Origin of the sequence: Pseudomonas sp. ANT_J12 (assembly GCF_008370045.1) — a bacterium.
Lineage (GTDB): Bacteria > Pseudomonadota > Gammaproteobacteria > Pseudomonadales > Pseudomonadaceae > Aquipseudomonas.
Genome location: NZ_VOBN01000012.1, coordinates 1 through 57,671, shown reverse-complemented (window position 1 = coordinate 57,671; position 57,671 = coordinate 1). Strand labels below are relative to the sequence as shown.

At 59.3% G+C, this 57,671-nt stretch carries 48 protein-coding genes (1 of these 48 running past the window's edge); 31 read left to right on the top strand and 17 right to left on the bottom strand.

Annotated elements, in window-relative coordinates; translation table 11 throughout:
• Positions 1 to 1,315 carry the 5' portion of a transglycosylase SLT domain-containing protein gene (locus FQ192_RS22455; RefSeq protein ID WP_149660507.1) on the bottom strand. Its footprint begins 614 nt before the window's first position, so the window shows 1,315 of its 1,929 coding nt (coding positions 1-1,315); its start codon is at positions 1,313 to 1,315; its stop codon lies beyond the left edge, outside the window.
• Positions 1,316 to 1,528: 213 nt separating this feature from the next.
• On the opposite strand from FQ192_RS22455, the gene FQ192_RS22450 reads away from it, so the two are divergent.
• Positions 1,529 to 3,445: an ATP-binding cassette domain-containing protein gene (locus tag FQ192_RS22450; protein ID WP_149660506.1), complete on the top strand. Its 1,917-nt coding sequence runs from the start codon at positions 1,529 to 1,531 to the stop codon at positions 3,443 to 3,445.
• Between the two features lie 97 nt (positions 3,446 to 3,542).
• Here FQ192_RS22450 and FQ192_RS22445 read toward each other — a convergent pair whose 3' ends face one another.
• On the bottom strand, positions 3,543 to 3,980 hold the full coding sequence (locus tag FQ192_RS22445) for a universal stress protein (RefSeq protein WP_149660505.1): 438 nt from the start codon (positions 3,978 to 3,980) through the stop codon (positions 3,543 to 3,545).
• Positions 3,981 to 4,084: 104 nt separating this feature from the next.
• Here FQ192_RS22445 and FQ192_RS22440 point away from each other — a divergent pair, with 104 nt between their 5' ends.
• From FQ192_RS22440 to FQ192_RS22410, 7 genes are all read left to right on the top strand, one after another.
• On the top strand, positions 4,085 to 4,522 hold the full coding sequence (locus FQ192_RS22440) for a hypothetical protein (protein WP_149660504.1): 438 nt from the start codon (positions 4,085 to 4,087) through the stop codon (positions 4,520 to 4,522).
• 540 nt (positions 4,523 to 5,062) lie between these two features.
• The gene (gene fadB / locus FQ192_RS22435; protein WP_149660503.1) at positions 5,063 to 7,210 is read left to right on the top strand and encodes a fatty acid oxidation complex subunit alpha FadB; all 2,148 of its coding nucleotides are present in this window, start codon (positions 5,063 to 5,065) and stop codon (positions 7,208 to 7,210) included.
• A 32-nt stretch (positions 7,211 to 7,242) separates the two neighbouring features.
• A complete protein-coding gene (fadA, locus tag FQ192_RS22430; RefSeq protein WP_010456360.1) occupies positions 7,243 to 8,418 on the top strand; it encodes an acetyl-CoA C-acyltransferase FadA in 1,176 nt (391 codons plus the stop codon).
• 99 nt (positions 8,419 to 8,517) lie between these two features.
• On the top strand, positions 8,518 to 8,754 hold the full coding sequence (locus FQ192_RS22425; protein WP_092270764.1) for a DUF1653 domain-containing protein: 237 nt from the start codon (positions 8,518 to 8,520) through the stop codon (positions 8,752 to 8,754).
• A 114-nt stretch (positions 8,755 to 8,868) separates the two neighbouring features.
• Entirely contained in the window at positions 8,869 to 11,496 is a 2,628-nt protein-coding gene (gene topA, locus FQ192_RS22420; RefSeq protein ID WP_149660502.1) for a type I DNA topoisomerase, read from the top strand.
• A gap of 142 nt (positions 11,497 to 11,638) precedes the next feature.
• The gene (locus tag FQ192_RS22415; RefSeq protein WP_149660501.1) at positions 11,639 to 12,163 is read left to right on the top strand and encodes a DUF6586 family protein; all 525 of its coding nucleotides are present in this window, start codon (positions 11,639 to 11,641) and stop codon (positions 12,161 to 12,163) included.
• Between the two features lie 153 nt (positions 12,164 to 12,316).
• Positions 12,317 to 12,550, top strand: coding sequence for a hypothetical protein (locus tag FQ192_RS22410; RefSeq protein WP_123403749.1), 234 nt, complete (start codon positions 12,317 to 12,319; stop codon positions 12,548 to 12,550).
• Between the two features lie 93 nt (positions 12,551 to 12,643).
• On the opposite strand, the gene sulA is transcribed toward FQ192_RS22410, so the two are convergent.
• On the bottom strand, positions 12,644 to 13,117 hold the full coding sequence (sulA, locus tag FQ192_RS22405) for an SOS-induced cell division inhibitor SulA (RefSeq protein ID WP_149660500.1): 474 nt from the start codon (positions 13,115 to 13,117) through the stop codon (positions 12,644 to 12,646).
• Between the two features lie 10 nt (positions 13,118 to 13,127).
• Positions 13,128 to 13,736 (bottom strand): transcriptional repressor LexA, encoded by a 609-nt coding sequence (gene lexA / locus FQ192_RS22400; RefSeq protein ID WP_092270751.1) that lies wholly within the window; start codon positions 13,734 to 13,736, stop codon positions 13,128 to 13,130.
• A gap of 229 nt (positions 13,737 to 13,965) precedes the next feature.
• On the opposite strand from lexA, the gene FQ192_RS22395 reads away from it, so the two are divergent.
• From FQ192_RS22395 to FQ192_RS22380, 4 genes are all read left to right on the top strand, one after another.
• A complete protein-coding gene (locus tag FQ192_RS22395; RefSeq protein WP_149660499.1) occupies positions 13,966 to 14,673 on the top strand; it encodes a TetR/AcrR family transcriptional regulator in 708 nt (235 codons plus the stop codon).
• 158 nt (positions 14,674 to 14,831) lie between these two features.
• Positions 14,832 to 15,842 (top strand): beta-N-acetylhexosaminidase, encoded by a 1,011-nt coding sequence (gene nagZ, locus FQ192_RS22390; RefSeq protein ID WP_149660498.1) that lies wholly within the window; start codon positions 14,832 to 14,834, stop codon positions 15,840 to 15,842.
• A gap of 12 nt (positions 15,843 to 15,854) precedes the next feature.
• Positions 15,855 to 16,592, top strand: a complete 738-nt coding sequence (locus tag FQ192_RS22385) for an S-methyl-5'-thioinosine phosphorylase (RefSeq protein WP_133836765.1) — start codon at positions 15,855 to 15,857, stop codon at positions 16,590 to 16,592.
• Positions 16,593 to 16,637: 45 nt separating this feature from the next.
• On the top strand, positions 16,638 to 19,934 hold the full coding sequence (locus FQ192_RS22380; RefSeq protein ID WP_149660497.1) for a DEAD/DEAH box helicase: 3,297 nt from the start codon (positions 16,638 to 16,640) through the stop codon (positions 19,932 to 19,934).
• A 125-nt stretch (positions 19,935 to 20,059) separates the two neighbouring features.
• Here FQ192_RS22380 and FQ192_RS22375 read toward each other — a convergent pair whose 3' ends face one another.
• Genes FQ192_RS22375 through mfd form a run of 3 tightly spaced genes read right to left on the bottom strand, consistent with a single transcriptional unit; the run spans position 20,060 to position 26,788 of the window.
• A complete protein-coding gene (locus FQ192_RS22375; protein WP_149660496.1) occupies positions 20,060 to 22,750 on the bottom strand; it encodes a DEAD/DEAH box helicase in 2,691 nt (896 codons plus the stop codon).
• Between the two features lie 11 nt (positions 22,751 to 22,761).
• Positions 22,762 to 23,328, bottom strand: coding sequence for a CsiV family protein (locus FQ192_RS22370; RefSeq protein ID WP_149660495.1), 567 nt, complete (start codon positions 23,326 to 23,328; stop codon positions 22,762 to 22,764).
• Between the two features lie 10 nt (positions 23,329 to 23,338).
• Positions 23,339 to 26,788: a transcription-repair coupling factor gene (gene mfd / locus FQ192_RS22365; protein ID WP_149660494.1), complete on the bottom strand. Its 3,450-nt coding sequence runs from the start codon at positions 26,786 to 26,788 to the stop codon at positions 23,339 to 23,341.
• Between the two features lie 364 nt (positions 26,789 to 27,152).
• Here mfd and FQ192_RS22360 point away from each other — a divergent pair, with 364 nt between their 5' ends.
• Positions 27,153 to 28,616 (top strand): glyceraldehyde-3-phosphate dehydrogenase, encoded by a 1,464-nt coding sequence (locus FQ192_RS22360; protein ID WP_133836769.1) that lies wholly within the window; start codon positions 27,153 to 27,155, stop codon positions 28,614 to 28,616.
• Between the two features lie 105 nt (positions 28,617 to 28,721).
• Here FQ192_RS22360 and FQ192_RS22355 read toward each other — a convergent pair whose 3' ends face one another.
• Positions 28,722 to 30,023 (bottom strand): MFS transporter, encoded by a 1,302-nt coding sequence (locus FQ192_RS22355; RefSeq protein WP_149660493.1) that lies wholly within the window; start codon positions 30,021 to 30,023, stop codon positions 28,722 to 28,724.
• A gap of 403 nt (positions 30,024 to 30,426) precedes the next feature.
• Here FQ192_RS22355 and FQ192_RS22350 point away from each other — a divergent pair, with 403 nt between their 5' ends.
• The gene (locus tag FQ192_RS22350; protein WP_256672347.1) at positions 30,427 to 31,371 is read left to right on the top strand and encodes an FAD:protein FMN transferase; all 945 of its coding nucleotides are present in this window, start codon (positions 30,427 to 30,429) and stop codon (positions 31,369 to 31,371) included.
• Between the two features lie 207 nt (positions 31,372 to 31,578).
• Complete coding sequence (gene sthA / locus FQ192_RS22345; RefSeq protein WP_149660491.1) at positions 31,579 to 32,973, top strand: Si-specific NAD(P)(+) transhydrogenase; 1,395 nt, start codon at positions 31,579 to 31,581, stop codon at positions 32,971 to 32,973.
• Positions 32,974 to 33,015: 42 nt separating this feature from the next.
• Here the strand turns inward: sthA and FQ192_RS22340 are convergent, their stop codons facing one another.
• Positions 33,016 to 33,738: a glycerophosphodiester phosphodiesterase gene (locus FQ192_RS22340; RefSeq protein ID WP_149660490.1), complete on the bottom strand. Its 723-nt coding sequence runs from the start codon at positions 33,736 to 33,738 to the stop codon at positions 33,016 to 33,018.
• 13 nt (positions 33,739 to 33,751) lie between these two features.
• On the bottom strand, positions 33,752 to 34,333 hold the full coding sequence (locus tag FQ192_RS22335) for a PilZ domain-containing protein (RefSeq protein ID WP_149660489.1): 582 nt from the start codon (positions 34,331 to 34,333) through the stop codon (positions 33,752 to 33,754).
• A gap of 94 nt (positions 34,334 to 34,427) precedes the next feature.
• Between FQ192_RS22335 and FQ192_RS22330 the strand changes: the two genes are divergently transcribed.
• The 3 genes from FQ192_RS22330 (at position 34,428) to FQ192_RS22320 (ending at position 37,679) form a co-directional block, all read left to right on the top strand.
• Positions 34,428 to 35,678 carry a lipoprotein-releasing ABC transporter permease subunit gene (locus tag FQ192_RS22330; protein ID WP_149660488.1) on the top strand — a complete coding sequence of 417 codons (1,251 nt, stop codon included), beginning with the start codon at positions 34,428 to 34,430 and terminating at the stop codon, positions 35,676 to 35,678.
• 7 nt (positions 35,679 to 35,685) lie between these two features.
• Positions 35,686 to 36,369, top strand: coding sequence for a lipoprotein-releasing ABC transporter ATP-binding protein LolD (gene lolD / locus FQ192_RS22325; RefSeq protein ID WP_166655989.1), 684 nt, complete (start codon positions 35,686 to 35,688; stop codon positions 36,367 to 36,369).
• 65 nt (positions 36,370 to 36,434) lie between these two features.
• A complete protein-coding gene (locus FQ192_RS22320; protein WP_149660487.1) occupies positions 36,435 to 37,679 on the top strand; it encodes a lipoprotein-releasing ABC transporter permease subunit in 1,245 nt (414 codons plus the stop codon).
• A 123-nt stretch (positions 37,680 to 37,802) separates the two neighbouring features.
• On the opposite strand, the gene FQ192_RS22315 is transcribed toward FQ192_RS22320, so the two are convergent.
• Both FQ192_RS22315 and FQ192_RS22310 read right to left on the bottom strand, forming a co-directional pair.
• Positions 37,803 to 39,152 (bottom strand): heavy metal sensor histidine kinase, encoded by a 1,350-nt coding sequence (locus FQ192_RS22315; protein ID WP_149660486.1) that lies wholly within the window; start codon positions 39,150 to 39,152, stop codon positions 37,803 to 37,805.
• A complete protein-coding gene (locus tag FQ192_RS22310; RefSeq protein WP_149660485.1) occupies positions 39,152 to 39,832 on the bottom strand; it encodes a heavy metal response regulator transcription factor in 681 nt (226 codons plus the stop codon). Before FQ192_RS22310 ends, FQ192_RS22315 begins: the two co-directional genes overlap by 1 nt.
• Before the next feature lie 155 nt (positions 39,833 to 39,987).
• Here FQ192_RS22310 and FQ192_RS22305 point away from each other — a divergent pair, with 155 nt between their 5' ends.
• Positions 39,988 to 40,509 (top strand): plastocyanin/azurin family copper-binding protein, encoded by a 522-nt coding sequence (locus tag FQ192_RS22305; RefSeq protein WP_149660484.1) that lies wholly within the window; start codon positions 39,988 to 39,990, stop codon positions 40,507 to 40,509.
• Positions 40,510 to 40,570: 61 nt separating this feature from the next.
• A complete protein-coding gene (gene queF / locus FQ192_RS22300) occupies positions 40,571 to 41,401 on the top strand; it encodes an NADPH-dependent 7-cyano-7-deazaguanine reductase QueF (RefSeq protein WP_149660483.1) in 831 nt (276 codons plus the stop codon).
• A 65-nt stretch (positions 41,402 to 41,466) separates the two neighbouring features.
• On the opposite strand, the gene FQ192_RS22295 is transcribed toward queF, so the two are convergent.
• Together FQ192_RS22295 and FQ192_RS22290 are read right to left on the bottom strand one after the other, a co-directional pair.
• Positions 41,467 to 41,730, bottom strand: coding sequence for a DUF4404 family protein (locus FQ192_RS22295; protein ID WP_149660482.1), 264 nt, complete (start codon positions 41,728 to 41,730; stop codon positions 41,467 to 41,469).
• Between the two features lie 109 nt (positions 41,731 to 41,839).
• A complete protein-coding gene (locus FQ192_RS22290) occupies positions 41,840 to 42,460 on the bottom strand; it encodes an HAD family phosphatase (RefSeq protein ID WP_149660481.1) in 621 nt (206 codons plus the stop codon).
• 199 nt (positions 42,461 to 42,659) lie between these two features.
• Here FQ192_RS22290 and FQ192_RS22285 point away from each other — a divergent pair, with 199 nt between their 5' ends.
• Positions 42,660 to 43,349 (top strand): VacJ family lipoprotein, encoded by a 690-nt coding sequence (locus FQ192_RS22285; protein ID WP_149660480.1) that lies wholly within the window; start codon positions 42,660 to 42,662, stop codon positions 43,347 to 43,349.
• A gap of 62 nt (positions 43,350 to 43,411) precedes the next feature.
• On the opposite strand, the gene FQ192_RS22280 is transcribed toward FQ192_RS22285, so the two are convergent.
• Positions 43,412 to 43,711, bottom strand: coding sequence for a PilZ domain-containing protein (locus FQ192_RS22280; protein WP_010456298.1), 300 nt, complete (start codon positions 43,709 to 43,711; stop codon positions 43,412 to 43,414).
• 276 nt (positions 43,712 to 43,987) lie between these two features.
• Between FQ192_RS22280 and rssB the strand changes: the two genes are divergently transcribed.
• Positions 43,988 to 45,169: a two-component system response regulator RssB gene (gene rssB / locus FQ192_RS22275; protein WP_123512298.1), complete on the top strand. Its 1,182-nt coding sequence runs from the start codon at positions 43,988 to 43,990 to the stop codon at positions 45,167 to 45,169.
• Positions 45,169 to 45,651, top strand: coding sequence for an anti-sigma factor antagonist RssC (rssC, locus tag FQ192_RS22270; protein WP_123403442.1), 483 nt, complete (start codon positions 45,169 to 45,171; stop codon positions 45,649 to 45,651). The genes rssB and rssC overlap by 1 nt, the downstream gene beginning before the upstream one ends.
• Positions 45,652 to 45,739: 88 nt before the next feature.
• Here the strand turns inward: rssC and tal are convergent, their stop codons facing one another.
• Together tal and FQ192_RS22260 are read right to left on the bottom strand one after the other, a co-directional pair.
• Positions 45,740 to 46,666: a transaldolase gene (tal, locus tag FQ192_RS22265; protein ID WP_149660479.1), complete on the bottom strand. Its 927-nt coding sequence runs from the start codon at positions 46,664 to 46,666 to the stop codon at positions 45,740 to 45,742.
• A 198-nt stretch (positions 46,667 to 46,864) separates the two neighbouring features.
• Positions 46,865 to 47,818, bottom strand: coding sequence for a glycosyl hydrolase family 5 (locus FQ192_RS22260; protein ID WP_149660478.1), 954 nt, complete (start codon positions 47,816 to 47,818; stop codon positions 46,865 to 46,867).
• A 299-nt stretch (positions 47,819 to 48,117) separates the two neighbouring features.
• On the opposite strand from FQ192_RS22260, the gene FQ192_RS22255 reads away from it, so the two are divergent.
• From FQ192_RS22255 to FQ192_RS22220, 8 genes are read left to right on the top strand one after another with little or no spacing between them, the layout of a single operon-like run.
• A complete protein-coding gene (locus FQ192_RS22255; RefSeq protein ID WP_149660477.1) occupies positions 48,118 to 48,558 on the top strand; it encodes a low molecular weight protein-tyrosine-phosphatase in 441 nt (146 codons plus the stop codon).
• A 39-nt stretch (positions 48,559 to 48,597) separates the two neighbouring features.
• Positions 48,598 to 50,817 carry a polysaccharide biosynthesis tyrosine autokinase gene (locus FQ192_RS22250; protein WP_149660476.1) on the top strand — a complete coding sequence of 740 codons (2,220 nt, stop codon included), beginning with the start codon at positions 48,598 to 48,600 and terminating at the stop codon, positions 50,815 to 50,817.
• A gap of 39 nt (positions 50,818 to 50,856) precedes the next feature.
• Positions 50,857 to 51,939 (top strand): glycosyltransferase, encoded by a 1,083-nt coding sequence (locus FQ192_RS22245; protein ID WP_149660475.1) that lies wholly within the window; start codon positions 50,857 to 50,859, stop codon positions 51,937 to 51,939.
• Positions 51,940 to 51,953: 14 nt separating this feature from the next.
• A complete protein-coding gene (locus FQ192_RS22240) occupies positions 51,954 to 53,066 on the top strand; it encodes a polysaccharide pyruvyl transferase family protein (RefSeq protein ID WP_149660474.1) in 1,113 nt (370 codons plus the stop codon).
• A complete protein-coding gene (locus FQ192_RS22235) occupies positions 53,063 to 54,283 on the top strand; it encodes a phosphoribosylaminoimidazole carboxylase (RefSeq protein ID WP_149660473.1) in 1,221 nt (406 codons plus the stop codon). The genes FQ192_RS22240 and FQ192_RS22235 overlap by 4 nt, the downstream gene beginning before the upstream one ends.
• A complete protein-coding gene (locus FQ192_RS22230; RefSeq protein WP_149660472.1) occupies positions 54,283 to 55,386 on the top strand; it encodes a hypothetical protein in 1,104 nt (367 codons plus the stop codon). Before FQ192_RS22235 ends, FQ192_RS22230 begins: the two co-directional genes overlap by 1 nt.
• Positions 55,387 to 55,398: 12 nt before the next feature.
• A complete protein-coding gene (locus FQ192_RS22225; RefSeq protein ID WP_149660471.1) occupies positions 55,399 to 56,436 on the top strand; it encodes an acyltransferase family protein in 1,038 nt (345 codons plus the stop codon).
• Between the two features lie 27 nt (positions 56,437 to 56,463).
• Positions 56,464 to 57,594, top strand: coding sequence for an SGNH/GDSL hydrolase family protein (locus FQ192_RS22220; protein ID WP_149660470.1), 1,131 nt, complete (start codon positions 56,464 to 56,466; stop codon positions 57,592 to 57,594).
• Positions 57,595 to 57,671 lie beyond the last annotated feature (77 nt).

Here is a 57,671-nt window from a genome sequence, read left to right as displayed (position 1 = left end):
CACGGTTGAAATGACGGCTGACGTGGTACCACTCGCGACGACCGTCGACGATCTGCCCACGGGCGTGGAATTCCAGGGCGCGACGTATGCCGGGGGTGTTGCGCACCTTGTTGATGATCGCTTGGCTGAGCACCAGCGGCTTGTTCATCAGCGAGTAGGGCAATTGCGAACGGTCGGCGGCGAGGAAACCGTAGAAATCACGTTCGCGGGCGAGGCCTTTGTAAAGCGTCTGCGCTTCCGGGTTCTGCGGTTGCGCCAGTTCCAGGCTGCGGGCCTGCCAGTAGCGCCAGCGGTTGGTGATGGCCAGGTCCTGCGGCAAACGACGGGTCAACTGATAGGCGTCGTCCCAACGGGCCAGACGCAAGAGCAGGCGCAGGCGCCATTCCGACACGGTGTTGTCGCGCAGTTCCGGGTCGTACTTGGTCATCACGTCCAGCGCGCGGGGGTCGAAACGCCGGGCGAGGGTCAGGCCGATTTCCCGGGCAATGGCGACTTTTTCATCGCGGGAGAAGTGCATGCTACTGGCGTAACCGTCGAGCAGGTCCATGGCCTTGTCCGGGTCCTGCTTGGCCAGGCGACGCAAGCCGAGGCTGACGATGTCGGACATCGGTTCATCGGCCGGGCTGAATCGCGACGGCTGATTGAGCAGTTCGGGTTTCTGCGCCACATCCACCAACAAGCGACCGCGCGGGGCGAGGGTGGTCAGGCCGCTCACCAGGCTGTTGGCCAGCGGGTAATTGCGTGCCTGAGCTGCCAGTTTGGTGCGTTCCCAGCGTTTCTGTTCGGTCAATTGACCTTCGGCGGCCCAGATCCCGAACAAGCCATCACAGGCCGCGGGTTGGGATTTGCCGGTCAGCCAGAGTTTGTCGGCATTGGCGTAACCGACAGCTTTCTGGTTATGCCCGATCTGATACTGCGCATTCAGGCAGTCCAGTTCGGTGAAGTTGAGCTTGGGGTCGTAATACTTGACGAAGGTCGCCCAGTCACCGCGATCCGCCAGCCAGCGCAACCAGCGTAGCTTCATCCAGTTGGCCTGGGGCAGGTCCCCGTGTTCGGCGAGGAATTTCTCGATTTCGGCATTGCTCGCGGTTTTCAGGCGCGCGGTCAGTTCGTCATACGCGAGGTATGGTTCCAGCGGATAATCGCTGAGTGCCTGGCTATAGCGAAAATAAGGCTCGGAATCGCCTTTGGCCAAGGCACGCTTGGCTTCATCGTAATACTGGCGTTGGGTGGACAGGTCGACCGCCTGGACTGATTGAGCGGCAGTGGCAGAAAGAAGAAAACACGATAAAAGACTGAAAAGGCGACTGCGCATGAGACATCCGGGCAGAAAAATCATGACAAGTGCTGACAGGGCCGGCACTGAATAATCTGTAGCTTAGCCTTTTGCCAGCAATGGGCGAAAGCTTTGCCGGCCTGTCGGTGCAAGATCGCAACAATTGTCATGCAGAGTGCTACACAGGTGAAATTGCCGGCCTTCTGAAGCCTCAAGTCAGGTAGAATGCGCGCCCGGTTTTTGGAGAAGCTCATGACCCTGCTCAAATTCAGCGATGTGTCCCTTGCTTTCGGCTCTACGCCGTTGTTGGACAAGGTGTCCTGGCAGATCGCCCGTGGTGAGCGGGTGTGCATCATCGGCCGCAACGGCACTGGCAAGTCCAGCATGATGAAGCTCGTCAAGGGCGACCAGAAGCCCGATGACGGCTCTGTTTGGCGTTCACCTGGCCTCAAGATTGGCGAATTGCCGCAAGAACTGCCGGTAGCCGACGAGCGGACCGTGTTCGACGTGGTGGCTGAAGGCCTGGACGGTGTCGGCGAGCTGCTTGCGCAGTATCACCACCTGAGCCAGAACATCGTCACCGACGCCGACCTGGACAAACTGATGCACGTCCAGCACGACCTCGAAGCCCGCGACGGCTGGCGTTTGCAGCAATTGGTCGACAGCACCTTGAGCCGTCTGCAATTGCCCGCCGACAAAACCCTCGCCGAATTGTCCGGCGGCTGGCGTCGCCGCGTCCTGCTGGCCCAGGCCCTGGTTTCCGAGCCGGACCTGCTGCTGCTCGACGAACCGACCAACCACCTGGACATCGGTGCGATCGCGTGGCTCGAAGAAGCGCTGAAGGATTTCCAGGGCGCCGTGCTGTTCATCACGCACGACCGTTCCTTCCTGCAGAACCTCGCCACCCGCATCCTCGAACTGGATCGCGGCGGCCTGATCGACTGGAACGGCGACTACGCCAGTTTCCTCGTGCACAAAGAAGCCTCGCTGGCCGCTGAAGACACCGCCAACGCGCTGTTCGACAAGAAACTGGCCCAGGAAGAAGTCTGGATCCGCCAGGGCATCAAGGCGCGCCGCACCCGTAACGAAGGCCGCGTCCGCGCCCTGAAAGCCCTGCGCAACGAGCGCAGCGAGCGTCGTGAGCGCACCGGCAAGGCCAACATTCAGCTCGATACCGCTGACAAGTCCGGCAAGCAGGTGATGGTCCTCGAGAACGTGAGTTTCGCTCACCCGGGCGGCCCGTTCCTGATCAAGGACTTCTCGATGGTCCTGCAGCGCGGCGACCGTATCGGTCTGCTGGGCGCCAACGGTACCGGCAAGACCACTTTGCTGAAACTGATGCTCAACGGTCTGCAGCCCACCAGCGGCACCGTGGAAGAGGGCACGCGCATCGACGTGGCCTACTTCGACCAGTTGCGCCATCAGCTGGACCTGGAAAAGACCGTGATCGACAACGTGGCCGAAGGTCGCGACTTCATCGATATCGATGGTCAGAGCCGTCACGTGCTGAGCTACCTCGGCGACTTCCTGTTCAGCCCGCAGCGTGCCCGCACGCCGGTCAAGGCGCTGTCCGGTGGTGAGCGTGCCCGTCTGTTGCTGGCGAAACTGTTCAGCAAACCGGCGAACCTGCTGGTCCTCGACGAACCGACCAACGACCTCGACGTGGAAACACTCGAACTGCTGGAAGAGGTCTTGCTGACCTTCAACGGCACCGTGCTGATGGTCAGCCACGACCGGGCATTCCTCGACAACGTGGTCACCAGCACCCTGGTCTTCGAAGGTGAAGGCAAGGTTCGCGAATACGTCGGTGGTTATCAGGACTGGCTGCGTCAGGGCGGCTCGCCGCGCCTGCTGGGCGTGACCGAGAGCAAGTCCGGCAAGGCCGACCTGACCTCCGCGGTCGTTACCGCCGAAGCTGCACCTGTTGCTGCGGTGGAAGCGCCGGTGGCGAAGAAGAAACTCAGCTACAAGTTGCAGCGTGAGCTGGAAATGTTGCCGGGCCAGATCGAAGCCATGGAGCAGCAGATTGCGACGGTTGAAGCACAGATGGCCGACGCCGGTTTCTACCTGCGTCCGGCTGCCGAGAGCGCGGCAGTGATTGCTCAGCTTGAGCAATTGCAGGCTGAACTCGAGGTGATGGTCGAGCGTTGGGCCGAGCTGGATGCCTGATTGATCCTGCGGCAATAAAAAAGCCCGACCTCGGTTACTCGAGTGTCGGGCTTTTTGTAGGAGCTGCCTTCGGCAGCTCCAACAGGGGCAACGGGTTTCAGCTTTTGATCAGGCGTACGGCGAGTACATCACACGGCGCACCGTGCAGCACGTCGTTAGCGGTGGAGCCCAGTAGCAGCGCCAGGCCATGTCGGCCGTGGCTGCCGACCACGATCAGGTCGCAGGTCTGTTCCTTGGCCAGGTGATGAATTTCCTGGCGCGGCTGGCCGTAAGTCAGGTGGCTGTATTCCTTCGTGAGTTCCGGGTATTTCACGATCAACCGGTCAAGTCGCTCCTTGGCCTGGTCGAACTGCTGTTGTTGCAGTTGTGACAGGTCCATCGGCACGTCGCCGCCAAAGGCCATGGCCATCGGCTCGACAATGTGCACCAGGGACAGCTTCGCGCCATTGCTCACCGACAGTTCGCGGGCGCGGTGGATAACAGGATCGCACTCTTCGGTTAGATCTACAGCGACCAGAATATGGTTGTAGGGCATGAGGTGCTCCTCCTGAGGATTGCAATATTGGTAAGTATGGCTGGTTTCAAGCGCAATGGTTCCAAAGTGACCCAAAGCGCTCATCAAGAATCGGGAGTACAGATATGACGGTCTGGATAGTGGTGTCAATCCTGCTGGTGGTCTTGAGTCCGCTGGCATGGTTGCGACCGTCCCGCCACCAGAGCGGCCGCATGGCCTTGCGCATGGAGGCACGGCGTATCGGGCTGGCCATGCAGCTGGCGCCCCAGGAGTGGCCGCACTGGCTGAGCCAGGAGCCGCCGAGCCCGTGCGCGCAGTACCATCGACCGCGCCGGGGTAATCAGCCGAAGTGCTGGAGTTATTGGCAAAAGTCGCCGGGCGTGTGGGTCAATCAGTGGCAGGAGGTCTGTGAGGATCCGGCGTTGCTGATTCATTTCGAAAAATTGCCAGACAACGTCTACAAGATCGAAGCGGACAAGCAGATGATCACGTTGTACTGGGGCGAGAAGGGCGAAGCGACGGTTTTGCAGCAAATTGACGGGGTGCTGAAAGCACTCGCATGACTTGCGGAAATTTCGTGCTGCAATGGCGCGAAACGCCCGACAGACAGGCAATAAAAAGCCCGACATCATCATCGGGCTGGAGTTGGCCAGGCAGGCCGGAAATTCTTTGTGGCGCAGATCTTACGCTGGGCATTCGCCAAAAGCGTTCAAATTTTTTCTTCATGCCCCCGCCAGCGTAGCTGCTTAAACAGAGGTTGCCGTGAATTAGGGCGACTTTTCTAACTATTGATTCTATGAATGGCCTCACATGCACCTGCGTGTTGTGAGCCTTCGTCTTACGGAAATGACTGCAAAGTCGCGTTTCAACCAGCATTTTGGGCGATTGACAATTGCCGGAAATTCCGTGAAGGTGGCGTACCCAAATCAAACGGGCGTATGAATTGAGCGTTTGTCTTACAGGACGCTCCTACAGAATCCCGACTATCGCGTTGGCGGGTGTGCCGGGTGGATTGGCGTTAGCATCGACGAAAAGCGTCCTGCCGAGCCATTCGCCTGCGTCCGACGTGTACTGTTCAGCTTCCATATCGTGGAGATCAGTTGATGATTTACGAAGGTAAAGCCATCACGGTTAAGGCTCTTGAAAGTGGCATCGTCGAACTGAAGTTCGATCTCAAGGGTGAGTCCGTCAACAAGTTCAACCGTCTAACCCTGAACGAATTGCGTCAGGCCGTAGACACCATCAAGGCAGATGCTTCGATCAAGGGTGTGATCGTCAGCAGTGGCAAGGACGTGTTCATCGTCGGCGCCGACATCACCGAATTTGTCGAGAACTTCAAGCTGCCTGATGCAGAGCTTGTCGCTGGCAACCTCGAAGCCAACAAGATTTTCAGCGATTTCGAAGACCTCAACGTCCCGACTGTCGCCGCGATCAACGGCATCGCCCTGGGCGGCGGTCTGGAAATGTGCCTGGCGGCGGACTACCGCGTCATGTCCACCAAGGCCAAGATCGGTCTGCCAGAAGTCAAACTGGGCATCTACCCGGGCTTCGGCGGCACCGTGCGCCTGCCGCGCCTCATCGGTGCCGACAACGCCATCGAGTGGATTGCCTCCGGCAAGGAAAACCGTCCTGAAGACGCGCTGAAAGTTGGCGCAGTCGATGCGGTGGTTGCTCCTGAGAAACTGCAGGAAGCCGCTCTGGAACTGATCAAGCGCGCCATCTCCGGCGAGTTTGACTACAAGGCCAAGCGCCAGCCGAAGCTTGAAAAGCTGAAGTTGAACGCCATTGAACAAATGATGGCTTTCGAAACCGCCAAAGGTTTCGTGGCCGGTCAGGCTGGCCCGAACTACCCGGCGCCGGTTGAAGCGATCAAGACCATCCAGAAAGCGGCGAACTTCGGTCGCGACAAAGCGCTGGAAGTCGAAGCCAACGGTTTCGTCAAACTGGCCAAGACCTCTGCCGCGCAGAGCTTGATCGGTCTGTTCCTGAACGATCAGGAACTGAAGAAAAAGGCCAAGGCCTACGACGAAATCGCCAAAGACGTGAAGCAGGCTGCCGTATTGGGCGCCGGCATCATGGGTGGCGGTATCGCTTATCAGTCGGCCTCCAAAGGCACGCCGATCCTGATGAAAGACATCAACGAGCACGGCATTGAGCAGGGCCTGGCTGAAGCCGCCAAGCTGCTGGTCGGTCGCGTTGATAAAGGTCGCATGACCGCGGCGAAAATGGCTGAAGTGCTCAATGGCATTCGTCCGACTCTGTCTTACGGTGACTTCGGTCACGTGGATCTGGTGGTCGAAGCTGTCGTCGAGAACCCGAAGGTCAAGCAAGCCGTATTGGCCGAAGTCGAAGACAAGGTCAAAGAGGACACCATCCTCGCGTCCAACACCTCGACCATTTCCATCACCTTGCTGGCCAAAGCCCTCAAGCGCCCGGAAAACTTCGTCGGCATGCACTTCTTCAACCCGGTGCACATGATGCCGCTGGTTGAAGTGATCCGTGGCGAGAAGTCCAGCGAGCTGGCTGTTGCCACCACCGTTGCCTACGCCAAGAAAATGGGCAAGAACCCGATTGTCGTCAACGACTGCCCGGGCTTCCTGGTCAACCGCGTGCTGTTCCCGTACTTCGGCGGTTTCGCCAAACTGGTCAGCGCCGGTGTGGACTTCGTCCGTATCGACAAGGTCATGGAAAAATTCGGCTGGCCTATGGGCCCGGCATACCTGATGGACGTGGTCGGCATCGACACCGGGCACCACGGTCGTGACGTGATGGCTGAAGGTTTCCCGGATCGCATGAAAGACGATCGCCGCTCGGCCATCGACGTGCTCTACGAAGCCAAGCGCCTGGGCCAGAAGAACGGCAAGGGTTTCTACGCTTACGAAACCGACAAGAAGGGCAAGCAGAAGAAAGTCGCCGACCCGTCGGTACTGGAAGTGCTCAAGCCGATCGTCTACGAGCAGCGCGAAGTCACTGACGAAGACATCATCAACTGGATGATGATCCCGCTGTGCCTGGAAACCGTGCGTTGCCTGGAAGACGGCATTGTCGAAACCGCCGCCGAAGCCGACATGGGTCTGGTCTACGGTATTGGTTTCCCTCCATTCCGTGGCGGTGCGCTGCGCTACATCGATTCGCTCGGTGTTGCAGAGTTCGTTGCCCTGGCTGACCAGTACGCCGATTTGGGCGCGCTGTACCACCCGACCGCGAAGCTGCGTGAAATGGCCAAGACTGGCCAACGGTTCTTCGGTTAAGCGTCCCAACTTTTGAGCGAGAGTGAAATTTTATGAGCTTGAATCCAAGAGACGTCGTGATTGTCGACTTCGGTCGTACTCCGATGGGCCGCTCCAAGGGCGGCATGCACCGCAACACCCGCGCCGAAGACATGTCGGCGCACCTGATCAGCAAATTGCTGGAACGCAACGTCAAGGTTGACCCGAACGAAGTCGAAGACGTGATCTGGGGCTGCGTGAACCAGACTTTGGAGCAGGGCTGGAACATCGCCCGCATGGCGTCCCTGATGACGCAGATCCCGCACACTGCCGCCGGCCAGACCGTCAGTCGTCTGTGTGGTTCGTCGATGAGCGCGCTGCACACCGCTGCGCAAGCGATCATGACCGGCAACGGTGACGTGTTCGTCGTCGGCGGCGTCGAGCACATGGGCCACGTGAGCATGATGCACGGTGTCGATCCGAACCCGCACATGTCCCTGTACGCGGCGAAAGCCTCGGGCATGATGGGCCTGACCGCTGAAATGCTGGGCAAAATGCACGGCATCACTCGCGAACAACAGGACGCTTTCGGCGTGCGCTCCCACCAGCTCGCCCACAAGGCGACCCTGGAAGGCAAGTTCAAAGACGAAATCATCCCGATGCAGGGCTATGACGAGAACGGTTTCCTGAAACTGTTCGACTACGATGAAACCATTCGTCCGGAAACCACCCTGGAAAGCCTGGCGGCTCTCAAGCCTGCTTTCAATCCAAAGGGCGGCACCGTGACTGCCGGTACTTCGTCGCAGATTACCGATGGTGCTTCGTGCATGATCGTGATGTCGGCGCAGCGTGCCCAGGACCTGGGTATCCAGCCTCTGGCCGTGATTCGTTCGATGGCAGTGGCAGGTGTGGATCCGGCAATCATGGGCTATGGTCCAGTTCCGGCAACACAGAAAGCACTGAAGCGCGCGGGTCTGGGGATCAACGATATCGACTTCTTCGAGCTCAACGAAGCTTTCGCCGCACAGGCCCTGCCCGTGCTGAAAGATCTGAAAGTGCTCGACAAGATGAACGAGAAGGTTAACCTGCACGGCGGCGCAATCGCCTTGGGTCACCCATTCGGTTGCTCCGGTGCACGTATCTCCGGCACTTTGCTCAACGTGATGAAGCAAAATGGCGGCACCTTTGGGGTAGCCACCATGTGCATTGGTCTCGGCCAAGGCATCTCCACCGTCTTCGAACGCGTTTAAGCGTCTCGTTGATGGAAGCCGGGGCCAAGTGCCCCGGTTTTTGTTTTTCTGAATTTATTTTTGTTTTTATTTTGAAAAGATTTGAGAGAGGGCCAAACCATGCCGATACAACCTGGGCTCTACCAACATTACAAAGGTCCGCAGTACCGTGTATTTAATGTTGCGCGGCATTCCGAGACCGAAGAAGAAGTGGTCTTCTACCAAGCCCTGTATGGCGATTACGGCTTTTGGGTACGTCCCTTGAGCATGTTCCTGGAGTCGGTCGAGGTTGACGGCGAACAGGTCCCACGCTTTGCTTTGGTGCAAGCCGAACCGAGCCTTTTTTCCAAGCCATAAGCTGAGTGCGCGCTGAACCCTGCGCTTGACCTCACCTTGTAGCCACTATATATAGCGGTGCCGCGTCAGGCGCCAACCGCCTTTCACTTCTAGAATTCAGGAATTTTCTGATCCATGGGCAAATCGCTGGTCATTGTGGAATCCCCGGCTAAGGCCAAGACCATCAACAAGTATCTGGGTAACCAATACGTGGTGAAGTCGAGTATCGGCCATATCCGAGACCTGCCCACCAGCGGTTCGGCTAGCGCCAGCAAAGAGCCAGCCGCCAAGCGCAGCAAGGCCGCCGCGGGTGAAGGTCCGGTGCTCACGCCGAAAGAGAAGGCGCGCAAGCAGCTCGTCTCGCGCATGGGTGTCGATCCCGATCATGGCTGGAAAGCCAAGTACGAGATCCTCCCGGGCAAAGAGAAGGTCATCGAAGAGCTGCGCCGGCTCGCCAAAGATGCTGACACCATCTATCTCGCAACCGACTTGGATCGCGAGGGGGAAGCCATTGCCTGGCACCTGCGCGAAGCCATCGGTGGTGACGACAGCCGCTACAAGCGCGTGGTGTTCAACGAAATCACCAAGAAGGCGATTCAGGAAGCCTTCTCCAAGCCGGGCGAACTGGACATAGACCGTGTCAACGCCCAGCAGGCGCGTCGTTTCCTCGATCGCGTGGTGGGTTACATGGTTTCGCCGCTGCTGTGGGCCAAGGTCGCTCGCGGCCTGTCCGCCGGTCGCGTGCAGTCGGTTGCGGTAAAACTGGTGGTCGAGCGTGAGCGTGAGATCCGCGCGTTCAACCCGGAAGAGTACTGGGAAGTCCACGCTGACCTCGGCACCGCCAAGGGCGCTACCGTGCGCTTCGACGTGGCCCGCGAGAAAGGCGAAGCCTTCAAGCCGCTTAACGAAACCCAGGCCATGGCCGCGCTGGAGAAGCTCAAGTCTTCCAGCTACAGCATCGTCAAGCGTGAAGACAAACCGACCAGCAGCAAGCCGTCGGCACCGTTCATCACCTCCACCCTGCAGCAGGCCGCGAGTAACCGCCTGGGCTTCGGGGTGAAGAAAACCATGATGATGGCCCAGCGTTTGTACGAAGCGGGCTACATCACGTATATGCGTACCGACTCCACCAACCTCTCGGTGGATGCGGTGGCGATGGCGCGTACTTATATTGAAGGCGAGTTCGGTAAGAAGTACCTGCCGGAAAACCCGAACGTCTACAGCAGCAAGGAAGGCGCACAAGAGGCTCACGAAGCGATTCGTCCCTCCGACGCCAATACCGAGCCAAGCAAACTGTCGGGCATGGAGCGTGATGCTGAGCGTCTGTACGAGCTGATCTGGCGCCAGTTCCTCGCTTGCCAGATGTTGCCTGCGCAATACCTGTCGACTACCGTGACCGTCGGTGCCGGCGATTTCGAGTTGCGTGCCAAAGGCCGCATCCTGAAGTTCGACGGCTACACCCGCGTTATGCCGCAAATTGCCAAGCCTGGCGATGACGATGTGCTGCCGGACATGGCCCAGGGCGACGCGATGAAGCTGATCAAGCTTGATCCGACCCAGCACTTCACCAAGCCGCCGGCCCGTTACTCGGAAGCGAGCCTGGTCAAGGAAATGGAAAAACGCGGCATCGGTCGTCCTTCGACCTACGCAGCGATCATTTCGACCATCCAGGATCGTGGCTACGTAGCGCTGCACAACCGTCGTTTCTACTCGGAAAAGATGGGCGATATCGTTACCGAGCGCTTGGCCGAGAGCTTCTCCAATCTCATGGACTACGGCTTTACCGCCGGCATGGAAGAGAACCTCGATGACGTGGCCCAGGGCGAACGCGACTGGAAAAACGTGCTCGACGAGTTCTACGGCGACTTCAAGAAGAAACTCGAAGTAGCTGAAAGCGCGGAAGGCGGCATGCGTGCCAACCAGCCGGTGATGACGGATATTCCGTGCGTGGTGTGCGGTCGTCCGATGCAGATTCGTACCGCATCCACTGGCGTGTTCCTCGGTTGCTCGGGCTACAGCCTGCCGCCGAAAGAACGCTGCAAGGCCACTGTCAATCTGGTGCCGGGCGACGAAATCGCCGCGGACGACGAGGGTGAATCGGAATCCCTGGTGCTGCGTGGCAAGCACCGTTGCCCGATCTGCAGCACGGCGATGGACGCTTACCTGCTGGATGAGAAGCGCAAGCTGCACATCTGCGGTAACAACCCGGACTGCGACGGCTACGAAATCGAAGAAGGCAGCTATCGCATCAAAGGCTACGAAGGTCCGAGCCTGGAATGCGACAAGTGCGGCAGCGAGATGCAGCTCAAGACCGGCCGTTTCGGCAAGTTCTTCGGCTGCACCAACGCGACATGTAAAAACACCCGCAAACTGCTGAAAAGCGGTGACGCGGCGCCGCCGAAGATGGATCCGGTGAAGATGCCTGAGCTGAAATGCGAAAAGGTCAACGACACCTACATACTGCGCGATGGGGCTTCCGGTCTGTTCCTGGCGGCGAGCCAGTTCCCGAAAAACCGCGAGACTCGTGCTCCGCTGGTGATCGAGATTGTGCCGCACAAAGACGAGATCGATCCGAAGTACCACTTCCTCTGTGAGGCGCCGAAGAAAGATCCGGATGGTCGTCCAGCCGTGATTCGCTACAGCCGCAAGACCAAGGAGCAATACGTGCAGACCGAAGTCGAAGGCAAGCCAACAGGCTGGAAAGCTTTCTACGACGGTGGCAAATGGACGGTTGAAGACAAGCGGACCCCCGCGAAGGCTTAAAACGTCGCTGCACTGAAAAGGCCGCCTGACAATCCTCGGATTTTCAGGCGGCCTTTTTGTTTTGGGCTTGCGGTCGGATCGGCTGATCCACGACACTGTCGAGTCTGTGTGACGCAATTATTTCGCTGTGGAGGCTGCCGTCATGGCCCACGAACTCTATACCCGTACCAATCAGAAGATTTATTTTGCCGGCCTGTCGCTCGAAGCGCTTGCCAGGGCCGAAGAGGGGCGGGCGATGAATTCCCTGGCACTGATTCAGGCCGGGCGCGAATCGGCGCTGTTTCACCTTTACGGTGCGCTGCTGGGGTTGTGCCATGAAATAGCCGGTTTCTATCGCTTGCCCCAGGCCAATGCGCCGCGGGCAGAGATGTTGCTGACCCGCGAGGTGCTGGAAGCCATCGCGATTCCGGAAATGGCCGAGCTGGTGGAGTTGGCGGGTAATTCCGAAACCTGGCTGGCCAAACTGCTGGCCGCTCACGCAGCCCTGTTTCAGCCACCACGGGTGCCGCACAAGCCGAAAGGCGACGTGACGCAGCCGTTGATCATGGCGGTGAACCTGGATGAAGAGGAAGCGCCTCAAGAGCTGAGCCGCGAAGAGCTGGAGAGTTGGCGGCAGAACCTCAAAGGGCTGGCGCTTCGCTTTCGTGAAGGGTTGAATGAGTGCTAAGGAATTGATCGATTTTGATGGATGACCCATTGGGTTGGCCGTTCAGCATTAAGTACTAATAGATATTTCTTCGCGATGACTTCTGGTCAAGATCCCGAGCGAAGCCTGGCCGATGCCTATATAATCCCCGCCTTTCGTGGAGAACAGACCTTTATGCCAACGTCCTTTCTAGAAATTGTCGAGTTACCAGACGGCCGAATCGAGCTGCGCAGGGCTGAGGACGAGGGTTCTCTGGTTACTTTGGATTTCTCCGAGGATGCCAAGGCGTTCCTGCAAGGCAATCACGTGGAAGTCGCCAAGGCGATGTTGAGCGTTGGTGTGCAGATGGCGGGACGCTTGGTAGAAGGCGAATTCAATAAAGATGAGGAACCGCGGATCCTGCATTGATCCCGTCCGTCGGTTTCTGCTGATTCCGCTATAGATCGGCTTCTCTATCCCTGGAGAAGCCAAGCCCTTTTCAGGGTGCAAATTGTTTATCAGTTATCCCAATCTAATATTCAGGCTTTGAGCGTCCCCGGTGCGGGCGGCGCTGATCAGCTGTTGCCGCGAAGTGGCAGTCAGCGGGTTGAGCCAGCTGACGACCGTGTGACTGCGGCCCAGTCGCAAGGCTTCGCAGGTCAGCTGTTGAGCGCTCTGGGTGCCGCGCGGTTGCAGGAGCAGGATGCGTTCGCGGTTGAGGCCGGCGTCTCGCAACCAGGTCTGGGTCAGGCTGGCGGGCGGGGCGATCAGCGTCAGCCAGCGTGCGTCCTGGTCCTGGCTCAATTCCCGGAGAATCGGCGCCAGAAGGTTCAGGCAGCTCCCTGCTGCACCACGCAGTGATAGCTCGCTGAAGACTTCGGGCTCGGCGCTCCAGGGCGACTCGACCACATCTTTCAGGATCGGCGCCAGCGGTTGCACCATGAACGCCTCGAACAACGGCAGTTGGGCTTGCTGTGGTGTATGTGGGAACTGCATAAAGCCTCCTTTAGCGGCGAATCACGCCGACACTCAAGCCTTCGATCACCAGTTCCTGATCTTTCAGGTTGACTTCAATGGGGGCGAACTCAGGGTTTTCGGCAATCAGCCAGACTTTGCTGCCATCGCGCTTGAAGCGCTTGACGGTCACTTCATCGCCAATCCGTGCCACCACGATCTGGCCGTTGCGGGCTTCACGGGTGGTGTGGACGGCGAGCAGGTCACCGTCGAAAATGCCCACGTCCTTCATGCTCATGCCATGCACCCGCAACAGATAGTCGGCACGCGGATGGAAGAACGTCGGATTGATGTTGCAGGACTCTTCGATGTGTTGCTGGGCGAGGATGGGTGCACCAGCCGCTACGCGACCGATGATCGGCAGGGTGGACTCGTCGGCCTTGGCTTCGAAACCGGGAATACGGATACCGCGAGAGGCGCCAGGCGTCATCTCGATCGCACCTTTGCGGGCTAATGCCTTGAGGTGTTCTTCCGCCGCGTTTGGCGATTTGAAACCCAGTTCCTGAGCGATTTCCGCGCGGGTCGGCGGGTAGCCGTTGTCGTCGAGGCAACGTTTGATGAAGGCCAGAATCTCTGCTTGGCGTGGCGTCAGCTTTAGCATATTGATCGCTCTGTCTTTTTATACAGTGACTGGGATTATATACAGTGAAAGCTTCTTGGCAATGCCCCTTTTTTAGCGCGCCGCTGGACGGTCAGTCAGCTCGCTGATTAACGACGCCGGGTTGTATGGTTAAATAGCTGACCGACCATTCCCAAAACGAACCGGCAGGCTTGACAATGCACAGGCTGAAACGTATGTTTCAAACAAGTGTTTGTCAGGCGGAGTAGCCATGTCCCAGTCGGAAACCGTTGAACGCATTCTCGATGCTGCCGAGCAGTTGTTCGCGGAAAAAGGTTTCGCCGAAACCTCGTTGCGTCTGATCACCAGCAAGGCAGGGGTCAACCTGGCGGCGGTGAATTATCATTTCGGCTCCAAGAAGGCATTGATCCAGGCGGTGTTCTCGCGCTTCCTCGGTCCGTTCTGCACCAGCCTCGATAAGGAGCTGGAGCGGCGACAGGCCAAGCCGGAAAACAAGCCGACGCTGGAAGACCTGCTGGAAATCCTCGTCGAGCAGGCCCTGGTGGTACAGCCACGTAGCGGCAACGATCTCTCCATATTCATGCGGTTGCTGGGCCTGGCCTTCAGTCAGAGCCAGGGCCACTTGCGTCGTTATCTGGAAGACATGTACGGCAAGGTTTTCCGTCGCTACATGATGCTGGTCAACGAGGCCGCACCGCGTATTCCGCCGATCGAACTGTTCTGGCGCGTGCACTTCATGCTCGGCGCTGCAGCGTTCAGCATGTCGGGGATCAAGGCCCTGCGGGCGATTGCCGAGACCGATTTCGGCGTCAACACGTCCATCGAGCAGGTGATGCGCCTGATGGTGCCGTTCCTCGCTGCTGGCATGCGTGCCGAAACGGGCGTCACTGACACGGCCATGGCCACCGCACAGTTGCGTCCGCGCAGCAAGTCGGCCCCGGTTGCCGCCAAGGTTTAACCGCACACGGGTGGGCGCGGCAGCTGACATCCGCTAAGCTAGCCGCCCATGCCGACTCTCGTTTTGAACCCGTTTCCCATTGATATCGCCGACCTGCCGGGCACAGCCCTCGGTGGCGACATCGTGCGAGCCGGGTTTTTCGTTTTCAAGGAATCCTTATGACTGCTGGCCTCCAAGGCTCGTTGATGGTGGACGTCGCCGGTACCTGGCTGACGGCCGAAGATCGCCAATTGTTGCGCCAGCCTGAAGTGGGCGGCCTGATCATTTTCGCTCGCAATATCGAGCACCCACGCCAGGTGCGCGAACTGAGCGCCGCGATCCGTGCCATTCGTCCTGATCTGCTGTTGGCGGTAGACCAGGAGGGCGGTCGGGTCCAGCGCTTGCGTCAGGGCTTCGTGCGACTGCCGGCCATGCGGGCCATTGCCGACAACCCGAATGCCGAATACCTGGCCGAACAATGCGGCTGGATCATGGCCACCGAAGTCCTCGCTGTTGGTCTCGACCTGAGCTTCGCCCCGGTATTGGATCTGGATTACCAGCGCAGCGCTGTGGTCGGTACCCGCTCCTTCGAAGGCGACCCCGAGCGCGCAGCGTTGCTCGCCGGAGCCTTCATCCGCGGCATGAACAGCGCCGGCATGGCCGCCACCGGCAAGCATTTCCCGGGTCATGGTTGGGCCGAGGCGGATTCCCACGTCGCCATTCCCAACGATGAACGCAGTCTCGACGAGATCCGCGCCAATGATTTGGTGCCGTTCGCTCGACTGAGCAAGCAACTGGCCGCCGTCATGCCAGCCCACGTCATTTATCCACAGGTCGACTCGCAACCGGCCGGTTTCTCCCGGCGCTGGTTGCAGGACATCCTGCGTGGTGAGTTGCAGTTCGACGGCGTGATCTTCAGCGATGATTTGTCCATGGCCGGCGCCCATGTGGTCGGCGATGCCGCCAGTCGCATCGAAGCCGCGCTGACCGCCGGTTGCGATATGGGCCTGGTGTGCAACGATCGTGCGGCTGCCGAGCTGGCCCTGACCGCTGCCCAGCGCATGAAGGTCAAGCCATCGCCACGTATCGCGCGGATGCGCGGCCAGTCGTTTGCCGGTACCGAATATCGTCAAGACCCGCGCTGGCTCGTTGCTGTCGGCGCGCTCAAAGACGCTCAACTGATTGGATAAGGACTTTTCGTTATGACGATCTACGCGATTATCGGCGGCACCGGCCTGACTCAACTCGAAGGCCTGAGCATTCGTCAGTCACTGGCGGTAGACACGCCTTACGGTCCGCCATCGTCCGAGGTGCATATCGGTGAATATGCGGGCAAGGAAGTGCTGTTTCTCGCGCGCCACGGTCACCCGCATCGTTTGCCGCCGCATCAGGTGAATTACCGCGCCAACCTCTGGGCGCTGAAACAGGCCGGGGCCGAAGCGATTCTTGCGGTCAATGCCGTGGGTGGGATTCATGCCGCCATGGGCACTGGACATTTCTGCGTGCCCCACCAGTTGATCGACTACACCAGCGGTCGCGAACACACCTATTTCGCCGGAGACCTGGAACAGGTCACTCACATCGATTTCAGCTATCCGTACAGCGAGCCGCTGCGTCAGCAGTTGATTGCTGCATTGGCAGCGGAAGGTGTGGGCTACAGCAGTCATGGCGTATACGCCTGCACCCAAGGCCCACGCCTGGAAACCGTCGCTGAAATCGCCCGGCTGGAACGTGACGGCTGCGACATCGTCGGCATGACCGGCATGCCCGAAGCGGCGCTGGCCCGTGAGCTGGAACTGGATTACGCCTGCCTCGCGCTGGTGGTCAACCCGGCGGCGGGCAAGTCCACGGCGGTGATCACCATGGCCGAGATCGAACAGGCGTTGCATGACGGGATGGGCAAAGTGAAGTCGACGTTGGCGCGGGTGCTTGAAGGTTAAATTGTGCGCTACCGTCACTAATTCAATTTAAAAAGCATTGAATGTATGTCTGCAATCATTGAGCAAATTCAACAGCTGTCATGGGCGGAAGAGTTCAGTCATCGTGCTCTGGATAAGGCGCGCAAATACGCACAGGAGGATCGGGTAAAAATTCTCGAACTTGATGATGTGTTCGTTCGTGCGAACTGCCGGGGCTCCCGAGGTTACGTCTACGAACAGCACATCGAACTGGTCGAAGATGCAGATGGTGATTTTGAGCTGGATTGCACCTGCTCATGCCCCGTACTGACTGATTGCAAACACTGCGCAACCGTTATCTATCACCTGCAGGAACTGCCTGTCGCCGCGACTGACGGTGCGGTTTCCGTTCACTTGAATCGCGAGCTGGAGCGCTGGCTCGACGGTATCCCTTCTGCAAGTAATCCCTCTGACGAGTCGACGCAGGTCACTGGCGCGCGCCTGTTCTACAAACTCAGGGCGACGCCTGTCGCCGGGAAATGGACGCTGGAAATCTTCAAGGCCCGTCAGCTCAAGGACGGCCATTTGCAAGACATCAAGTCAGTGTATTCACTCTCGGATACGCTGATTCGCCAACCCGGTTATCTGACCGAACTCGACCTTCGAATCGCCAGGCTTTTGGTGGCGGTTCACTCCCACCACGCCTATTACTCCGGTTATCCCCTGGAAGGCAGCAGCGGTGCAGAACTGATCGAGATGCTGTTGCGCACCTCGCGCCTTTTCCTCGATCTCGACCAGCCCCAGCCCCTGACACCAGGAATGAGGAGGACGGGCCAATTCGTCTGGGCCGAGCAAGCAAACGGCAGTTTCCGCCCGCAATGGGGTAGCGATGAAGCCCCGGTGGAAACGATCCTGGCCCTGGAGCCTTTGTACTATATGGATCGCGAGCGGCTGCAGGTCGGGCCTTTGTTCAGCGAGATGGATGAGAAGCTGGCGTGTCATTTGTCGTTGGCGCCCGATATTCCGGCGCGTCAGGCAATGCAGTTCAGCCATCGGCTGAGCGCCGCGACGCGCGGCGCGCCGGCACCCCATGCGCTGACGGAGCGGGTCATCGACGGCATTCTTCCTCAGGCTCACCTGACGCTCGCCAGTGCCAGGCGTTACGTGCGCTGGCAGCATGAGGCAGAGCACCGTGCGGCATTGGTCTTTACCTACAACGGCCATCCGACGTCGGACCGGAACCCGGAGGTGTTGATCCTTTCCGGGACTGAAACCCAGCGTATCCAACGCAATCCCGTCGCTGAAAAAGCCTTGCGCCAAGCCTTGCAAAAACACGGTTTCAAAAAAGCCACGCGCAAAAGCAGCCTCGACCGTCCGGGTGAAATGTTCACGCTGCCGGATGACACCGCCTGGCTTGCCTTTGCGCAGGACGGGGTTCCGGCGCTGAGGGAGAGGAATTGGCTGATCGATATCAGCGACAACTTCCACTTCAACGTGCAGCCTGTGGAAGAGTGGTATGCGGAGGTTGAGGAAGAGGCGGGGCACCAGTGGTTTGACCTGCAACTGGGGATCGTCGTTAACGGCGAGCGGCATAGCCTGTTACCGATTTTGCTGCATTTACTGCGCAGTCAGCCGCGACTGATGGAACCTGCAAGTCTGGCCCAGCGCAACGATGACGAACTGTTGCTGATTGGACTGGGTGACGGGCGTTTCGGTGCCCAGCCCCATGACAAAGTCGCATTGCCCTATGGCCGGATCAAACCTCTGATGGCCACCCTTGGCGAGTTGTACCTGGGGGGGCACGAGGGCGACTCGTTGCGTTTGAGTGCGCCGGACGCCGCGCGCCTCAGTGCGCTGGAAGGCGTTCCACTGGTCTGGCAGGGCGGCGAGCGACTGCGCAGTTTTGCCAAACGCTTGCGTGAGTCGACGCACGTTCAGGTCGAAGCGCCCGAGGGCCTGAAGGCGACACTGCGACCGTATCAGCTTGAAGGCCTGAACTGGATGCAAACCCTTCGCGAACTGGAAGTGGGCGGCATCCTCGGCGACGACATGGGGCTGGGGAAAACCCTGCAAACCCTGGCTCACCTGCTGACGGAAAAACTGGCCGGGCGCCTTGATCGTCCAGCCCTGGCCGTGATGCCCACCAGCCTGATTCCCAACTGGCTCGACGAGTCCCTGCGCTTTACCCCGCAATTAAAAGTGCTGGCACTGCATGGCGCCGCCCGGCAAAAAGACTTTACCAACCTTGCTGAATACGACCTGGTGTTGACTACCTATGCGCTGCTGCCTCGGGACCTGGAGATTTTGCAGTCGCAGGCCTGGAGCGTGCTGATTCTCGACGAAGCGCAGAACATCAAAAACCCGCTCAGCAAAGCCGCTCAAGCCGCCCGTGATCTACAGGCTCGCCAGCGATTGTGTCTGTCCGGTACGCCGCTGGAAAACCACCTCGGCGAGTTGTGGTCGCAGTTCCACTTTCTGTTGCCCGGCTGGCTTGGGGACAGCAAAACCTTCAACCGCGATTACCGTACGCCGATCGAGAAGCACGGCAACAGCGAGCGTATGCAGCACCTGACCGCCCGGATAAAACCTTTCTTGCTCCGGCGCAAGAAAGACCAGGTGGCGACTGAACTGCCGCCGAAAACCGAGATTGTGCATTGGGTTGATCTCAGCGACGGGCAACGGGATGTGTATGAAACCGTGCGCGTGGCGATGGACAAGAAGGTCCGCGACGAAATCGCGCGCAGTGGCGTGGGGCGCAGTCAAATCATCATCCTCGACGCGTTGCTCAAGCTGCGTCAGGTCTGCTGCGATCTGCGTCTGATCAAGACGCCGCTCACCGCCAAAGCCTTGCGTTCGGGCAGTGGCAAACTGGTCAGTCTGATGGAGATGCTGGAAGAACTGCTCAGTGAAGGGCGCAAGATTCTGCTGTTTTCACAGTTCACCTCGATGCTGGCCCTGATTGAGGAGGAGTTGCAGCAGCGTGGCCTCGGCTATTCGATACTGACCGGCGAAACCACGGATCGGCGCACGCCGGTCAAGAACTTCCAGAGCGGTAACGTGCCATTGTTTTTGATCAGTCTGAAAGCTGGCGGCACCGGCCTGAACCTGACGGCGGCGGACACGGTGATCCATTTCGATCCCTGGTGGAACCCGGCAGTAGAAAATCAGGCGACCGACCGTGCCTATAGGATCGGGCAAAACAAACCGGTGTTCGTCTACAAGCTGATTGCCCGGGGTACGGTGGAAGAAAAAATCCAGGCGTTGCAGCAGGAGAAAGCCGTGCTGGCCGAAGCGGTGCTTGAAGGTGGGGCGTCGGGTGGGTTGAAGCTTGAGCCGAGTGATATCGAGGCGTTGTTTGCGCCGTTGCCCACTCTCAAGGCCTGATAGCGGGTTTCTTCAGTACTGGCCTCTTCGCGGGCAAGCCTCGCTCGGGTTTTGTGTCGTTCGCGGCATAGAGCCTGTAGGAGCAAGGCTTGCCCGCGATGGCGATCTACCTGACGCCACAGACCTCAACGCTTCTCCAGCTTATCCGGCAACGGCGCAAACAGCGCTTCAATGTCATCACTCTGCAACTTCCAGTCCCCGGCCGAGCGGCCATCCAGTACGCCCGCCGCCAGGTCGGACTTTTCCTTTTGCAGGTGCTGAATCTTCTCTTCGACCGTACCCCGGGCAATCATCTTGTAGACGAACACGGGCTTCTCCTGGCCGATGCGATAAGCCCGGTCAGTCGCCTGGTTTTCCGTCGCCGGGTTCCACCACGGGTCGTAGTGAATCACCGTGTCGGCTTCGGTCAGGTTCAAACCCACGCCACCAGCCTTCAAGCTGATCAGAAAGATCTGACGCTTGCCGCTCTGGAAGTCCTTCACCGGAGCGCGTCGGTCGCGGGTTTGTCCGGTCAATAGGGCGTATTCAACACCGCGCTTCTTCAGTTCGACCTCGATCAGCGCCAGCATCGAGGTGAACTGCGAGAACAGCAAAATACGCCGGCCTTCTTCAAACAACTCGTCAAGCATCTCCATCAAGCTGTCGAGCTTGCCGGACGTGCTACCGCGAGTAGGCAGGACGGCGTCGTTGACCAGGCGCAAGTCGCAGCAGACCTGGCGCAGCTTCAGCAGTGCTTCCAGGATGATGATCTGGCTGCGGGCCACGCCTTTGCGGGTGATCTCATCGCGAACTTTCTTGTCCATGGCCAGGCGCATGGTTTCGTACACGTCGCGCTGGGCTTCGTTGAGATCGACCCAATGGATGATCTCGGTTTTCGGCGGCAATTCGGTCGCCACCTGTTCCTTGGTCCTGCGCAGCAGAAACGGTTTGATCCGACCGTTGAGGTGCTGAAGTCGGACCTCACTGCCGCGCTTTTCGATGGGCACGCGGTAATCGCGATTGAAGCTTTTCACATCGCCGAGCCAACCGGGCAGCAGGAAGTGGAACAGTGACCACAGCTCGCCCAAGTGGTTTTCCAGCGGCGTGCCACTCAGGCACAGACGCTGCCGGGCATTTAACTCACGGGCCGCCTGGGCCGCCTTGCTGTTGGGGTTCTTGATGTATTGAGCTTCATCCAGCACCAACACGTGCAGTGGCACCGCCGCCAGGGTTTCCACGTCCTTGGGCAGCAATGCATAGGTGGTCAGGATCAGGTCGTAATCGGTCAGGTTCTCGAAGTGTTTTTTGCGGCTGGCGCCGTACAGCGCCAGCACGTTGAGCTGCGGCGTGAAGTGCGCCGCTTCGTCGAGCCAGTTGGGGATCAGGCTGGTGGGCATCACCACCATGCACGGTCGATCAAGGCGCCCGGCGATTTTCTCGCTGAGAATATGCGCCAGGGTCTGTAGGGTTTTGCCCAGGCCCATGTCATCCGCGAGAATCCCGCCGACTTCCAGCTGGCGTAACGACTGCATCCAGCTCAGGCCTTCGAGCTGATATGGCCGCAACGTAGCGTTCAAGCCCTGCGGTGCCTCTGTGGTGAAATCCTTGATATCGCGCAGGCGCTGGGTAAAGGTACGAATCTGATCGCCGCCTTCCCACAGCAACGGCATGTCTTCCAGCGGATTCAGCCGGATCGCGTCAGCCTTGCTCAAGCGCAGCGTGGTTTCGCCGGGCCCTTGCAGGTAAAACTCGCCAAGGGTCGCCAGTACCGGTTTCAGGCGGCCGAAGGGCAGGGCGACTTGCAGCGGGCCGTATTCGGAGTTCGGGCGATTGGGGATGTTCACCAGGATCAACTCGTCATCGCGACGGCGGGCCAGGCGTTCCGGGTTGAGGATTTCGGTGTGCGAGCGCATCAGGTTCAACAGGATCGGCAGCAGGCTAAGCCGTTCGCCATTGACGATGATCCCCAGCTCCAGATCAAACCAGTCGCGCTCCGGCACTTGTTCGACAGTGGCGTACCAATCGTCCACGGCCGTCAGGTCGAAACCGAAATCCTCGTCGATCTGCAACTCCCAGCCCTGGGTGCGCAGCTTCGGCAAATCATTGAGGGTGAAGGTCAGCCAGGCGCTGTCGTTGACCATTTCGAACAGTTCGCCAGCGCTTTCGGGTAAGGCCTTGCTTTGCCGGGTGGCGATCTTGAAACCGAGGATTCTTAGCTGTTCCCTGTAGGCCTGTTCGACTTCCGGGTGACGTTTTATCCGTAAGGTCTGTGTCTCCTGACGAATCAGGACGTCGGCATTCTTCTGCCCGGACACGTATTCGTCCAGATAACTGAAGGACAACGCCGCACGATGCTGGATGTAGCGCTGCATCTTGCCGTTGCGCGGTTCGAAGGCGCTGAATTCGACACTCGCCAGCCACAGGCGCGGCACCGGTTGCACGTTATCCACCAGCACTTGTGGCGGTGCCTTCGGGCTGCGGTTTTCCAGGACTGCCTGGAGTTTTTCCAGCAGTTCGGCGTCTTGCGCAGCCGCCGGATAGGCCAGGGTTTCCTGGACTTTGAGCAGCACCGCCGCGCAATGTTTGCAGTTGCTATGGACCGGGCAGGTGCAGTTGGCGTCGACCATCAGCAAGGTGCCTTTGGCTGACTCGCGCAGGCGAATGGTCTGACGGTAAACGTTACCGCCCGAACCTTCGCACGCAGCGATGATCGTGGCATCGCCGACCTCGACGATCCTGACGCGGTTCTCCAGCGCGTAGCGACGGCCACGCTCCAGGCTCTGTTCCTTGAATCGGCTGACCCAGGAAGGTGCCAGGGGTTTGCTCAGGGTCGACATAGGGACTTCAATCAGTCCGGAATTTCTTCGGGGGCTGGCCGAGGGGCTGGCGCAGTCAGCGAGGTGATCTTGATCATCAGGCCCAGATGGCCGTTATCGAGGTAGTTCAGCTGGCCGCTCCTGGTGTGGCTTTCCTGCTTCAGACGTTCGCTGGCAGTGACCATGCCGTTGGCGTCGAACTGATTGACCCAGAAGTCCGCGTCAATGTCGGTGAGGCGCCCCACCTTCAGGTCAAGCGTGCCTTCGATCGGGAATTGACCGAACTGTTCGTTGCCGTCGCTGATCGCAATCTTGCTGGCTTCTTCACCCAGGTTCTGTTGCCAGGCCTTGTGCAGCAGCACCGTGTAGTCGGCGCTGTTGGTGAGTTTTTCCACTGTGCCATTGAGGCTTGGCGTGCGCAGGCTGTCGGGGGCGATGTGTTGTGCGCCGGCCGCCCAGTCTTCCGGTGCTGCACGACTGACGATTGCCGGCACGGCGTTTTGCCGGAACAGGATCATTTCAACCTGATACTTGTCATCGGCAAACGCCGTTGAAGCAAACAACGTCATCAGCAAAGTTAGCGAGCGAAACAGGCGCATGCGGCGTCCTTCAAGCAGTTGTCGGGAGTAGGCGCTCAAACAGCGCCTCTACAGTATTAAAGCGCTCTTCCGGGCGCTCCATCGGCACCATGAATTTGAACATCGTGGCACCTTCGAATTTGTAGCGTTTGGGTTGGCTCTGGATCAGTTTGATCAGGGTCAACGGATCGACCGGGGTCTGCGCCGCGAACTCGATACGACCGCCTTGCGGACCGCCGTCGACTTTCTTGATGCCCAGTTGCTCGGCCTGCAATTTCAGAAGCGTGATCCGTACCAGGTTCTTGGTTGGCTCGGGCAACAGGCCGAAACGGTCGATCATCTCCACTTGCAGGTCCTTGAGACCTTCCTCGTCGGTCGCCGAGGCGATGCGTTTGTAGAGAATCAAGCGGGCGTGAACATCCGGCAAGTAGTCCTCGGGAATCAACGCCGGTACGCGCAAGTTGACTTCCGGACCGCCGCCCAACGGTTGATCAAGGTTTGGTTGTTCGCCCTTGCGGATCGACTTCACCGCGCGCTCGAGCATTTCCATGTACAGCGTGAAGCCCACCGCCTGGATCTGCCCGCTCTGGCCGTCGCCCAGCAATTCGCCGGCGCCACGGATTTCCAGGTCGTTGGTCGCAAGCACAAAGCCCGCGCCGAGGTCCTGGGTGTTGGCAATCGCTTCCAGACGCTTTTCGGCGTCGCCGGTGATTTGCTGGCGCGGCGGCGTCAGCAGGTACGCGTAAGCCTGGTGGTGACTGCGACCGACCCGGCCGCGCAATTGGTGCAACTGCGCCAGGCCGAACTTGTCGGCACGCTCGATGATGATGGTGTTGGCGCTCGGCACGTCGATGCCGGTCTCGATGATGGTCGAGGCGATCAGCACGTTGAAGCGCTTGTGGTAGAAGTCGCTCATCACCTGTTCGAGTTCGCGCTCGCGCATCTGCCCGTGGCCGATACCGATGCGTGCTTCCGGCACCAGTTCGGCGAGGTCGGCGGCGCATTTCTCGATGGTTTTGACATCGTTGTGCAGGTAATAGACCTGACCGCCGCGCAGCAGCTCGCGGAGCAAGGCTTCCTTGATCGTGCTTTTGTTCTGCTCCATGACGAAGGTCCGCACCGACAGGCGACGGGCCGGCGGCGTGGCGATGATCGACAGGTCGCGCATGCCCGACACCGCCATGTTCAGCGTGCGTGGAATCGGCGTGGCGGTCAGGGTGAGGATGTCGACTTCACTGCGCAGGGCCTTGAGCTGTTCTTTCTGACGCACACCGAAACGGTGCTCTTCGTCGATGATCACCAGCCCGAGGTTTTTGATTTTCACATCGTCGGACAACAGCTTGTGGGTGCCGATGACGATGTCGATCTTGCCTTCCGCCAAGTCCGCAATCGCGGCATTCACTTCCTTGGTGGACTTGAAGCGGCTCATCACTTCCACGCTCACCGGCCAGTCGGCAAAGCGGTCGCGGAAGCTGTTGTAGTGCTGTTGGGCGAGCAGGGTGGTCGGCACCAGGATCGCCACTTGGCGACCGCCGTGTACCGCGATGAACGCGGCACGCATCGCCACTTCGGTCTTGCCGAAACCGACGTCGCCGCAGACCAGTCGGTCCATCGGTTTGGGCGCGAGCATGTCGGCGCGCACCGCATCGATGGTGGTTTGCTGGTCCGGGGTTTCTTCGAACGGGAATCCGGCGCTGAACGTCGCGTAATCGGCTTTCGGATCGGCGAAGGCGTAGCCCTCGCGGGCGGCGCGGCGGGCATAGATGTCGAGCAGCTCGGCGGCCACGTCGCGCACCTGTTCGGCGGCTTTGCGCTTGGCTTTCTGCCAGGTCTCGGAACCGAGGCGGTGCAGCGGGGCCAAGGCATCGTCGCTGCCGGTGTAGCGCGCGATCAAATGCAGGTTGGCCACCGGCACGTAGAGCTTGGCGCCTTCGGCGTATTGAAGGGTCAGGAACTCGGCGGCCTGGTCGTCGATTTCCAGGGTTGCCAGGCCGAGGTAACGGCCGACACCGTGATCGATGTGCACCACCGGCGCGCCTTCGCGCAGCTCGGTGAGGTTCTTGATCACTGCGTCATTGTTGCCATCGGCGCGTTTCTCGCGGCGCCGACGCTGCATCACCCGCTGACCGAACAATGGGCTTTCGGCGATCAACGCTAATGCCGGATCGTCCAGCAGCAGGCCTTCATCCAGCGGCGCGATGGTGATCGCCAGGCGATCCTTGCTTGCGACAAAGTCCGGCCAGCTATCGACGGTTTTCGGTCGCAGCTTCAGGCGTTCAAGCAATTCCAGCAGCACTTCACGACGGCCCGCAGACTCGGCGGTAAACAGCACGCGACCGGGGAACCCGTCGAGGAAACCGGCCAGCGCCGCCAACGGCTGGGTGGCCTTGGCTTCGATGGCCAGGTTCGGCAGCGCTTGCGCCGGGAAGCGTTCGCGGCCTACGCCGGTTTCCACGTCTTGCTGGCTGGCGACCACGCGCGGCCAGTTCTTCAGGCGTGCGAAGCAGTCTTCCACCGGCAGGAACAGCTCGGCCGGCGGCAATAAAGGACGGGACGGGTCGACGCGGCGCTCTTCATAACGATTGCGCACGTCGTTCCAGAAATTCTCCGCCGCTTGCTCGATGCCCGGCAGGGAAAACACCTGGGTGTCTTGTGGCAGGTAATCGAACAGGGTCGAGGTTTCATCGAAGAACAGCGGCAGGTAGTACTCGATACCGGCCGGGGTAATCCCGCTGCTCAGGTCCTGGAAGATCGGGCAGCGGCGGAAGTCGACATCGAAACGCTCGCGAAAGCGCGCCTTGAAGCGAGTGACCGCGTCCTTTTGCAGCGGGAATTCCCGGGCCGGCAGCAGGCGCACGGTGTCGACCTTGTCGATGGAGCGCTGGTTGTCCGGATCGAATGTGCGCAGGGTCTCGATTTCGTCGTCGAACAGATCGATGCGGAACGGCAGTTTGCTGCCCATAGGGAACAGGTCGATCAGTGAACCGCGCACCGTGAATTCACCGTGCTCGTACACCGTATCGACGTAGCGATAGCCGCTGGCTTCGAGCCGGGTGCGCATTTGCTCGACGTCGAGTTTCTGGCCGACATCCAGCACCAGGCTGCTGCCGAGCAGGAACTTGGTCGGCGCCAGGCGATGCAGGGCCGTGGTGATTGGCACCACCAGCACACCGTGGGTCAGCTCCGGCAGCCTATATAAGCTGGCAATGCGCTGGGAGATGATGTCCTGGTGCGGCGAGAACAGGTCGTAAGGCAGGGTTTCCCAGTCGGGAAAATGCAGCACGGGCAAATCCGGGGCGAAGAAGCTCAGCTCCTGTTCCAGCCGTTCAGCGCTTTGGCTGTCAGCGGTCAGCAGCAGGGTAAAGCGCTTGGCAGCGCTGGCGGCCTCGGCGATGGCCAGGCTCAGGGCGGCACCGGGCAAGTTGCCCCAGTGCTGTTTACCTGCCGCGGCAGGGAGAAGCGGTAGACGCAGAACGGGCACGGAAGGTTGAGCTCCAAGCGTTGCGACAAAGTCGGTAATTGTAGCGGCCTCAGGTGCCGGCTGTCAGTTGCAGATATGTCTATTACGCGGGTTGGGCGAAATGTAGTGGTAAAGACAAAATCCGGCGGTTTTTTGCTGAAATTTAGCGATTATGTAGTGGCAAAACGAGCAGGTGTTACGGATGGTTACGGACAAGGCAGCGCTACCTCCAAAAAATTGACTGCGCTGAAAGCCCCGTATTTACTGGGCTCCAGCGCGGCGTAATTTTTTTGAACAGAAATTTGTTACGGCTCGCACGACAGGCGCGCATTGCTACGAGAGGCACTCGGCGGCATAATGTAGCCCCTTTTTTCTGCCCCTACATATGTGGAAGGTTCCCGTGACTCAGAAGCCCGACCAGTGTCTTGGTGAATGGATCGACCGTGAAGCACTCGCAGAAGCGATGATTCCGCTTATCGGTCAGCTCTACCGCAATAACAACGTGGTGAGCTCGATCTATGGCCGCAGCCTGATCAATCGTTCAGTCATTGCGATTCTCAAAGCTCACCGCTTCGCTCGCCATCGCCAGTCCGATGACAGCGAACTGTCCGTCCACGAAACATTCCCGCTGCTCAAAGCCATGAGCGAGCTCAAGCTCGGCGCCGCTTCGGTCGACCTGGGCAAGCTGGCGGTCAAATTCAAGGCCGAAGGCAATGGCCGCACTGCCGAGCAGTTCGTCCGTGAAGAACTGGCCGACGTGGTTGGCCAGCAAAACGTTGCCGCGCGCAAAGGCACCGACGTTGTCCTCTACGGCTTCGGTCGTATCGGCCGTCTGCTGGCGCGCATCCTGATCGAAAAAACCGGTGGTGGCGACGGCCTGCGTCTGCGCGCCATCGTGGTCCGCAAGGGCGCCGAGAACGACCTGGTCAAACGCGCCAGCCTGCTGCGTCGCGACTCGGTCCATGGTCCGTTCGATGGCACCATCACCATTGATGAAGCCAACAACACCATCACCGCCAACGGCAACCTGATTCAGGTTATCTACGCGAAAAACCCGACTGAAGTGGATTACACCCAGTACGGCATCAAAGACGCGCTGCTGGTGGACAACACCGGTGTATGGCGTGACGCCGAGGGCCTGGGCCAACACCTGGCTTGCCCGGGTATCGACCGCGTTGTGCTGACCGCGCCTGGCAAAGGCAAGCTGAAGAACATCGTTCACGGCATCAACCACGGCGAAATCACCGCTGATGACAAGATCGTTTCCGCGGCTTCCTGCACCACCAACGCCATCGTGCCGGTGCTGAAGGCCGTCAACGACAAGTTCGGCATCATCAACGGTCACGTTGAAACGGTTCACTCGTACACCAACGACCAGAACCTGATCGACAACTTCCACAAGGGCGATCGCCGTGGCCGTAGCGCCGCGCTGAACATGGTGATCACCGAGACCGGTGCTGCCACCGCTGCTGCCAAGGCTCTGCCTGAGCTGGCCGGCAAGCTGACCGGCAACGCGATCCGCGTTCCGACGCCGAACGTGTCGATGGCCATTCTCAACCTGAACCTTGAGAAAGCCGCGACCCGCGAAGAGATGAACGATTACCTGCGTTACATGGCGTTGCACTCCGATCTGCATAAGCAAATCGACTACGTCAACTCGCAGGAAGTGGTGTCCACCGACTTCGTTGGCTCGCGCCACGCCGGTGTTGTGGACGCTGAAGCGACCATCACCCAAGACAACCGCGTTGTTCTGTACGTTTGGTACGACAACGAATTCGGTTACAGCTGCCAGGTGGTGCGCGTGATGGAAGACATGGCCGGGGTCAACCCGCCAGCGTTCCCGCGCTAAGCTTCAGCCGCAAATGAAAACGCCCCGACATTGTCGGGGCGTTTTTGTTTGTGCGGTGATCGTTCCCACGCAGAGCGTGGGAACGATCGTGCTGACGAATGCGATCTACCTGGCGCCGCCAGCCACTGCGGCTTGCGCAGTCCGCAACTCATGCTTGTTGCCACGGAACAACACCAGCGTCGCAATCAACCCCAGCACCGCCGCACCACTGAGCCAGATCCCCGGCGCGGCCTTGTTATCCAGCACGTGGATCAGATAAGTGCACGCCGCCGGAGTAAACCCACCGAAGGTCGCGGTCGCCAGGCTGTAGGCCAGGGAGAAACCGGTTGTACGAACTTCTACCGGCATGATCTCGGTCAGCGCCACCACCATGGCGCCGTTGTACGAGCCATACAAGAACGACAACCACAACTCGACGATCAGCAGATGGCTGAAACTCGGGTTGGCCACCAGCCACGACAGGGCCGGGTAAGCCGTGAGGATCGCCAGAATCGTCGCCGCCAACAGTAGGGGTTTGCGGCCGATCTTGTCGGAAAAAGCTCCCATCACCGGCAGCCAGAAGAAGTTCGACAGGCCGATGCACACAGTAACCAGTAACGCATCCAGGTCCGACAAATGCAGTTCGGCTTTACCGAATGTCGGGGTGTACGCAGTGATCAGGTAGAACGACACGGTGGTCATGACCACCAGCGCCATGCCGGCGATAACGATGCCAAAGTTCTGACCGATCGAACGGATGATTTCCTGCAGGGTAGGGCGATGTTTACGCGCCTGGAATTCCGGAGTTTCTTCCAGCGAGCGTCGAATCACGAAGATCACCGGCACGATCATGCAACCGATCAGGAACGGCACGCGCCAGCCCCAGTCACCCATTTGTTCCGGGCTGAGCCAGTGGTTCAAACCGACCCCCAGCAATCCGGCGAATACCACGGCGGCTTGTTGACTGGCGGACTGCCAGCTGACGAAGAAGCCCTTGCGCCCCGGGGTGGAGATTTCGGCCAGGTAAACCGACACACCGCCCAGTTCCACGCCCGCCGAGAAGCCTTGTAACAGGCGGCCGAACAGCACGATCAGCGGCGCAGCCACGCCCAGGGTGGCGTAACCCGGCACGCAGGCAATCAGTATCGTACCGGCGGCCATCAGGGCCAGGGTGATGATCAGCCCTTTGCGACGGCCGTGACGGTCGATGTAGGCACCGAGGAAAATCGCACCCAGCGGACGCATCAGGAACCCGGCGCCGAAGGTTGCCAGGGACAGCATCAAGGAAGCGAAAGCGCTGTCGGCAGGGAAGAAGGTCTTGGCAATGGCCGTGGCGTAGAAGCCGTAGACCATAAAATCGAACATCTCAAGAAAATTACCGCTGACAACGCGAAAGATCGCTTTGCCTTTGCCCGTATTCGAGGACATTTGAACGCTCTCACTTTGGCTGTCTTATTGGAAATCCCTGGTCTTGACGCTTCCTGGCTGTCGGCCTCAAGCACGCAGGCACGCACCGAACAGTTTTGTAACGATATGTGTATGAAGATGGATAGGCAACCACTAGTTAGCCTGCTGCTTAAACGTTATAGCCATTAAGCGGCATGAAATTAGAGGTGGAGCGAATTAGCCTTTGTAGTAGCGAGGCTTGCCCGTGAAGGCGATAAACCTGGCGCACCGCCTTCGCGGGCAAGCCTCGCTCCTACAGGGAGAGTGCATAATGGCGACCCTCGGTGTTGTGCCAGGGGAGTCAGGGGGAGTGAGATTGTTGAGACGGAAGGGTTTTGTCCTGGCGCTGTTCGTTGCCCTGTCCGGCTGCGGCAACGGTGATTCCATGGAAAGCTTCGGTGGCCCGACCATGGGCAGCACCTATTCGATCAAGTACGTTCGAAACGAGGAACTGCCCGCACCGCAAGCAGTACAGGTCGAAGTCGAAAAGATCCTCGCCGACGTCGACCGGCAAATGTCCACCTACCGCAGTGACTCGGACATTGAGCGCTTCAACGATCTGCCCGCCAATCGCTGTCAGACAATGCCCGTGCCGATCCTCGAATTGGTCCGTGTCGGCGAACAACTGTCGCTGCAAAGCGAAGGCTCCTACGACCTGACCGTCGAACCACTGATGAACCTCTGGGGGTTCGGCCCACAGGCTCGTGAAGAAAAAGTCCCGAGTACCGAAGCACTCACCCACGCAATGCAACGAGTCGGTCACACACACCTGCGCATCGACGGTGACCAACTCTGCAAGGACACCGCCGTCGAGGTCGATTTCAACAGCATCGCCGCCGGCTACACCGTGGACACCATTGCCGCAAAACTTGAAAGCATGGGCATCCATAACTACCTCGCCGAAGTCACCGGCGAACTCAAGGCAGCCGGCAAAAAGCTCGATGGCTCACCGTGGAAAATTGCCCTGGAAGAGCCCCGGGCCAATCAGCAAGTGGCCGAGCGCATCATCAATGTCGACGGCTACGGCGTGTCCACTTCCGGCGACTATCGCAACTATTTCGAGCAAGACGGCCACCGCTATTCCCACACCTTCGACGCCCGCACGGGTGCACCGATTACCCACAACCTGGCGTCGGTCACGGTCATTAATCCTTCAACGCTGATGGCCGATGGCTTATCGACGCTGTTGCTGATTCTCGGCCCCGAACGTGGATGGGACTACGCGCAAAAACACAACATTGGTGCATTCTTTGTGATTCGTGCCGATACAGGTTTCGTCACACGGGCCAATCAGGCTTTTGAGCGCCAGAGTGGCGGCAAAACCGAATGATTGCGGCGATCCGAGCATTGAAGACTGGCGTTGTAGCGCCGGCAAAAGTAGCCTACGACGCGACCAAGGGTTAATGTGCGCGGCGTTGACGCTTCTATAGACTGTGTCCGGGTTCTGCACTGGCCCCAAATTGTTCCTTCACGCCGCAGATCGGCGTGATTTAGCCGCAGGTGCCGATGGCGCCGCGGCCTGTTCTGAGGAGTACGCATGGCTGTCTACAACTACGACGTGGTGGTGCTGGGTTCCGGCCCGGCAGGAGAAGGTGCGGCAATGAACGCCGCCAAAGCAGGACGCAAGGTGGCCATGGTCGACAGCCGTCGCCAGGTCGGCGGCAACTGCACCCACTTGGGTACCATCCCGTCCAAGGCATTGCGTCACTCGGTCCGGCAGATCATGCAGTTCAACACCAACCCGATGTTCCGGGCCATTGGTGAGCCGCGTTGGTTCTCGTTTCCGGACGTGCTGAAAAGCGCAGAAAAAGTCATTTCCAAACAAGTCACTTCGCGTACCGGCTACTACGCCCGTAACCGCGTCGACGTGTTCTTCGGCACCGGCAGCTTCGCCGACGAGCAAACCATCGAAGTGGTGTGCGCCAACGGTGTAGTCGAAAAGCTTGTCGCCAAGCACATCATCATCGCCACCGGTTCGCGTCCGTATCGCCCGGCGGACATCGATTTCCATCACCCGCGTATCTACGATAGCGACACCATCCTCAGCCTCGGCCACACCCCGCGCAAACTCATCGTTTACGGCGCGGGCGTGATCGGTTGCGAGTACGCCTCGATCTTTAGTGGCCTGGGTGTGCTGGTTGAACTGGTGGACAACCGTGGTCAGTTGCTGAGCTTCCTGGACTCGGAAATTTCCCAGGCCCTGAGCTATCACTTCAGTAACAACAACATCACGGTTCGCCACAACGAAGACTACGACCGCGTCGAAGGCGTGGACAACGGTGTGATCCTGCACCTCAAGTCCGGCAAGAAGATCAAGGCCGACGCCTTGCTCTGGTGCAACGGCCGTACCGGTAATACCGACCAGTTGGGTCTGGAAAACATCGGCGTGAAGGTCAACAGCCGTGGTCAGATCGAAGTGGACGAGGCCTACCGCACCTGCGTGCCGAACATCTACGGTGCCGGTGACGTGATCGGCTGGCCGAGCCTGGCCAGTGCCGCTCACGACCAGGGTCGCTCGGCCGCTGGCAGCATCGTCGATAACAACAGCTGGCGTTTCGTGAATGACGTGCCGACCGGCATCTACACCATTCCGGAGATCAGCTCGATCGGCAAGAACGAGCAAGAGCTGACCCAGGCCAAAGTGCCGTACGAAGTGGGCAAGGCGTTCTTCAAGAGCATGGCGCGGGCACAGATCGCCGGCGAGCCCCAGGGCATGCTGAAGATCCTGTTCCACCGCGAAACCCTGGAAGTGCTGGGCGTGCACTGCTTCGGCTATCAGGCGTCGGAGATTGTTCACATCGGCCAGGCGATCATGAGCCAGCCGGGCGAACTGAACACCCTCAAGTACTTCGTCAACACCACGTTCAACTACCCGACCATGGCCGAAGCCTATCGGGTAGCGGCATACGATGGCCTCAACCGGCTTTTTTGAGCGGCTCCGGCCGGTGGCCTGAGCCGGCCGGGGAGACCGATTTCAGCAATTCTCGAGGGTGGCAGTGGCCAAACCGGGAAAGTCTGTAATCAGGCTGTCAACGCCGAAGTCGGCGAGTCTGCGCATCAGCGCGGGCTCGTTGACTGTCCATACCGACACATGCAGCCCCTGACGCTGCGCCTTCTGCAGGCGTTCCGGCGTACACAGGGTCCAGTTCAGCGCCAGAATCTCACAGCCATAGCTTTGCGCGACTTTCAACGGGTCGAGCCAGGCGTACTCGGCGACCAATCCGCGAGACACATCCGGCACCAGGTCCAGCGCGGCCTTCAATACTTCGCGGGAACTGGAGGTGATGGTCACCTTTTCCAGCAGGCCGTGACGCACCGCCATTTCCCGAATCGCCAGCACCGTAGTCGCGGCGCGGGTGCGTGAAGCGCTTTTGACTTCCAGTTGCCAGTGCTCGAAATCGCATTTCTCGAACAGCTCTTCCAGCGTTGGAATCGGGCACGGCTTGATCCAGCCCGGGCCGCCCTTGCGCGCGTCGTAGGTCACCAGATCCTTAGCGGTATGCTCGACCACTTTGCCGCGGCGGTCGGTGGTGCGCTTGAGTGTCGGGTCGTGGATGACCATCAACTCGCCGTCCATGGACAGGTGCAGATCCAGTTCGCAACGGCGCACGCCGTGCTTGAGACATTCCTGAAAACTGGTCAGGGTGTTTTCCGGTGCTTCGCCTTTGGCGCCGCGATGGCCGTAGATGAGGGTCACGGTTCTTCCTTAATTAAATGCCTGATTCGTTTTGTTCGCGGGCCAGACGTCGTTCCTGGGCCTGCTTTTGCAAGATGTAGCGGGCGAGCAATTGGCGCTGGGCATCGGTCGGGTACTCGAACTCGGTGCCGACGTCGTAGCCGTCGCCCTTGCGGTCGCAATGGGTGACCCTGGCCCGCAGCAACAGGCCCAGCGCTTGCGGCATCAGCACCAGTTTGACCGACAGGTGCGCGCCGACGGCAATGGGGGTCGGATGCTGAAAGTCGATGCCGCCTTCGGAGATGATCACCGGTTGCGGGTCGCCGATGTGCCCGAGCACGGTCAGGGCGACCACCTGGCTGAGCAGGTCGATGCGTTTGTTCTGGGATTTCAAGAAGGCAGCAATCGCCCGGTCGCGCTCACTGATCTGGCGCAACAGGTGCTGCGACTCGAATTCGCTCAGGTGCAGTTCACTGAGCAAGTTGAAGAGGGGGGAAGCATCCTGCAACACTTCCTGGCCTGCGGCTTCGGGAGCAGACAGGGTCCGAATTTCCAGTGCGATCGTGTCCTCGATACGGTAGTATTCGCGGCGATCTTCTTCATCTAATGTCGACATGGCGAACCCATGGTAGCGGCGGTGGTCTGAGTGTAAAGCTGGTTATCGACCCCCGCCACAAGGACGTTCCTTTTCCCTCCGAACAAGCCCCGACATGTTCAGACCTCTCTTCGTATTTATTGGCACGCGTTATACCCGTGCAAAGCGTCGCAATCATTTTGTGTCGTTCATTTCCCTGACTTCGATGATCGGGCTCGCCCTTGGCGTGGTCGTGATGATCGTCGTGCTGTCGGTCATGAACGGTTTCGATCATGAGATGCGCACCCGCGTGCTGGGCATGGTGCCCCACGCGACCATCGAGTCCGGTGAAGCGATCAGCGACTGGCAAAGCCTGGCCACCAAGGTCAAGCAGAACCCGCAGGTGACGGCCGTTGCGCCGTTCACCCAGATGCAGGGGCTGCTGACCAACAATGGCAAGGTGTCCAAGGTGCTGCTCAATGGCATTGACCCGGCGCTGGAGCGGCAGGTCTCGATCATTGATAACTTCATGCAGCAGGGCAAGCTCGACGACCTGGCCCCCGGCAGCTTCGGCATCGTCATTGGCGACAAGGCGGCGGCCAAGCTCGGCGCGGCCATCGGCGACAAGCTGACCTTCGTCGCACCGGAAGTCACCGTAACCCCGGCCGGGATGTTCCCGCGCATGAAACGCTTTACCGTGGTCGGCATCTTCCATGTCGGCGCCGGTGAGCTGGATGGCTACCTGGGCGTGACCAACCTGCAGGACCTGGCCAGGCTGCATCGCTGGAAGCCGGATCAGGTCCAGGGCATCCGCCTGAAGTTTGATGACCTGTTCCAGGCACCGCGCGTGGCGTGGACCCTGGCCCAGCAACTCGGCGAAGACCATTACTACGCCCGCGACTGGACCCGCACCCACGGCAACCTGTATCAGGCGATCCGCATGGAAAAAGCCATGATCGGTCTGCTGTTGCTGCTGATCGTTGCCGTCGCGGCTTTCAACATCATCTCCACGCTGGTGATGGTGGTGAATGACAAGAAAGGCGACATCGCTATCCTGCGCACCCTGGGCTCCACGCCGGGGCAGATCATGGCGATCTTCATGGTCCAGGGCACGGTCATTGGTGTGATCGGAACGCTGATCGGCGCCGTGGTCGGGATCTTCGCCGCGCTGAACGTCAGCGCCGCGATCTCGGCGCTGGAAGGCCTGATCGGGCATAAATTCCTCAACGCCGACGTGTATTTCATTGATTACCTGCCGTCGCAAGTGCAGAGCCAGGATGTGTTGATGGTCTGCGCCGCTGCGTTGGTACTGAGTTTCCTCGCCACCCTGTATCCAGCCTGGCGTGCCGCGCGCACCCAGCCTGCGGAGGCGCTACGTTATGAGTGAGTCGGGCATGAGTGAAAAAGCAATCTTGAGCTGTCGCAACCTGGGCAAATCCTACGAGGAAGGCCCGGAGTCGGTAGAGGTGCTGGCCGGTCTGCAACTGGAACTGCATCCGGGTGAGCGCGTGGCGATTGTCGGCACTTCGGGTTCGGGCAAAAGTACCTTGCTCAACCTGTTGGGCGGTCTCGATACGCCGACCAAGGGCAGCGTCTGGCTCGACGGCGAAGAGCTCTCGGCACTGAGCGAGAAGAATCGCGGGTTGCTGCGTAACCGTTCCCTCGGGTTCGTGTACCAGTTCCACCACTTGCTGCCGGAATTCACCGCCCTGGAAAACGTCTGCATGCCGCTGCTGATCGGCAAGACCGCGATCCCGGAGGCGCGTCAGCGTGCCACCGCGTTGCTGGAGCGGGTAGGGCTGGGGCATCGCTTGCAGCACAAGCCGTCGGAACTGTCCGGTGGTGAGCGTCAGCGTGTGGCCATCGCCCGCGCCCTGGTGAACAACCCGGGGCTGGTGATGCTCGATGAGCCGACCGGCAACCTGGACTCCCACACAGCGCAAGGCATTCAGGACTTGATGCTGGAACTCAGCACCTCGATGCGCACCGCGTTCCTGGTGGTGACCCACGATATGAACCTGGCTCGCCAGATGGATCGCGTCCTGCATTTGCAGGAAGGTTGCCTGACGCCCATCTGATTGACCGAAACCCGGCGCGGCTGAAAAGCCCGTCGGGTCTTTTATTTTTATACGGTGCCCAGCGAATGTTCAGACCGTTATCGATCTTTATCGGCGCGCGCTATACCCGCGCCAAGCGCCGCAATCGCTTTGTTTCCTTCATCTCGATGACCTCGATGATCGGCCTCGCCCTGGGCGTGCTGGCGATGATCGTGGTGCTCTCGGTGATGAACGGTTTCCAGCGCGAAATGAGCTCGCGCATCCTCGGCATGGTGCCCCACGCGACCATCGTCGGCGTGAACCCGATCGACGATTGGCAGCCGGTGGCCGCCGCCGCGATGAAAAATCCCGAAGTGACCGCCGCCGTGCCATTCACCGAGATGGAAGGCATGCTCTCTTATAAGGGCGCGATGCAGCCGATCCAGATCAGCGGCATCGACCCGGCGCAGGAAGGCAAGGTCTCCATCGTCGCCCAGCACATCGTCCAGGGGCGTCTTGATGCCTTGAAGCCTGGCGAGTTCGGTGTAGTGGTCGGCGAGATCACGGCGCGGCGCTTTCGCTTGAACGTCGGCGACAAACTCACCTTGATCGTGCCGGAAGTCAGCACCGCACCGGGGGGCATCACCCCGCGCATGCAGCGGCTGAACGTGGTCGGTGTGTTCAAGGTTGGCGCCGAGCTCGACGGTTCGATGGCGCTGATTCACATGGCCGATGCCGCGCAAATGCAGCATTGGCAGCCGAATCAGGTGCAGAGCGTGCGCCTGGCGGTCAAGGATCTGTACGCGGCGCCCAAGGTGTCGAACGACATCGCCAATGGCCTGGGCACGGCGTACAAGGCTGACGACTGGACCCACACCCAGGGCAGTCTGTTCAGCGCGATGAAAATGGAAAAAACCATGATCGGCCTGCTGTTGCTGATGATCGTCGCGGTGGCGGCGTTCAACATCATTGCAACCCTGATCATGGTGGTGAACGACAAGGGCGCGGACATTGCGATCCTGCGCACCATCGGCGCCACGCCACGGCAGATCATGGCGATCTTCATGGTCCAGGGCACGGTGATCGGCATCGTCGGCACCTTGATCGGCGGTGTGCTGGGGGTGATTGCGGCGTTGAACGTCAGTGAACTGGTGGGTTGGCTGGAGCGCGTCAGCGGGCAGCACATCTTCAGTTCGGACGTGTACTTCGTCAGCAACCTGCCTTCGGAATTGCAGGGCGGGGATGTGTTGTTGATCTGCTCGGCGGGGTTCATCCTGAGCTTCCTCGCCACCGTTTACCCTGCCTGGCGGGCGGCGAAGATTGAGCCGGCTCACGCGTTGCGGTATTCGTAAGTGCTGAAATCGCTTTCGCGGGCAAGCCTCGCTCCTACAGGTTTGATGTCGATCCATTATTTGTGTTCGACGCAATCCCTGTAGGAGCGAGGCTTGCCCGCGAAGAGGCCGGACCTGCCGACCTCAATCGCCCCTTGGCAACTCAATCACAAACCTCGTCCATCCTTGACCTGATTCGCAACGAATCTGCCCGCCATGGGCACGGATGATCGACTGGGTAATCGCCAAACCCAATCCTGCATGTTCACTACTGCCTTCCTGACGCGCCGGATCCGCTCGATAGAAACGGTCAAACAGGCGCGGCAGCAACGCCTCAGCAATCCCGTCGCCGCTGTTCTCAACCGTCAGGCTCAACCCTTTAGGCTGATCAACAATCCGCACCCGAACTTCACCGTCGGCCGGGGTAAACCGCAACGCATTGTCCAGCAGATTGGACAGTGCCCGCCGCAACATGCTGCGGTCACCTTCCATGCCTGCACGGCCATCGCGGGTCAGCGTCACTTGCGCGTCCTCGGCCAGCGGCGCGAAAAACTCCAGCAACAGATCCACTTCCTCCGCCAGTTCCAGCGGTTCGCGCTTGGGCATCAGCAACCCATGGTCAGCCTTGGCCAGGTACAGCATGTCGTTGACCAGTTGGGCCATCCATTGCAGTTCTTCGAGGTTGCTGTGCAGCGCTTCGCGGTAATCCTCGATGGGGCGTGGGCGGGTGAGGGTGACTTGGGTGTGGGTCAGCAGGTTCGACAGCGGCGTGCGCAGTTCATGGGCGATGTCGGCAGAGAAGGCCGAGAGCCGTTGAAAAGAGTCGTCGAGCCGTCCGAACATGGCGTTAAAGTTGTGGGCCATTTCCGCCAGTTCCGGCGGCATGTTCTCCTCCGGTAGCCGTGCATTGAGCGAATGCGCCGACACCCCGCTGGCCACCGCACTCATGCGTCGCAAGGGACGTAAACCGCTACGCGCCGCCCAGGCCCCGAGCAGGGCCGTGGCCAGGGCCGAGAGGCCGACGGTCAGCCAGATCAAGCGTTGCATGCGTTGCAGGAAGTGTTGGTGATGGGTGATGTCCAGCAGCAACGTCAGTTGTGGCGAGTCGGGTTTGTCGAGAAACAGCGGGGCGTTCAGGACGCGATAGTCGGTGCCGTCATCGTTTACGGTCGACAAGCCCGGTTTTTGCGGCAGCTTTTCGGGCAGGCGCGCCGAACTGTCATACCAGCGCTGGCCATCGCTGCCAGTAATGCGCAGCGACAAATCAGCCTGTCGGCTCAGCTCATCCTGCAGTTTGACTTCGCTTTCACTGGACTGAATGTCGTGCAGCGCCCGGCGCAGGCCAATCAACTTCCCGTCCAGCAACTGCTGATCGAGCTCGATAAAGTGCGCTTCGCTGGCGCGGCTGAACAACACCCCGGCGAACAACGAAACCACGGCGGTGCAGGCGGCAAACAGCAGAGCCAGGCGATTACTCAGGGACAGTCGGCGCATCAGGCGTCGCGCTCTTCAAGCACATAACCCATGCCGCGCACGGTGTGGATCAGCTTGTTGGGGAAGTCGTCGTCGATCTTCAGGCGCAGACGGCGGATCGCCACTTCGATGACATTGGTGTCGCTGTCGAAATTCATGTCCCACACCTGGGAGGCGATCAGCGACTTGGGCAGCACTTCACCCTGGCGGCGCAGGAGCATTTCCAGCAGGGCGAATTCCTTGGCGGTCAAGTCGACGCGCTGACCGTTGCGTTCGACCCGGCGGCGGATCAGGTCCAGGCGCAGGTCGGCCAATTGCAGGGTTGTTTCCTGAGGCGTGGCGCTGCCGCGACGTAACAGGCTGCGGACCCGGGCCAGCAGTTCGGAAAACGCGAAGGGCTTGACCAGGTAGTCGTCGGCACCCAGTTCCAGGCCGTGAACCCTGTCCTCCACCGCGTCTCGGGCGGTCAGAAAAAGTACCGGGGTGTCGAGGCCAGCGCCGCGCACCGCTTGCAGAATCTGCCAGCCATCGCGGCCGGGCAACATGACATCGAGGATCAGCAAGGCGTAATCGCCGGTCAGCGCCAATTGCTGGCCGGTGCTGCCGTCGGCCACCAGTTCGGTGGTGAAACCGGCCTCGGTCAGGCCCTGGCGCAGGTAGTGGCCGGTTTTGGCCTGGTCTTCGACGATCAGCAGTTTCATGGATAGCTCTGTTTAAGTGGAACGAGCGCTTTATACCGTGGGTGGCAGCGATGCAGGCCAACCTGACAAAGTTGTAATCTGCCTGTCAGGTTGCGGGCAGGCGTGTCAGTTTAGAGTTTTCCACAGGCTGAACCTTATCTTGTTGGAGTACGACTATGTTTTTGCGCAAACCCTTGATGCTGGCCGCGTGTTTGCTGACGTTGAGTGCGCCGGTATGGGCGTCGCCGGCGCAGACTTACGACTTCGGTCAGCCGGCGCCGGCGGCCAAGGCCAGCCGCAGCGTGGAAGTGGTGATGGGCGATATGTCCTTCGATCCGAAGGCCATCGATATCAAGGCCGGTGAGACGATTCGCTTTGTGCTGGTGAATAAGGGCCAGTTGTTGCACGAATTCAACCTTGGCGACGCGGCGATGCATGCCGCGCACCAGCAGGAAATGCTGAAGATGCAGCAAAGCGGCATGCTGACGCCTACAGCCATGAAGGAAATGGACCACGGCTCAATGGCCGGTATGGATCACGGCATGAAGCATGACGACCCGAATAGCGTGCTGGTGCCGCCGGGCAAAACCGCCGAGCTGACCTGGACGTTCACCAAGGCCACCAGCCTGGAATTTGCCTGCAACATCCCGGGTCACTATCAGGCGGGCATGGTCGGCAAACTGACAGTCAGTCAGTAAGCACTCAAAGGCGGGCGCAAAGGCTGATAGAATCCGCTGATTCTTCAGTCAGGTTTCCGCCATGCATCCCGCAGCCGAACATTCGCCGCTGGGCAAATCCAGCGAATACATCGCCACCTATACGCCGTCGTTGCTGTTCCCGATCCCGCGCACCGCGAAATGGGCCGAACTGGGCCTGACGGCGGACACCCTGCCATATAAAGGCGTGGATTTCTGGAACTGCTTCGAACTGTCATGGCTGTTGCCGTCCGGCAAGCCGGTGGTGGCGATCGGTGAATTTAGCATTCCGGCGGATTCGCCGAACATCATCGAATCCAAGTCGTTCAAGCTGTACCTCAATTCACTGAACCAGACGCCGTTCGCCGACACCGCGAGCCTTGAAGCCACGCTGGTCAAAGACCTGTCGGCGGCTGCCGGTAAACCGGTTGGCGTGCGCATTCGCAGCCTGCGCGATGTGGAAGCCGAAGGCGTCGTCGCGTTGCCAGGCGTGTGCATCGATGACCTCGATATCAGCGTTAGCAACTACGAGCACCCGCGTCCGGAACTGCTGCGTTGCGATGACTCGCGCATTGTCGAAGAGGCGGTGCATAGCCATTTGCTCAAGTCCAATTGCCCGGTCACCAGTCAGCCGGATTGGGGCAGCGTCGCGGTGGAGTACCGGGGTTCTGCGCTGGATCACGCGAGTTTGCTGGAGTACATCGTCAGCTTCCGCCAGCACTCGGACTTCCATGAGCAGTGCGTGGAGCGCATCTTCCTTGACCTGCAACGGTTGTTGAAACCGGAAAAATTGACGGTGTATGCGCGGTATGTGCGTCGTGGCGGGTTGGATATCAATCCGTATCGCAGTACTGAAGACGTGCAGTTGCCGAACCATCGTCTGGTCCGCCAATAGATCTTCTGCTTCAAAAACGAAAAAGCCCCGCTATCGCTAGCAGGGCTTTTTTGTATCTGGCGGCTTCAGATCCCGATATTGCCCAGTGTTTGCACGATGTTGCGCAACGTACCGGCAATGGCGGGGTGTTCGAGTTCGAAGCGTTCTACGGCCAGGTTCACACCGTCGGCGAGGCTGGAATCCTGGGTTTTGGTTTCGAGTTCAAGCTCAAGTTCGATCTGTTGCATCAGCGCGTGCAGATCGGCGCGCTCGGCTTCGGAAAGCGGCGGATTCTGTTCCAATTGCTCGCGCAGAGTATTGAGCTGTTCTTGCAGTTCGCGGGCAGGCATGGCGTTCTTCCTTTTATCGATAGGCACTGGCATAGACCGCAGCAGCGTGCCAAAGGTCTATGGCTGACCTTTAGATTAATCCACTCTCGGGCAGGCTGCATGATCTCGATCAGGGCTTTTCGCCCTTGAGCCGGCGCAGGCTGATGTCCGCCAGGCAGGTGTCGAGCTCGCCGAGGTGATCGATCACCGAATGCACCCCCAGGCCAAACAGCTGCACGGTCGCTTTGCCACGCAGGTGTTCGCGCTCCTTTTGGCTCAAGGCTTGCCATTCGCTCGGCGCCAGCCCGCACAGCGAACCGCATGACGCCAGGCCAATGGTCCATAAACCGGCATTCAGCCCAGCCTGCAACAATCGCGGTTCGCCGCTGACCAGCACGCAGCCGTCCAGACGCTCGACATTCAACGCCATCAAGGCTTGCCAGCAGGCGTTCGGCGCCGGCCAAGGATTGATTGTTGCTGGATGTTGCGAAGGTTTGATCCACGTCGGCAGGCCGGCGGCCAGGGTCTGGCTGAGGGCAGGGGGGAGCTCGTCGAGCCAGGCGCAGGGAATTTGCTGGCGCTGCAGACTGCGCAGGCTGTCGAGGGCGCCGGGGGTGGCTTCAGCGTGCTCGGCAGTGGGCGGGCCGGGCTGACCCGTGCGGGCACCGAAATCCACCAGGCAACCACTGAGGCCGAACAATATTGCGGTCAGGTTTGGCGCGGCGTCGGGCAAGGCTTCGGCATGCGGCATATCAACGTCCCTGAAATAGCGCCAAGGCTAGGGGAGGACAGTGACAGTTGAGTGACATTGATGTGAATCGCTCACAGTCATTTCGCATCATCGGCAGACTGACGGTTAGGGAGCTGCCTAAACCAACCTTTCCGTCTTATACTAGCCGCCTTTACGCTTGGGCCGCGCGCCCGCGCCAGTACAATCCAAGGAGTTTTCTATGCGCTGGAGCAATCAATTCGCTCAGCTATGTATGTGTGCCAGCGTATTGCTGGTTCCGTTTGTTGCCCAGGCAGCTTCGGAAGATGACCCTTGGGAAAGCGTCAACCGCCCGATTTATCAGTTCAACGACTTTGTCGATACCTACGCACTGAAGCCCATTGCCCAAGGCTATGAGTTCGTGACGCCGCAGTTCCTGGAAGACGGCATTCACAACATGTTCCGTAACGTCGGGGATGTCACCAACCTGGCCAACAACGTCTTGCAGGCCAAACCGGCCGCCGCTGGTGTCGACACTGCTCGCCTCATTTTCAACACCACTTTCGGTCTGCTGGGCTTCTTCGATGTCGGGACCAAAATGGGCCTGCAACGCAGCGACGAAGATTTCGGCCAGACGCTTGGCTATTGGGGCGTCGGCAGTGGTCCGTACGTGATGCTGCCGTTGCTCGGCCCAAGCACCCTGCGTGATGCGCCGTCCAAGTTCGTCGACAGCTACACCGGCCCGTACCGTTACATCAACGACGTGCCTGTGCGTAACTCGATCTTCGGCCTGAACATCGTCGATACCCGGGCCAGCCTGTTGTCGGCCGAGAAGCTGATCAATGGCGACAAGTACATCTTCATCCGTAACGCGTACCTGCAAAACCGCGAATTCAAGGTCAAAGACGGCCACGTCGAAGACGATTTCTGATTTAGCGCGGTAAAAACGAAGAAGGCGGCCATTTGGCCGCCTTCCTTGTTTCTGGATCCTGTTTATTTCATCTTCAAGATTGTAAGCCCGAGTTTCTGGCTGCCACCGTCCTGTTCCTTGACCCACACCACTTCAGTGTCTGCTTCCAGTCCTTTGAGCGCTGCGTGATCGGAGTCGATCCGCACGCTGAGCCGGTCCCCGACCTTAAACAAACGCGGCGCCTCCACCTGCATGCCACTGCTGGAAAGGTCTATGCAGACGGCTGGCACCTCATCGCCCTCGTGAATCAGCGAGACATCGGCATCGACTCGCATGCGGATGAAATCGCGCTTTTCGCTGTAGTCCCGATCGGTTTGACTCATGGGCTCGATCCTTCCATTGGGTTACGGTTTTGCCTGTTCTTATAACTCCCGGTGATTTGAGAAGTAAAGACGTCAAGCGACCATCGGCGTGAGCTTGAAACGCCCCGCGGATGGGAGTACCGTCTGCGCCTTAGAAGGGCACCTCTGGTGGACCTGTGTGTAGGGCAAACGCTCGAAAACAGTGCAGCAGAGAGGCTAGAAAGCGAATCCAGTAGTGAGAGCCGGGATAAAACCCCTGCCTGCTACGCCAACCTAATTCTGGCGCCGTTTGCCCACATGCCAAAAACCAGTGCCACGCTGCTGATAATCGATGATGACGAAGTAGTGCGCGCGAGCCTCGCCGCCTATTTGGAAGACAGTGGTTTCAGTGTCCTGCAGGCCAGCAATGGCCAACAGGGTCTTCAGGTATTCGAGCAAGACAAGCCCGACTTGGTCATCTGCGATCTGCGCATGCCGCAGATGGGCGGACTCGAACTCATTCGCCAGGTCACCGAGCTGTCGCCGCAAACCCCGGTTATCGTGGTGTCGGGTGCCGGCGTGATGAACGATGCGGTCGAGGCCCTGCGCCTGGGCGCGGCGGATTACCTGATCAAGCCTCTCGAAGATCTGGCCGTGCTTGAGCACTCCGTGCGCCGGGCTCTGGATCGTGCGCGCCTGTTGCTGGAAAACCAGCGCTACCGCGACAAGCTCGAAAAGGCCAACCGCGAACTCGAAGCCAGCCTGAACCTGCTCCAGGAAGACCAGAACGCCGGTCGCCAAGTGCAGATGAACATGCTGCCGGTCAGCCCCTGGACCATCGACGAGTTCCAGTTTGCGCACCAGATCATCCCGTCGCTGTACCTGTCGGGTGATTTCGTCGACTACTTTCGGGTCGACGAGCGTCGGGTAGCCTTCTACCTGGCGGACGTTTCCGGGCATGGCGCCTCTTCAGCGTTCGTCACCGTGCTGCTGAAGTTCATGACCACGCGCCTGCTGTTCGAATCCAAGCGCAATGGCACATTGCCGGAATTCAAGCCTTCAGAGGTACTTGGTCATATCAACCGAGGCCTGATCAGTTGTAAGCTGGGTAAACACGTCACAATGGTCGGTGGTGTCATCGACGAGGAGACAGGTTTGTTGACCTATAGCATCGGCGGTCATCTGCCGTTGCCTGTGTTGTACACGCCAGACAGTGTTCGTTACCTGGAAGGGCGTGGTCTGCCGGTAGGCCTCTTCAATGAAGCCACCTACGAAGACCACGTGATGGAGTTGCCTCCGACGTTCAGCCTGACGCTGATGTCCGACGGCATTCTGGACCTCTTGCCAGAACCGACACTCAAAGAGAAAGAAGCGGCGTTGCCCCAACGGGTCAAGGCTGCGGGCGGCACCCTGGATGGGCTGCGGCAGGTTTTTGGATTGGCCACGCTAGGGGAGATGCCGGATGATATCGCCCTGTTGGTGTTGAGCAGGAATCTTTAATGAGTACCGGTAGAATCCAGTTCGCCGAGCAGGACGGCACCTTCGTCCTCAAGTTCGTCGGTGAAGTTCGCCTGACCCTGTGTTCGGCGTTGGATGCGACTATTGAGCGGATCTTCACGGCGTTGAACTTCAACGCGATCGTGATCGACCTGACCGAAACCCGCAGCATCGACAGCACCACGTTGGGCCTGCTGGCCAAACTGTCGATCCTGTCGCGGCAGAAGGTCGGCTTGCTGCCGACCGTCGTCACCACCCACGAAGACATCACCCGTCTGCTGCAGTCCATGGGCTTCGAGCAAGTGTTCAACATCGTTGACCGCCCGATCCCGTGCCCTGAATGCCTGACCGACCTGCCAGACCAGGATCAGTCCGAAGAAATCGTGCGGATCAAGGTGCTTGAAGCGCACAAGATCCTCATGGGCCTGAACGACTCCAATCGTGAAGCGTTTCATGATCTGGTGAATGCGCTCGAGCGTCATTGATCCCAGGCCCTCATCGCCGCATTACCAGCCAAACACAAAAAAGGGCGAACCCACCGGGTTCGCCCTTTTTGCATTGCGTCGAACTAGATCACAGCTTGGCTTGCAGCAACGCCTCAAGCTTTTCCTGATCGCGGGCAAACTGACGAATACCTTCCGCCAGCTTCTCGGTCGCCATCGCATCTTCGTTGGACAACCAACGGAATTGCGCTTCGTTCAGGCTCAGACGTGCTTCACCGGCATGCCCAGGCGCCAGTTTGCGTTCCAGCTTGCCGTTGTCCGCCGCCAGTTTCTCCAGCAGGTCCGGGCTGATGGTCAGCCGATCACAGCCGGCCAGTTGCTCGATCTGGTTCAGGTTACGGAAGCTTGCGCCCATCACTACGGTTTTGTAGTCATTGGCCTTGTAGTAGTTGTAGATGCGCGTCACCGACTGCACACCCGGATCATCCGCGCCGGTGTAGTCGTTGCCGTTGGCCTTCTTGTACCAGTCGTAGATGCGGCCCACGAACGGCGAAATCAGGAACACGCCGGCGTCGGCGCAAGCCGCGGCCTGGGCGAAGGAGAACAGCAGGGTCAGGTTGGTCTGGATGCCTTCCTTTTCCAGGATCTCGGCGGCGCGAATGCCTTCCCAGGTGGAAGCGATCTTGATCAGTACGCGGTCACGGCCAATGCCGGCTTTGTCGTAGAGCTCGATCAGACGGTGCGCGCGCTTCAATACGGCGTCAGTGTCGAACGAAAGACGTGCATCCACTTCGGTGGAAATACGGCCCGGGACCACTTTGAGGATTTCTTGCCCTACCGCGACGCCAAAACGGTCGCTGGCCAGGCCCACATCGCCCTTGCAGTCGTGAACGCAGGCGTTCAGCAACTCGGCATAACCGGGAATGGCCCCGGCTTTGAGCAGCAGGGAAGGGTTGGTGGTGGCGTCCACGGGTTTAACGCGAGCGATTGCTTCGAAGTCGCCGGTGTCGGCAACGACGGTAGTGATTTGTTTAAGTTGTTCCAGCTTGGAAGTCATGGGCGTGCTCTGTCCTATGGGTCTGTTGACATTACCCGAGCGCTGACAGCCACTCAAGGGCGGGTGTGCGTATCGATGGCCCCAAGGGCAACATCCTGAAAACGGGTGTTTGAATGCAGGGGCGTGGTATCGGTAAATACGATGCCAAATCGGGGCACAGGTTCAAAGCAACTGATCGCTGACGTTGGCGTAACCCGCCTATTTTGCATTGAGCAGGGTCCGTACTGCTGTTTCCGCCGGCTTCGGTTGGCCATCTGCCGTTAGTAGACCGAAATTCTTTTCCCGGTCATTTCCTCCCGACTCGCTGTTCTTCCATTCATAAACAGAGGTCAGCGGGATGTTGAGTTTTTTCACGTCGGAAATGAAGGTGCTGACCTTGCTGGCTTGCCCTTCAGTGCCGCCATTGGAACTGAGCGCCGACACCCCCCATTCGCTGATGACCCCCGGCAGATGGAAGTTCTGCTGAATAAACGCCTGGGCCCCGCTGATCTGCGCACCGGACAAACCATAAGGGTGATAGGACACGGCGCTCAGGCATTTAGGGTATTCACTGACGATCCGGTTCAACGCCACGGTGGACTCGGAGCCCGCGCTCGGGACTTTCGCGAAGCCGAAGCCGACCAGCGGCGTGGTGGGCGCTTTTGGCGCCAGGGTGCGGCACATGGCGCTCATGAACGGCACGAAGGTTGTCTCGAAGTGACCGGTCGGCCAGTACTTTTCCAGGTCGGGCTCGTTCCAGATTTCAATCGCCACCAATTGTGTGCGGTAGGTCTGCTCCAGGGCGAGTACCGACTGGGCGAGGGATTCTCCCGCCCTCGCAAGCTCACTGGCGTCGCCGGTGGTGGTCAGCGCCTCGGTGGCGCGAATGGTCAGCAGTACCGGCAACCCGGCGGACCTGGCCGCCGCGAACGCGTCGCTGACCTGTTTTTGATAAGCCGCGTTACCGAGGTTGTCGGTCCAGGCGCCAAAACGCACGAAGCCGAAACCCGCGGCTTTGATCTGCCCGGCATCGGCGGCGGTGAAATTCTGGATCTTGACCTGTACACCGAAGGTCTTGTCGGCGCTGAGGGCGGGGAACAGCGGATCGGCGTGAACCTGACTGGCACTGCTGAACATCAACAGCGTTGAAGCGGCAAGGCGTTTGAAATGCATGGCGAATGCCCTCTCGTCGAACTGGAAATAACGTTTTTTATTGGTTTTATCCGGTAATTAGTTGGACGCCGCTGAAGTAACCCAGTGCGCCACTGTTATGTTTTGTCGGATAAGAATTGTTAGAAAACGTTCGTTATTTTTGGTCCGGTTATTCTGGTTGGGTGGGTTTTAGGTGTCGTGGTACTTAATACGCTTGTATTTACAAGGCTGATCCGTTTCTGAGTGCGGAATGAACCCGTGGGTTCATTCAAATCCCCACTGCGCATTGGTTGGTTCGACATTACACGGGAAACATTGCCTTGTTCAGAAATATTCTTGTCGTCTGCGTCGGCAATATCTGCCGAAGTCCCACAGCAGAACTGCTGTTGCGCAATGCGCTGGCTACTTCAACCATCGCCGTGACTTCTGCGGGCTTGTCCGCCAGGGTTGGCGAGGCCATGGAGCCTTCGGCGCGCCAGGTTCTGGAAGACCGCGGGCATTGCGCCAAGGCGTTTAAAGCGCGGCAAATCACCCCGGACATCGTTAATGAATCAGACCTGATTCTGGTCATGGAAAAACAGCATGTAACGCAAGTGCTGAAGATGGCATCGCACGCCAGGGGCAAAGTGTTTCTTCTCGGGAAGTGGCAGGGCGAGCGAGAAATACAAGACCCGTATCGTCAAGGAAAAGCAGCTTTTATTCATGCCCATGCATTGATTGAAGATGCTGTTTGCTCATGGGCGCAGCGCCTGGGGCATTGATGAGTAATTTTCAGATCAGTAAATGGTAAGAACACACTTATGCAGTTACCGTCAGTAGTCGGCACCCGGGACAACGAGCGAGATGATATTGATCTTCTCGGTATATTCGGCAGTTTAATTGATCAGAAATGGTTGATCGGCGCGCTCACCGGTGCATTTATGCTGACCGGCGTGGCCTATGCCATTCTGGCGACGCCCGTGTATCTGGCAAACGCCGTGGTACAGGTCGAACCGAAAAAGAACGACATGCTCGGTTTCTCCGATCTCAACAGCATGCTCACCGGGCAATCGCCGTCGGTGACCGAGATCGGCATCATCAAATCTCGCGCAGTGATCGGCAAAGCCGTCGACGATCTGCAACTGGACATCGACGTCACGCCCAACACCTTCCCGTTCATTGGCAATTTTCTGGCCCGGCGCTACAAGGGCGAGGGCGTAGCCGCGCCACGTTTTGGCCTGAGCAGCTATGCATGGGGCGGTGAACGCCTGGAGATCGCCCGGCTCAATCTGCCGGAAGAACTGCTGGGCAAGAAACTGACGCTGATTGCCGGTGAGCAGCAGCGCTTCCAGCTGTTCGACGACAACGACAATCTGCTGGTGGAGGGCGTCGCCGGAGAAGCATTTGCGCAGAATGGCGTCGAAGGTCGGATCGCGGAATTAAAGGCCAATCCCGGCACCCGTTTCGACGTGGTGCGCGATCCAAGGATCGTCACCATCCTGGATTACCAGGACGCGCTGGACGTGTCCGAGCAAGGCAAGGAGTCGGGCATTATCCGCCTGGCCCTGGCCAGCCCTGACCACGCCCAGGCGGTGAAGATTCTCAATAAAGTCGCCACGTTATACGTGCAGCAAAACGTCGAGCGCACCTCGGCCGAAGCCGCGCAAAGCCTGGATTTCCTGCAAGGCCAACTGCCGCAGGTCAAGCATGACCTGATCAAGGCCAGCGACGCGCTCAACGGTTATCAAACCCGTGGCAAGACCGTCAACATTTCCCTCGAAACCCAATCGGTGCTGGAACAGATTGTCGGCCTCGACACGCGGATTTCCGAGTTGAAGCTGCAACAGGCGGACCTTGATCGCAAGTTCACCAAGCAGCATCCGGTCTATCGCGCCTTGATGACGCAGATCGGCGAATTGACCCGGCAACAGAAAAGCCTGGAGAGCAAGGTCCAGGACCTGCCCGCTACGCAACAGGAATTGCTGAACCTGACCCGCGACGTGGAAGTGGCGTCGCAGATCTACACGCAGTTGCTGAACAAATCCCAGGAGCTGGACATCGTCCGGGCCGGGGCGGTGGGCAATGCGCGGCTGATCGACGCGGCGGATGTCGACAAGACCACCCCGGTCAAACCGCGCAAGGCGCTGATCGTGCTGATTGCCACCTTCCTCGGCGGGTTTGTCGGCGTCGCCCTGGTGCTGGTGCGTAAATCCCTGAGTCGTGGCCTGGAGGGGCCCGAAGCCATTGAGCAACTCGGCTTGCCGGTGTATGCGTCGATTCCCTACAGCGCGCTGCAACAGGAAGAGGACAGTAAAAAACCGCGCTTGAGTGACGCGTCGGGCCGCCAGGCGTTCCTGTTGGCGCTGCGTAACCCCACCGACCTGTCGATCGAGTCGATCCGCAGCCTGCGCACCTGCCTGCACTTTGCCGGGCTGGACTCGACCAACAACCGCATCATGATTTCCGGCCCGAGCCCGCAGGTCGGTAAAACCTTCGTCTCCTCCAACCTCGCCGCCGTGATGGCGCAAAGCGGTCAGCGGGTGGTGCTGATCGATGCCGACATGCGCAAAGGGCATTTGCACAAGACGCTCAACACGCCGATCACCAATGGCTTGTCGGACCTGCTGGTCAAGCGCTGCAGCCTGGAGCAGGGCATCCATCACACCGAGGTCGACAACCTGCACTTCATCAGTCGCGGACAGGTCCCGCCCAATCCGTCGGAGTTGCTGATGCATGCGAACTTCCGTGAGCTGCTGGCACAACTCAGCGACCTGTATGACGTGGTGATCATCGATACCCCACCGCTACTGGCCGTGACCGACGCCGCGATCGTCGGGCGTGAAGCGGCGATCAGCCTGATCGTCACCCGCTTCGGGGTGAACCCCGCCAAAGAGATCGAACTGACGATCCGTCGATTTGCGCAGAACGGTATCCAGTTGAAGGGCGCTGTGTTCAACGGCGTCGAGAAGCGCGCGGCGAGCTACTACGGCAACGGTGGCTACGGCAATTACAACTACGAGTATGCGTCCGACAAGGCTTGATTCGGCGATGGTCATTACCTGCATGGAAATGGGTGGATTGTGAAAAAAATACTGCACGTGGCCGAAACGATTAAAGGTGGCGTGGCCACCGTGATCCGCACGATTTCGGTGCCGCCTGAGGGCGAGGCGGCGAACTATGAACTGGTCTATCTGATCCCCCTCGATCAGAAAAAAGAGCTGGTCGGCATTGATGAGCAACAGATCAGGACCTTCGACCGGACCAAGCGCGATATGCGCTCGCTGCTGCGTTTCGCCTGGCAGCTGGCCCGGGTGATTTTCAAGGAAAAACCCGATGTGGTGCATTTGCACAGCACCTTTTCCGGGGTCATTGGCCGTTGCGTGTGCCTGCTCCTGCGGCCGTGGCGCTCGCCGAGGATTATCTACTGCCCCCATGCCTTTTCGTTTCTGATGGAGAGTTCGCCGGCCAAGCAGAAAATCTATTCGCTGATTGAACGGCTCTTGCAGAAGGTCACGGACACGATCATTTGCGTCAGCCAGTACGAACTGGACAAAGCCGCGCGCTTTGGTATCGATCGCAGCCGCATGACGTTGATCTACAACGGTATCCATCACAAAAGCGATGAGCCGAAAAGCCAGAGTCAGGCGCCGATCCATCTGCTGTTTGTCGGGCGGCTCGACTATCAGAAAGGGTTCGACGTCTTGCTCAAAGGCTTTGCCGGCGTCCAGCGCACCGACCTGAAACTGACGGTGGTGGGCAGTGCGGTCAACGAAGACACCGTCGATTGCCCGGTGATGCAGGGGGTCGAGTACATCCCGTGGGTCACGCCGGCGGAAGTGAACGCGCTGTATCAGTCGGCGGATGCGCTGATCGTTCCCAGTCGCTGGGAAGGCTTTGCCATGGTGCCTCTCGAAGGGATGGCCATGGGCTTGCCAGTGATTGCCAGCGATTGCACGTCCTTGCCCGAGTTGGTCACCCACGGCGTGACCGGCTACGTCTTTCCCGCCGGGGATCACCAGGCATTGACCCAGCTGTTGGTGAAAATCCAGAAGCCCGGCTTGCTGGCGCTCGGCGTTCAAGGTCGCGAAATGGTTCGTGAGCGGTTCAGTGCCACGTTGATGATCAAGCAGACCTATGCCGCGTATTCCGCCCCCTCTTTTTAAGTAGATATCAGCTTATGAACGTAACTATTTTGCATGGCTACAGCGCCTCCAACTCCGGTGATGGCCTGCTCGTGGACCTGGCCATCGCCCTGGTACTGCGCAACTTCGGTGCCGACACCTCGATCAACGTCGTGGCCTCGGACCCGAAATCATTCAGCTACTTGCCTTACAAGCGCTATGACGCGCCGGTCATGGCAGCCAAGGGATTGGGGCGGGTCAAGCAAGCGCTGTTCCTGGATCAGTCCTACGCCGGCCTGGCGGACCTGTTGAAAACCACGGACTTGATCGTCGGCGTCGGCGGCGGCTACATGCGCTCCAAAAGTGCCTTCGAACACATCAAGTTGAAACTGGGGCACGCCAAGCAACTGGAAACCGCGATCCTGAGCAAAGTGCCGTCGGTGTACCTGCCGCAAAGCATCGGTCCGTTCCACGGTGAGGGCAGCAAGATCGTCGGGGATTACGCCCAGGCTGACGCGGTGTTTGTCCGGGACAATCGGTCCTCGGAGATGTTCGGCACCCATGCCAATGTCTACCGCGCACCCGACCTGGCGGTGCAGGCCCTGGCCAGCAAGATTCTGCTGCAATCCAAGTTCACCCGTTGTGCGCCGACGCCGGCGACGGTCTGCGTGGTGTTGCGCAAACCGCCGGCGTGGAGCAAGGAAAAGAAAGTCGCTTACGTGGCTAACCTGAAACGGCTGCTGCAGCGCTTGAAGAACAAAAGCAAAGTGGTGTGCGCGGTGCAAAGCGCGGTGCGTGGCAATGATGACGGCGCGTTCTATCGCGAGTTGGGCATCTCCGAGGATTTGCTGCCGTTGAAGGCGACCCTGGCCAAATATCAGCCGGACCTGGTGATTTCCGTGCGCCTGCATGGCGCGATCGAATCGCTGCTGGCGGGCGTCCCGGCGTTCCATATCAGCTATGAGCGCAAGGGCTTTGGCGCCTATCAGGACATGGGTGTGGAAGACTGGGTGATCAATGGCGGCGACATCAATGTCGACACCATCATCGACACGGTTTACGCGCCGAACGCCTTGTCCCGGTTTGGCCAGCGCTTGACCGACACCTGCAAGGAAATCGAAGCCAAGACCCAGGTCATGGACGGGATCATCAAGGGTATCGTTCGATGATATTTCGGCTACTGCTCCGAGGCGGGGCATTAGGTGCGAAGTTCTTGCTGGTGTTGGCCATCACCCATTACCTGGGCTATGACGCGCTGGGCTTTTACGGCGTGGTAGTGGCCGCGTCGTTGATTGCGTCGAAGTTCTACAGCGTCGGGTTCAGTTCCGAAATCAATCGGCTGATCAGCGTCGGTCGCAGCTCGCGGCTGGTTGTGGACAGAGTCTTGCTGCTGTACCTGGCCGTGGGCGTGGTGTTGTCGGTGGCGACGGTCATGGTGTATTCGCTGTTCCAGGGCATCGAAGCGAGTGCCACGCTGATCGTGTGTGTGGCGTTGTTGCTGCTCACCGAGCACCTGTCGTTCGAAATCAATTCCTTCGTGTTCTCCGCGCAGAAAGCCACGTGGGGCGCGCTGCTGTTCTTTATCAAGACCGGCCTCTGGGCGTTGTTGGCCCTGGGCGGGATGATGCTCGGCTGGGTGTCCGACATCGCCAGCGTGCTGTGGTTGTGGGTGGCGGCCAACGTGTTGGTGATCGTTGCCGGTTACCTGATTGTGGTGAACGTTCACCGTGGGCGAGTGACCGCGGCCTTGACCACGGCTTCGGTATGGAAGGCTGGATTGCCGTTTTACCTGGGTACGGGCCTGATCGCGTTGAGTCAGTACGCCGAGCGCTTCCTGATTATCGACCTCGAGCCCTACGCGAGTTTGGGCAAGTATGTTTACGCCTGGTCGGCGGCCAACACCTTGCAAGCGCTGTCCTATGCGGTGGTCGCGGTGGTCGGCATTCCCGTGCTCGCCAAGCGTTATCAGCGTGATCAGCAGGCGCTGACCGTGGGGCAGTTGTTCGTGAATAAATGGGTGATGCGCGCGCTGGTGGTGTCTGGCGGTGTGGCGCTGATGATTTTTCTGTTCTTCAACATCGTGCTCGATTACGTCGCCACGTCGGTGCCGCGTCCCGATAACGCCATCCTTGGCGTGCTGATTTTTTCCTTTGCCCTGCGCGCCGTCGGCGACATCGTCTGGGGTGGTCTGATCGCGTCGAAAAACAGCCGGGTGTCACTCGCCAGCGCGGCCATCTGCCTGGCGGTTTCCCTGCCGGTGAGTTACCTGTTGATCAAGCACTATTCGATTTACGGCGCGGCCTGGGGGAATGTGTTTTCGATCACCGTGCAGCTCGGCGTCATTGCCGTGCTGACCCGGTTTGCTCGTGTGAAGGTGACGGCGTAATGGCGTTGAAATTACCTTCCATCGAGTTTCGCGGCCGACGGCTCGACGCGTCGATCTCGTTCCTGATTCTGTTCACGGGCCTGTTCCTGTCGGTGGCCATGCCGGTGCTGATGCACCGCGATCCCGGCCCCGATGCCATGACGCTATGGTCGTCCTACGCCCGCGCCGACAACTGCAACTTCTGGAACCCGTTCTCGCCGGACCGCTCATCCTACGAGTGCTCGGCGTACCTGCTGCGACCCACCGGCATCAACCTGACCAATGCCTGGGCCTATGGCATGGCGTGCAACCTGTTCCTCACGGCGGTCCCGGTATTGATGTTCCGGCGCATGCCGCTGACGATTTTTTTCACCCTGTGTTTGTGGGGTGTGGTCCGCTCGTTTTTCCTGGAAAACCTGACCAAGGAAATCATCGTTTCGGTGGCGATGATTTCGATTTTGCTGTTCTCGTTTTCCCGGCGTTATCGCGGCGGATTTTTCTGTTCCGCAGTGATTTACGGTGTGCTGATCCGGCCCTACTGGATCCTGTTTTCCCTGGCCTGGTTCGGCGTGTGCGTGATGAAGAAGTACGTCTCGCGCATGACCTTCTTCCTGATGCTGTTCCTGTTCTACCTGGCCATCGCCACCGCGATTCAACTGGTGGTCGGCTATTCGGTGTCGTCGATTCGCGCCAGCAACAATGAGCTGCGCACGGCGGGCGAGGAGGGTTCGAAGTCGCTGATCGTGTCCTGGATCAGCGGCGGTGACTTCGTGTCCCAAGCGCTGGACTCGATGAGCATCTTTTTCCGCCTGTCGTTCCCCGTGGAACTGATCCTGCTCTCCGGTCTGGGCCAGATCATCTTCGTGGTGTTGATGATGATGACGTCGTTGCTGATGTTCAAAATGATCACGTCCAGCGACTACAAGGGCGTGCGCATCGACACCAAGGTCAAGGAGCTGATCGCGATTCCGCTGTCCTTTCTGCTGGTGCAGGGCTTGTTCGAACCGGACTTCGGTTCCTTCGCCCGGCACTTTTCCATGGTGGTGCCGGTGCTGTTTATGGGCCTGGGTTTGCAGTTGCGCACCAAGAAACCTGCGTTGGTTGAAACAAGAATCCTGAGCTGAGGTTTGTGTTTTATGTCGAGCAAGAAGAAGTCGCTGGAGATCGAAACCCTGCGCGGCCTGGCCTGCCTGTTGCTGGTGCTGTATCACGTGATCGGGCCGCTGGGTGGCGGCTTGAAAATCGACGTGGGCTCGCCGTTCCGGGTGATCGCCGACTCCATGGTGTACGTGCGCATGCCGCTGTTCACCTTTATCTCGGGTTACATCTATTCCATCTACAAAATTCGCGGCAATGACTTCTCCGCCTATTTTGTCGGCAAGGTCCGGCGGCTGATCGTGCCGCTGTTTTGCGTGGGGGTGCCGTTCTCGGTGCTGCAAGCGGTCGGCCCTGGGGTGAACAAGGACGTTGGCGTGATCGATGCGCTGTTGTCGTTTTACATTCCGATCAACCACTTCTGGTTTTTGCAGGCGGTGTTCATCATCTTCATGTTCGTCGGCCTGCTGGAATGGCGTGGGTGGTTGCAGACCATGACGCGCCAGTACCTGTTGCTGGCGTTTGCGGCGGCGGTGTTTCTGCTGCCGCCGTTTACGGTGGACGCGTTCGGCATCAATGGCGCGGTGTACCTGCTGCCATTTTTTGTACTGGGGATGATTGGCCATGAAAAGGTCGGTGAGATCAGGCAAGCGTTCCGGGTGATCGGGCCGCTGGTGTTTGTGTTGATCTCGGTAGTGCTGCTGTATGTGGCGACGGTGGATCGCGGGTTGATCGTTGATCGCCGCAGCCTGGTCGGCTTGCTGGTAGGGTGTGTGTCTTGTGTGGCGTTGCTGTCGAGTAACTTGCAAGCGCGCTGGCTGATCTGGCTCGGTGGTTATTCCTATGCGATTTTCCTGTTTCATGTGCTGTTCGCCGCCACTTCGCGATCCGTGCTGGGGCGCCTTGGGATACACGATGACGGCGTTTTGGTGCTCAGCGGCGTGACCTGTGGTCTGCTCGGGCCGGTGGTGTTGTCGAATATTTTCAGCCGCTTCAGCGTCACCTCCATGCTGTTTCTGGGCGAGCGGGCTGCACGTAAAAAACCGCCGGCCGTTGTGGTGCCGGCGACACAAACCTGATGGTCGTTTTGATGAAGGAAGTGCCCCGTGGTGGCAGTTGATGACGTACATCCCGCAGCAACTTCGGTGATCGAAGTCGGTGACGCGCGTGAACGCTTTGCGCAATGGCGCGAAGGCAAGGCGGGGAAGGTGCTGGCCATCTCGGTGATCGGCGACAGCTACAGCGCCGGGCAGGATTTTTACCTGAACAAACTCGTCCAGCGGCTCACCCACAAAGCAGGTTTCGCCGGGCCGGGTTACGTCGGCTTCAACCACGGTGCGGCGCTCGGTGGGACTCACTACAAATACACCCGCAGCAGTGAAAAATACTTCGGTGGTGATTGGGAGGTGTCCGGACTCGGCCAGGCCAGCCCCGACAGTCGCACCGTCTCGGGCCGGCCCGGTGCTTATCTGGAGATCGATGCCAAACCGACGCCCGCCGTGGACACGTCCATTGCCCAGGCAAAATTGCTGTACCTGGGGGATGGGAAGTCCAGTGAAGTGCGCTATCGGTGGACGGCATCCGGCGCCTGGCATTCGTTGAAACTCGACGGCTCAGGTGCTCAGGAGGTTCAGTTACCTGGCTTTTCTGATCAGCCCGAGTGGGCGTTTCGACTGGAAGTGGTCAACGGTGCGCCGACGCTGTTTGGTCTGTGGATGAGCAATCGCCAGGGTGGCGTCCGGGTGTCAAAACTCGCGGCGTCCGGCGCGGCTTCCGCTGATTTCTATCACAGCGATGCCCAGTGGCAGCTGCAGTGGAAAGCGGTGGTGGCGAAGATTCCGGCGGATATCTACCTGATCATGCTCGGCGGTAACGACCAGGGGTTTGGTGTGAAACCCGAACAGTATCTGCAGAACATCCAAGGCCTGGTGCGGATGGTGCGCGAGGTTCACCCGAAGGCGAGCATCAACCTGATCCTGCGCCAGGACACCACACGCGCAAGTGCCTATCCGATGTCGGCGTATGCCCAGGTACTGGAACCCTGGGCGCGCGAGGAACATCTGGGTTACGCGAATATGCAGTGTGCGTTTGGTACCGACGTCAAACGTTATGCCTTGGGCGGCGCTGCACCGATGATCGGGCCGGACAAGATTCACCCGATCCCGGGGGCGGGAGGGCGGGTGATTGCGGATTATCTCTATAGTTTGATCGTCGCGCCGCAGAACACCTGCCAGTGAGCAAAACACACCCCCTGTAGGAGCGAGGCTTGCCCGCGAAGACGGTGTGTCAGTAACGATGATGTCGACTGACACAC

Excerpts from the sequence above, each read along its gene's own strand:
- FQ192_RS22335 (WP_149660489.1), bottom strand. The coding sequence starts at position 34,333 with ATGTCGACATTAGATGAAGAAGATCGCCGCGAATACTACCGTATCGAG.
- FQ192_RS22440 (WP_149660504.1), top strand. The coding sequence starts at position 4,085 with ATGACGGTCTGGATAGTGGTGTCAATCCTGCTGGTGGTCTTGAGTCCG.
- sulA (WP_149660500.1), bottom strand. The coding sequence starts at position 13,117 with ATGCAGTTCCCACATACACCACAGCAAGCCCAACTGCCGTTGTTCGAG.
- FQ192_RS22285 (WP_149660480.1), top strand. The coding sequence starts at position 42,660 with ATGCGCTGGAGCAATCAATTCGCTCAGCTATGTATGTGTGCCAGCGTA.
- lolD (WP_166655989.1), top strand. The coding sequence starts at position 35,686 with ATGAGTGAAAAAGCAATCTTGAGCTGTCGCAACCTGGGCAAATCCTAC.
- FQ192_RS22360 (WP_133836769.1), top strand. The coding sequence starts at position 27,153 with ATGTGGAAGGTTCCCGTGACTCAGAAGCCCGACCAGTGTCTTGGTGAA.
- FQ192_RS22385 (WP_133836765.1), top strand. The coding sequence starts at position 15,855 with ATGACGATCTACGCGATTATCGGCGGCACCGGCCTGACTCAACTCGAA.
- FQ192_RS22315 (WP_149660486.1), bottom strand. The coding sequence starts at position 39,152 with ATGCGCCGACTGTCCCTGAGTAATCGCCTGGCTCTGCTGTTTGCCGCC.
- FQ192_RS22250 (WP_149660476.1), top strand. The coding sequence starts at position 48,598 with ATGCAGTTACCGTCAGTAGTCGGCACCCGGGACAACGAGCGAGATGAT.
- FQ192_RS22230 (WP_149660472.1), top strand. The coding sequence starts at position 54,283 with ATGGCGTTGAAATTACCTTCCATCGAGTTTCGCGGCCGACGGCTCGAC.
- FQ192_RS22425 (WP_092270764.1), top strand. The coding sequence starts at position 8,518 with ATGCCGATACAACCTGGGCTCTACCAACATTACAAAGGTCCGCAGTAC.
- fadB (WP_149660503.1), top strand. The coding sequence starts at position 5,063 with ATGATTTACGAAGGTAAAGCCATCACGGTTAAGGCTCTTGAAAGTGGC.
- sthA (WP_149660491.1), top strand. The coding sequence starts at position 31,579 with ATGGCTGTCTACAACTACGACGTGGTGGTGCTGGGTTCCGGCCCGGCA.
- FQ192_RS22445 (WP_149660505.1), bottom strand. The coding sequence starts at position 3,980 with ATGCCCTACAACCATATTCTGGTCGCTGTAGATCTAACCGAAGAGTGC.
- FQ192_RS22290 (WP_149660481.1), bottom strand. The coding sequence starts at position 42,460 with ATGCCGCATGCCGAAGCCTTGCCCGACGCCGCGCCAAACCTGACCGCA.
- queF (WP_149660483.1), top strand. The coding sequence starts at position 40,571 with ATGCATCCCGCAGCCGAACATTCGCCGCTGGGCAAATCCAGCGAATAC.
- FQ192_RS22380 (WP_149660497.1), top strand. The coding sequence starts at position 16,638 with ATGTCTGCAATCATTGAGCAAATTCAACAGCTGTCATGGGCGGAAGAG.
- fadA (WP_010456360.1), top strand. The coding sequence starts at position 7,243 with ATGAGCTTGAATCCAAGAGACGTCGTGATTGTCGACTTCGGTCGTACT.
- FQ192_RS22370 (WP_149660495.1), bottom strand. The coding sequence starts at position 23,328 with ATGCGCCTGTTTCGCTCGCTAACTTTGCTGATGACGTTGTTTGCTTCA.
- FQ192_RS22225 (WP_149660471.1), top strand. The coding sequence starts at position 55,399 with ATGTCGAGCAAGAAGAAGTCGCTGGAGATCGAAACCCTGCGCGGCCTG.
- FQ192_RS22350 (WP_256672347.1), top strand. The coding sequence starts at position 30,427 with ATGGAAAGCTTCGGTGGCCCGACCATGGGCAGCACCTATTCGATCAAG.
- topA (WP_149660502.1), top strand. The coding sequence starts at position 8,869 with ATGGGCAAATCGCTGGTCATTGTGGAATCCCCGGCTAAGGCCAAGACC.
- FQ192_RS22450 (WP_149660506.1), top strand. The coding sequence starts at position 1,529 with ATGACCCTGCTCAAATTCAGCGATGTGTCCCTTGCTTTCGGCTCTACG.
- FQ192_RS22240 (WP_149660474.1), top strand. The coding sequence starts at position 51,954 with ATGAACGTAACTATTTTGCATGGCTACAGCGCCTCCAACTCCGGTGAT.
- FQ192_RS22410 (WP_123403749.1), top strand. The coding sequence starts at position 12,317 with ATGCCAACGTCCTTTCTAGAAATTGTCGAGTTACCAGACGGCCGAATC.
- nagZ (WP_149660498.1), top strand. The coding sequence starts at position 14,832 with ATGACTGCTGGCCTCCAAGGCTCGTTGATGGTGGACGTCGCCGGTACC.
- FQ192_RS22415 (WP_149660501.1), top strand. The coding sequence starts at position 11,639 with ATGGCCCACGAACTCTATACCCGTACCAATCAGAAGATTTATTTTGCC.
- rssB (WP_123512298.1), top strand. The coding sequence starts at position 43,988 with ATGCCAAAAACCAGTGCCACGCTGCTGATAATCGATGATGACGAAGTA.
- FQ192_RS22235 (WP_149660473.1), top strand. The coding sequence starts at position 53,063 with ATGATATTTCGGCTACTGCTCCGAGGCGGGGCATTAGGTGCGAAGTTC.
- FQ192_RS22355 (WP_149660493.1), bottom strand. The coding sequence starts at position 30,023 with ATGTCCTCGAATACGGGCAAAGGCAAAGCGATCTTTCGCGTTGTCAGC.
- FQ192_RS22320 (WP_149660487.1), top strand. The coding sequence starts at position 36,435 with ATGTTCAGACCGTTATCGATCTTTATCGGCGCGCGCTATACCCGCGCC.
- FQ192_RS22295 (WP_149660482.1), bottom strand. The coding sequence starts at position 41,730 with ATGCCTGCCCGCGAACTGCAAGAACAGCTCAATACTCTGCGCGAGCAA.
- FQ192_RS22395 (WP_149660499.1), top strand. The coding sequence starts at position 13,966 with ATGTCCCAGTCGGAAACCGTTGAACGCATTCTCGATGCTGCCGAGCAG.
- FQ192_RS22375 (WP_149660496.1), bottom strand. The coding sequence starts at position 22,750 with ATGTCGACCCTGAGCAAACCCCTGGCACCTTCCTGGGTCAGCCGATTC.
- FQ192_RS22310 (WP_149660485.1), bottom strand. The coding sequence starts at position 39,832 with ATGAAACTGCTGATCGTCGAAGACCAGGCCAAAACCGGCCACTACCTG.
- tal (WP_149660479.1), bottom strand. The coding sequence starts at position 46,666 with ATGACTTCCAAGCTGGAACAACTTAAACAAATCACTACCGTCGTTGCC.
- FQ192_RS22260 (WP_149660478.1), bottom strand. The coding sequence starts at position 47,818 with ATGCATTTCAAACGCCTTGCCGCTTCAACGCTGTTGATGTTCAGCAGT.
- rssC (WP_123403442.1), top strand. The coding sequence starts at position 45,169 with ATGAGTACCGGTAGAATCCAGTTCGCCGAGCAGGACGGCACCTTCGTC.
- FQ192_RS22305 (WP_149660484.1), top strand. The coding sequence starts at position 39,988 with ATGTTTTTGCGCAAACCCTTGATGCTGGCCGCGTGTTTGCTGACGTTG.
- lexA (WP_092270751.1), bottom strand. The coding sequence starts at position 13,736 with ATGCTAAAGCTGACGCCACGCCAAGCAGAGATTCTGGCCTTCATCAAA.
- FQ192_RS22330 (WP_149660488.1), top strand. The coding sequence starts at position 34,428 with ATGTTCAGACCTCTCTTCGTATTTATTGGCACGCGTTATACCCGTGCA.
- FQ192_RS22280 (WP_010456298.1), bottom strand. The coding sequence starts at position 43,711 with ATGAGTCAAACCGATCGGGACTACAGCGAAAAGCGCGATTTCATCCGC.